Source organism: Arthrobacter sp. B2060 (genome assembly GCF_059090445.1).
The window spans coordinates 340,038-397,708 of the sequence record NZ_JBNHFR010000003.1 but is presented as its reverse complement, the minus strand read 5'-3'; the positions used below and the strand labels follow the sequence as shown (position 1 = coordinate 397,708).

Annotated in this window: 50 protein-coding genes and 1 pseudogene (2 of these 51 cut by a window edge); 13 read left to right on the top strand and 38 right to left on the bottom strand. The window is 65.1% G+C overall.

Translation table 11 applies throughout. The annotated features are described in order from the left end of the window. Positions 1-929, bottom strand: partial view of a radical SAM family heme chaperone HemW gene (gene hemW / locus AC5RUM_RS08640; RefSeq protein WP_494034539.1) — the 5' portion only. Its footprint begins 301 nt before the window's first position; the window shows 929 of its 1,230 coding nt (coding positions 1-929); the start codon lies at positions 927-929; the stop codon falls past the left edge of the window. Between the two features lie 36 nt (positions 930-965). Next, positions 966-2,819 carry a translation elongation factor 4 gene (gene lepA / locus AC5RUM_RS08635; protein ID WP_494034538.1) on the bottom strand — a complete coding sequence of 618 codons (1,854 nt, stop codon included), beginning with the start codon at positions 2,817-2,819 and terminating at the stop codon, positions 966-968. A 216-nt stretch (positions 2,820-3,035) separates the two neighbouring features. Here lepA and AC5RUM_RS08630 point away from each other — a divergent pair, with 216 nt between their 5' ends. Further along, complete coding sequence (locus AC5RUM_RS08630; protein WP_494034537.1) at positions 3,036-3,623, top strand: type II toxin-antitoxin system PemK/MazF family toxin; 588 nt, start codon at positions 3,036-3,038, stop codon at positions 3,621-3,623. Positions 3,624-3,811: 188 nt separating this feature from the next. Further along, on the top strand, positions 3,812-4,072 hold the full coding sequence (gene rpsT, locus AC5RUM_RS08625) for a 30S ribosomal protein S20 (protein WP_215050069.1): 261 nt from the start codon (positions 3,812-3,814) through the stop codon (positions 4,070-4,072). A gap of 162 nt (positions 4,073-4,234) precedes the next feature. Here rpsT and holA read toward each other — a convergent pair whose 3' ends face one another. Continuing rightward, positions 4,235-5,251, bottom strand: coding sequence for a DNA polymerase III subunit delta (gene holA, locus AC5RUM_RS08620; RefSeq protein ID WP_494034536.1), 1,017 nt, complete (start codon positions 5,249-5,251; stop codon positions 4,235-4,237). 195 nt (positions 5,252-5,446) lie between these two features. On the opposite strand from holA, the gene AC5RUM_RS08615 reads away from it, so the two are divergent. Beyond that, a complete protein-coding gene (locus AC5RUM_RS08615) occupies positions 5,447-5,644 on the top strand; it encodes a YegP family protein (protein WP_494034535.1) in 198 nt (65 codons plus the stop codon). 303 nt (positions 5,645-5,947) lie between these two features. Next, positions 5,948-6,301 (top strand): hypothetical protein, encoded by a 354-nt coding sequence (locus AC5RUM_RS08610; protein ID WP_494034534.1) that lies wholly within the window; start codon positions 5,948-5,950, stop codon positions 6,299-6,301. Positions 6,302-6,695: 394 nt separating this feature from the next. Here the strand turns inward: AC5RUM_RS08610 and AC5RUM_RS08605 are convergent, their stop codons facing one another. Then, complete coding sequence (locus AC5RUM_RS08605) at positions 6,696-7,187, bottom strand: RNA polymerase sigma factor (RefSeq protein WP_494034533.1); 492 nt, start codon at positions 7,185-7,187, stop codon at positions 6,696-6,698. Between the two features lie 1,097 nt (positions 7,188-8,284). On the opposite strand from AC5RUM_RS08605, the gene AC5RUM_RS08600 reads away from it, so the two are divergent. Beyond that, positions 8,285-9,412 (top strand): RNA polymerase sigma factor, encoded by a 1,128-nt coding sequence (locus AC5RUM_RS08600; RefSeq protein WP_494034532.1) that lies wholly within the window; start codon positions 8,285-8,287, stop codon positions 9,410-9,412. Positions 9,413-9,481: 69 nt separating this feature from the next. Here the strand turns inward: AC5RUM_RS08600 and AC5RUM_RS08595 are convergent, their stop codons facing one another. Both AC5RUM_RS08595 and AC5RUM_RS08590 read right to left on the bottom strand, forming a co-directional pair. Beyond that, positions 9,482-9,802, bottom strand: coding sequence for a hypothetical protein (locus AC5RUM_RS08595; protein WP_494034531.1), 321 nt, complete (start codon positions 9,800-9,802; stop codon positions 9,482-9,484). A 128-nt stretch (positions 9,803-9,930) separates the two neighbouring features. Next, positions 9,931-10,542 (bottom strand): lytic transglycosylase domain-containing protein, encoded by a 612-nt coding sequence (locus AC5RUM_RS08590; RefSeq protein WP_494034530.1) that lies wholly within the window; start codon positions 10,540-10,542, stop codon positions 9,931-9,933. A 413-nt stretch (positions 10,543-10,955) separates the two neighbouring features. Between AC5RUM_RS08590 and AC5RUM_RS08585 the strand changes: the two genes are divergently transcribed. Then, on the top strand, positions 10,956-11,423 hold the full coding sequence (locus AC5RUM_RS08585) for a transferase (RefSeq protein ID WP_494034529.1): 468 nt from the start codon (positions 10,956-10,958) through the stop codon (positions 11,421-11,423). Positions 11,424-11,519: 96 nt separating this feature from the next. Here the strand turns inward: AC5RUM_RS08585 and AC5RUM_RS08580 are convergent, their stop codons facing one another. The 6 genes and pseudogenes from AC5RUM_RS08580 to AC5RUM_RS08555 all read right to left on the bottom strand — a co-directional run bounded on the left by AC5RUM_RS08580 (position 11,520) and on the right by AC5RUM_RS08555 (position 17,774). Beyond that, positions 11,520-13,670 (bottom strand): transglycosylase domain-containing protein, encoded by a 2,151-nt coding sequence (locus tag AC5RUM_RS08580; protein ID WP_494034528.1) that lies wholly within the window; start codon positions 13,668-13,670, stop codon positions 11,520-11,522. Between the two features lie 654 nt (positions 13,671-14,324). Then, positions 14,325-14,771 carry a DUF6278 family protein gene (locus tag AC5RUM_RS08575; protein WP_494034575.1) on the bottom strand — a complete coding sequence of 149 codons (447 nt, stop codon included), beginning with the start codon at positions 14,769-14,771 and terminating at the stop codon, positions 14,325-14,327. A 230-nt stretch (positions 14,772-15,001) separates the two neighbouring features. Then, a pseudogene (locus AC5RUM_RS08570) lies at positions 15,002-15,184 on the bottom strand (dihydrofolate reductase family protein); the annotation flags it as partial. A gap of 136 nt (positions 15,185-15,320) precedes the next feature. After that, positions 15,321-15,845 carry an AAA family ATPase gene (locus AC5RUM_RS08565; RefSeq protein WP_494034527.1) on the bottom strand — a complete coding sequence of 175 codons (525 nt, stop codon included), beginning with the start codon at positions 15,843-15,845 and terminating at the stop codon, positions 15,321-15,323. A 673-nt stretch (positions 15,846-16,518) separates the two neighbouring features. After that, positions 16,519-17,328: an alpha/beta fold hydrolase gene (locus tag AC5RUM_RS08560; RefSeq protein ID WP_494034526.1), complete on the bottom strand. Its 810-nt coding sequence runs from the start codon at positions 17,326-17,328 to the stop codon at positions 16,519-16,521. A 284-nt stretch (positions 17,329-17,612) separates the two neighbouring features. Further along, positions 17,613-17,774 carry a hypothetical protein gene (locus AC5RUM_RS08555; protein ID WP_494034525.1) on the bottom strand — a complete coding sequence of 54 codons (162 nt, stop codon included), beginning with the start codon at positions 17,772-17,774 and terminating at the stop codon, positions 17,613-17,615. Positions 17,775-17,887: 113 nt separating this feature from the next. On the opposite strand from AC5RUM_RS08555, the gene AC5RUM_RS08550 reads away from it, so the two are divergent. Next, a complete protein-coding gene (locus AC5RUM_RS08550; protein ID WP_494034524.1) occupies positions 17,888-18,280 on the top strand; it encodes a hypothetical protein in 393 nt (130 codons plus the stop codon). A gap of 548 nt (positions 18,281-18,828) precedes the next feature. Here the strand turns inward: AC5RUM_RS08550 and AC5RUM_RS08545 are convergent. The 4 genes from AC5RUM_RS08545 to leuS all read right to left on the bottom strand — a co-directional run bounded on the left by AC5RUM_RS08545 (position 18,829) and on the right by leuS (position 25,831). Further along, entirely contained in the window at positions 18,829-20,736 is a 1,908-nt protein-coding gene (locus AC5RUM_RS08545; protein WP_494034523.1) for a ComEC/Rec2 family competence protein, read from the bottom strand. Between the two features lie 148 nt (positions 20,737-20,884). Then, positions 20,885-21,808 (bottom strand): ComEA family DNA-binding protein, encoded by a 924-nt coding sequence (locus AC5RUM_RS08540; RefSeq protein ID WP_494034522.1) that lies wholly within the window; start codon positions 21,806-21,808, stop codon positions 20,885-20,887. A 306-nt stretch (positions 21,809-22,114) separates the two neighbouring features. After that, complete coding sequence (locus AC5RUM_RS08535; RefSeq protein WP_494034521.1) at positions 22,115-23,233, bottom strand: DegV family protein; 1,119 nt, start codon at positions 23,231-23,233, stop codon at positions 22,115-22,117. 72 nt (positions 23,234-23,305) lie between these two features. Beyond that, on the bottom strand, positions 23,306-25,831 hold the full coding sequence (gene leuS, locus AC5RUM_RS08530; RefSeq protein WP_494034574.1) for a leucine--tRNA ligase: 2,526 nt from the start codon (positions 25,829-25,831) through the stop codon (positions 23,306-23,308). A 487-nt stretch (positions 25,832-26,318) separates the two neighbouring features. On the opposite strand from leuS, the gene AC5RUM_RS08525 reads away from it, so the two are divergent. After that, a complete protein-coding gene (locus AC5RUM_RS08525) occupies positions 26,319-27,239 on the top strand; it encodes a hypothetical protein (protein ID WP_494034520.1) in 921 nt (306 codons plus the stop codon). A gap of 89 nt (positions 27,240-27,328) precedes the next feature. Here AC5RUM_RS08525 and glpK read toward each other — a convergent pair whose 3' ends face one another. From glpK to AC5RUM_RS08510, 3 genes are all read right to left on the bottom strand, one after another. After that, positions 27,329-28,843 (bottom strand): glycerol kinase GlpK, encoded by a 1,515-nt coding sequence (glpK, locus tag AC5RUM_RS08520; protein WP_494034519.1) that lies wholly within the window; start codon positions 28,841-28,843, stop codon positions 27,329-27,331. A 70-nt stretch (positions 28,844-28,913) separates the two neighbouring features. Further along, positions 28,914-29,660 (bottom strand): MIP/aquaporin family protein, encoded by a 747-nt coding sequence (locus tag AC5RUM_RS08515; RefSeq protein WP_494034518.1) that lies wholly within the window; start codon positions 29,658-29,660, stop codon positions 28,914-28,916. A gap of 59 nt (positions 29,661-29,719) precedes the next feature. After that, the gene (locus tag AC5RUM_RS08510; protein ID WP_494034517.1) at positions 29,720-31,510 is read right to left on the bottom strand and encodes a glycerol-3-phosphate dehydrogenase/oxidase; all 1,791 of its coding nucleotides are present in this window, start codon (positions 31,508-31,510) and stop codon (positions 29,720-29,722) included. A gap of 127 nt (positions 31,511-31,637) precedes the next feature. Here AC5RUM_RS08510 and AC5RUM_RS08505 point away from each other — a divergent pair, with 127 nt between their 5' ends. Next, positions 31,638-32,597, top strand: a complete 960-nt coding sequence (locus AC5RUM_RS08505; RefSeq protein ID WP_494034516.1) for a sugar-binding transcriptional regulator — start codon at positions 31,638-31,640, stop codon at positions 32,595-32,597. A gap of 25 nt (positions 32,598-32,622) precedes the next feature. Here the strand turns inward: AC5RUM_RS08505 and AC5RUM_RS08500 are convergent, their stop codons facing one another. Beyond that, entirely contained in the window at positions 32,623-33,726 is a 1,104-nt protein-coding gene (locus tag AC5RUM_RS08500; protein WP_494034515.1) for a M23 family metallopeptidase, read from the bottom strand. 364 nt (positions 33,727-34,090) lie between these two features. Next, positions 34,091-35,554 (bottom strand): protein adenylyltransferase SelO, encoded by a 1,464-nt coding sequence (locus tag AC5RUM_RS08495; RefSeq protein ID WP_494034514.1) that lies wholly within the window; start codon positions 35,552-35,554, stop codon positions 34,091-34,093. Between the two features lie 87 nt (positions 35,555-35,641). Here AC5RUM_RS08495 and AC5RUM_RS08490 point away from each other — a divergent pair, with 87 nt between their 5' ends. Genes AC5RUM_RS08490 through AC5RUM_RS08480 form a run of 3 tightly spaced genes read left to right on the top strand, consistent with a single transcriptional unit; the run spans position 35,642 to position 38,537 of the window. Continuing rightward, on the top strand, positions 35,642-36,511 hold the full coding sequence (locus AC5RUM_RS08490; RefSeq protein ID WP_494034513.1) for an aldo/keto reductase: 870 nt from the start codon (positions 35,642-35,644) through the stop codon (positions 36,509-36,511). A gap of 11 nt (positions 36,512-36,522) precedes the next feature. Next, positions 36,523-37,452: an alpha/beta fold hydrolase gene (locus tag AC5RUM_RS08485; RefSeq protein WP_494034512.1), complete on the top strand. Its 930-nt coding sequence runs from the start codon at positions 36,523-36,525 to the stop codon at positions 37,450-37,452. Further along, positions 37,449-38,537 carry a glycosyltransferase family 4 protein gene (locus tag AC5RUM_RS08480; protein ID WP_494034511.1) on the top strand — a complete coding sequence of 363 codons (1,089 nt, stop codon included), beginning with the start codon at positions 37,449-37,451 and terminating at the stop codon, positions 38,535-38,537. The genes AC5RUM_RS08485 and AC5RUM_RS08480 overlap by 4 nt, the downstream gene beginning before the upstream one ends. Here the strand turns inward: AC5RUM_RS08480 and AC5RUM_RS08475 are convergent. From AC5RUM_RS08475 to pyrR, 13 genes are all read right to left on the bottom strand, one after another. Then, positions 38,534-40,690: a primosomal protein N' gene (locus AC5RUM_RS08475; RefSeq protein ID WP_494034510.1), complete on the bottom strand. Its 2,157-nt coding sequence runs from the start codon at positions 40,688-40,690 to the stop codon at positions 38,534-38,536. The two genes, AC5RUM_RS08480 and AC5RUM_RS08475, sit on opposite strands and share 4 nt — an antisense overlap. Before the next feature lie 154 nt (positions 40,691-40,844). Then, positions 40,845-42,080: a methionine adenosyltransferase gene (gene metK, locus AC5RUM_RS08470; protein WP_400576124.1), complete on the bottom strand. Its 1,236-nt coding sequence runs from the start codon at positions 42,078-42,080 to the stop codon at positions 40,845-40,847. A 76-nt stretch (positions 42,081-42,156) separates the two neighbouring features. Further along, entirely contained in the window at positions 42,157-43,413 is a 1,257-nt protein-coding gene (gene coaBC, locus AC5RUM_RS08465) for a bifunctional phosphopantothenoylcysteine decarboxylase/phosphopantothenate--cysteine ligase CoaBC (RefSeq protein ID WP_494034509.1), read from the bottom strand. A gap of 39 nt (positions 43,414-43,452) precedes the next feature. Next, positions 43,453-43,713 (bottom strand): DNA-directed RNA polymerase subunit omega, encoded by a 261-nt coding sequence (gene rpoZ, locus AC5RUM_RS08460; protein WP_205653913.1) that lies wholly within the window; start codon positions 43,711-43,713, stop codon positions 43,453-43,455. A gap of 39 nt (positions 43,714-43,752) precedes the next feature. Continuing rightward, the gene (gene gmk, locus AC5RUM_RS08455) at positions 43,753-44,325 is read right to left on the bottom strand and encodes a guanylate kinase (RefSeq protein ID WP_205653914.1); all 573 of its coding nucleotides are present in this window, start codon (positions 44,323-44,325) and stop codon (positions 43,753-43,755) included. 44 nt (positions 44,326-44,369) lie between these two features. Then, positions 44,370-44,693, bottom strand: coding sequence for an integration host factor, actinobacterial type (gene mihF / locus AC5RUM_RS08450; protein WP_400576119.1), 324 nt, complete (start codon positions 44,691-44,693; stop codon positions 44,370-44,372). 85 nt (positions 44,694-44,778) lie between these two features. Continuing rightward, on the bottom strand, positions 44,779-45,663 hold the full coding sequence (gene pyrF / locus AC5RUM_RS08445; RefSeq protein WP_494034508.1) for an orotidine-5'-phosphate decarboxylase: 885 nt from the start codon (positions 45,661-45,663) through the stop codon (positions 44,779-44,781). Further along, positions 45,656-48,955: a carbamoyl-phosphate synthase large subunit gene (gene carB, locus AC5RUM_RS08440; protein WP_494034507.1), complete on the bottom strand. Its 3,300-nt coding sequence runs from the start codon at positions 48,953-48,955 to the stop codon at positions 45,656-45,658. The genes pyrF and carB overlap by 8 nt, the downstream gene beginning before the upstream one ends. Beyond that, complete coding sequence (gene carA / locus AC5RUM_RS08435; protein ID WP_494034506.1) at positions 48,955-50,217, bottom strand: glutamine-hydrolyzing carbamoyl-phosphate synthase small subunit; 1,263 nt, start codon at positions 50,215-50,217, stop codon at positions 48,955-48,957. Before carA ends, carB begins: the two co-directional genes overlap by 1 nt. Then, on the bottom strand, positions 50,198-50,719 hold the full coding sequence (locus tag AC5RUM_RS08430) for a PH-like domain-containing protein (RefSeq protein WP_494034505.1): 522 nt from the start codon (positions 50,717-50,719) through the stop codon (positions 50,198-50,200). Before AC5RUM_RS08430 ends, carA begins: the two co-directional genes overlap by 20 nt. Then, the gene (locus AC5RUM_RS08425) at positions 50,719-52,122 is read right to left on the bottom strand and encodes a dihydroorotase (RefSeq protein ID WP_494034504.1); all 1,404 of its coding nucleotides are present in this window, start codon (positions 52,120-52,122) and stop codon (positions 50,719-50,721) included. Before AC5RUM_RS08425 ends, AC5RUM_RS08430 begins: the two co-directional genes overlap by 1 nt. Beyond that, positions 52,122-53,117, bottom strand: coding sequence for an aspartate carbamoyltransferase catalytic subunit (locus AC5RUM_RS08420; protein ID WP_494034503.1), 996 nt, complete (start codon positions 53,115-53,117; stop codon positions 52,122-52,124). Before AC5RUM_RS08420 ends, AC5RUM_RS08425 begins: the two co-directional genes overlap by 1 nt. After that, entirely contained in the window at positions 53,114-53,698 is a 585-nt protein-coding gene (gene pyrR / locus AC5RUM_RS08415) for a bifunctional pyr operon transcriptional regulator/uracil phosphoribosyltransferase PyrR (RefSeq protein ID WP_494034502.1), read from the bottom strand. Before pyrR ends, AC5RUM_RS08420 begins: the two co-directional genes overlap by 4 nt. A 149-nt stretch (positions 53,699-53,847) precedes the next feature. Here pyrR and AC5RUM_RS08410 point away from each other — a divergent pair, with 149 nt between their 5' ends. Next, positions 53,848-55,116, top strand: coding sequence for a PrsW family intramembrane metalloprotease (locus tag AC5RUM_RS08410; protein ID WP_494034501.1), 1,269 nt, complete (start codon positions 53,848-53,850; stop codon positions 55,114-55,116). Between the two features lie 104 nt (positions 55,117-55,220). Here the strand turns inward: AC5RUM_RS08410 and nusB are convergent, their stop codons facing one another. The 4 genes from nusB to aroB all read right to left on the bottom strand — a co-directional run. Then, on the bottom strand, positions 55,221-55,631 hold the full coding sequence (nusB, locus tag AC5RUM_RS08405; protein WP_494034500.1) for a transcription antitermination factor NusB: 411 nt from the start codon (positions 55,629-55,631) through the stop codon (positions 55,221-55,223). Beyond that, positions 55,631-56,194 carry an elongation factor P gene (gene efp / locus AC5RUM_RS08400; protein ID WP_400576102.1) on the bottom strand — a complete coding sequence of 188 codons (564 nt, stop codon included), beginning with the start codon at positions 56,192-56,194 and terminating at the stop codon, positions 55,631-55,633. The genes nusB and efp overlap by 1 nt, the downstream gene beginning before the upstream one ends. A gap of 158 nt (positions 56,195-56,352) precedes the next feature. Beyond that, complete coding sequence (locus tag AC5RUM_RS08395; protein ID WP_494034499.1) at positions 56,353-56,871, bottom strand: tetratricopeptide repeat protein; 519 nt, start codon at positions 56,869-56,871, stop codon at positions 56,353-56,355. After that, positions 56,871-57,671, bottom strand: the 3' portion of a protein-coding gene (aroB, locus tag AC5RUM_RS08390) for a 3-dehydroquinate synthase (RefSeq protein ID WP_494034498.1). The gene runs 288 nt beyond the window's last position; the window shows 801 of its 1,089 coding nt (coding positions 289-1,089); its start codon lies off the right edge, out of view — the gene reads right to left on this strand; it ends in the stop codon at positions 56,871-56,873. The genes AC5RUM_RS08395 and aroB overlap by 1 nt, the downstream gene beginning before the upstream one ends.

The following is a 57,671-nucleotide window of genomic DNA, read 5'->3' as shown; positions in this document are numbered from 1 at the left end:
CGGACTCCACCGACATGCGAGTGCGCGCCAGGTCCGATGCCCCACCAGTCGTCCCCGCGCCAGTAGGCCAGGTTGTGACGGCACGCCTGTTCGGCAGTGGCCGACCAGTTGCTGACCTCATACCAGCGGAGGCCGGCGTCGGAAATCATCTGGTCGGCGAGCTCGTATTTGTCGGCATGGTCGTCGTCGTCGATTCCGGGAACTTCGCCACGGCGGATCTGGGCGGCGAGCTTGGTGCCGTCCTCAACGATCAGCGCGTAGGCGCTGATATGGTCCGGCTTGTACGACAGTGCGGTCTCCAGGGAGAAGCGCCAGTCTTCGAGGGACTCCCCCGGCGTTCCGTAGATCAGGTCCAGGCTGACGGCGAGTCCGGCGTCGCGCGCCCACTGGACCACAAGCGGGACACGGCTTGGGGTGTGGGTGCGGTCCAGGACCTTCAGCACGTGGGGCACCGCGGACTGCATACCGAAGGAGACCCGCGTGAAGCCCGCATCTGCGAGCAGTTGCAGGGACTCCGGCGTGACTGAATCGGGGTTGGCCTCCGTGGTAACTTCGGCGTCCGGTTCAATCCCCCAGGTGTCGATGGCGGCGCCGAGGATTCTGGCCAGGTCCTCCGCCGGCAGGAGCGTTGGCGTGCCGCCGCCGAAGAACACGGTGCTCAGCTTGCGGGCAGGCAGGCCCGACTGCTCCAGGACCCGCGCGGCAAGGTCCACTTCCGAAATGGCGGTGGAAGCGTATGCGTCCTGGGAGGCGCCGCCCCCGAGCTCCGTGGCCGTGTAGGTGTTGAAGTCGCAATAGCCACAACGCACCGCGCAGAACGGGATGTGCACGTACAGCCCAAAGGCCCGCGCTGCCGCACCGTCCGCGGCCTGTTGGGGCAGCAGACCGTCCGACGGCGCGGGGTCGCCCAGGGGAAGAACGCTAGGCATGTGTGCGGCCTCCGGTGGTTCCGGCCACGGTCATCACTACTTCTTGGCCTTGTCCTTGGATTCGTCGGTGGTCAGTGCGGCGATGAAGGCCTCCTGGGGTACTTCCACGCGGCCCACCATCTTCATGCGCTTCTTGCCTTCCTTCTGCTTTTCCAGCAGTTTGCGCTTACGGGAGATGTCACCGCCGTAGCACTTGGCGAGAACGTCCTTGCGGATGGCGCGGATGGATTCACGGGCGATGATCCGGGATCCGATAGCCGCCTGAATCGGCACCTCGAACTGCTGGCGCGGGATCAGCTCGCGCAGCTTGCCGGTCATCATCACACCGTAGGCGTAGGCCTTGTCCTTGTGGGTGATCGCGCTGAAGGCGTCCACCTGTTCGCCCTGCAGCAGGATGTCCACCTTGACCAGGTCGGCGACCTGTTCGCCGTCGGCCTTCCAGTCCAGCGAGGCGTAGCCGCGCGTCTTGGACTTGAGTAGGTCGAAGAAGTCGAAGACAATTTCCGCCAGCGGCATCCAGTAACGCAACTCGACACGGTCTTCGGACAGGTAGTCCATGCCGCGCATGACGCCGCGGCGGCCCTGGCACAGCTCCATGATGGCGCCGACGAACTCGTTGGGCGCCAGGATGGTCGCAGCCACCATGGGCTCGCGGACTTCGTTGATCTTTCCGGAAGGGAACTCGCTGGGGTTCGTGACCGTAACCACGCTCTTGTCCTCGAGCGTTACCTCGTAGACCACGTTCGGGGCGGTGGAGATCAGGTCCAGGTTGAATTCGCGTTCCAAGCGCTCACGGACGATTTCGAGGTGCAGCAGGCCCAGGAATCCGACGCGGAAGCCGAAGCCCAGCGCTGCGGAGGTTTCCGGTTCGTAGATCAGAGCTGCATCATTCAGCTTGAGCTTGTCCAGCGCGTCACGCAGGACAGGGTAGTCGGTGCCATCCAGGGGGTAGAGGCCGGAGAACACCATGGGCTTGGGGTCCGCGTAGCCGCTCAGGGATTCCGAGGCCGGCTTGGCCAGATTGGTGACGGTGTCGCCCACCTTGGACTGGCGGACGTCCTTCACGCCGGTGATCAGGTAGCCCACTTCGCCGACGCCCAGGCCCTTGGACGGGGTGGGTTCAGGTGAGCTGACGCCGATCTCGAGGAGCTCATGGCTGGCCCGGGTGGACATCATCTGGATGCGTTCTCGGGGGTGGAGCATGCCGTCCACGACGCGCACGTACGTGACCACACCGCGGTAGGTGTCATAGACGGAGTCGAAGATCATGGCACGGGCGGGGGCATCCGGATCCCCTACGGGAGCAGGAAGGTCCCGGACAATCTTGTCCAGCAGCGCCTCCACGCCGACGCCGGTCTTGCCGGAGACAAGAAGCACGTCTTCAGGATCACCGCCGATCAGGCTGGCAAGTTCCGCGGCGTACTTCTCCGGCTGTGCCGCCGGAAGGTCGATCTTGTTCAGGACCGGGATGATGGTGAGGTCGTTCTCCATGGCCAGGTACAGGTTGGCCAGCGTCTGGGCTTCGATGCCCTGCGCTGCGTCCACCAGTAGCACTGCTCCTTCACAGGCGGCAAGGGAGCGCGACACCTCATACGTGAAGTCCACGTGTCCCGGGGTGTCGATCATGTTCAGCGCGTAGTTAACGCCGTCCAGTTCCCAGGGCATGCGCACTGCCTGGGACTTGATGGTGATGCCGCGCTCTCGCTCGATATCCATGCGGTCCAGATACTGGGCCTTCATGTCGCGGGACTGCACGACGCCGGTGAACTGCAGCATGCGGTCGGCCAAGGTGGATTTACCGTGGTCAATGTGCGCGATGATGCAGAAATTCCGAATGATGGCCGGATCTGTCGCGGCGGGCACCGGGGCGGTGCGGGCCATGGGAGACACGCAGGGTCCTTACTGTTGGCATTTCCGCGGCGTCATTCCGGGCCGAACTCGGGCCATCCTGCTGCTGCCGCATATCTGAACCTCTAGTCTCCCACGTTCGGGCGCGCCGCAGTACATTTTGGAACCACAGTGCATTCGTAGCCACAGTGCATTCGGAGCGCAGTACATGTCAGGAGTCCGGCATGCCGGAACGGCCCGGCCGGTATGGTTGGCCGCATGGCCCTGAACTTCCGCAGCATCGGCAACGCCGTCCGCGCATCGCTCCGCTTCCTCGCAGGTTCCCCGGACCCCACCCGGTCCGGCAGGGGCGGCGCAAAGAACGGTTCGGCCAAGGCGTCGCCTGCATCATCCGGAAAGTCGCCGCGGATGGCCGCGTCCCGCTCGGGCACGGCAGTCCTGTCAGGCCCCTATCCCGGCGACTTCCAGGGCACGACGACCCTGCGGTACTCGCCTTCACCGGACGGCCGGCCCGATCCCGGCGAGGTGGTGTGGACCTGGGTGCCTTATGAAGAGGACCATTCCCGCGGCAAGGACCGTCCGGTGCTGCTTGTCGGCAGCCAAGGGCAGTATCTGCTGGGCCTGATGCTGACCAGCAAGGACCACGACGGGCATCCCCGCGGGCGGCGCGACTACGTCGACATCGGCGCGGGGACGTGGGACCGGCAGGGGCGTCCCAGCGAAGCCAAGCTGGACCGGGTCCTCCAGATCCGCCACGCCGACATCAGGCGCGAAGGAGCCATCCTGGACCGCAGCCAGTTTTCCCTGGTGGCAGATGCGCTGAGGCAGCTGCGCGGGTGGAAATGAGGCGCCAGACGCGCCACACCCGTGCATATCGCGTCGACCGGGCGAATTCTGCTATTATTTACAGCTGTGTGTCCGTGCAGGTCGACGGCCACTGATGGTTGGCCGCCATAGGTATCCCCACGCCGCTCAGTCAATGGCCAGCCTGAAAGCCCTCTAGACCATTTCCGCATTAAAAAGAGAGTTCACACGTGGCAAATATCAAGTCCCAGAAGAAGCGCATCCTGACCAACGAAAAGGCTCGCCTGCGCAACAACGCAGTCAAGTCCGAGCTGAAGACTGCCATCCGAGCCGTCAACACCGCCGTTGAGTCCACTGACAAGGAAGCCGCTACTACTGCGCTCGTTACTGCCAGCCGTAAGCTGGACAAGGCTGTCAGCAAGGGTGTTCTTCACAAGAACAACGCTGCAAACCGCAAGTCGGCGATCTCCAAGAAGGTCAACGCACTCTAAGGTTTTCCAGTTCAACTGAACTGATGCTTGTGGCCGGCACCATTGGTGCCGGCCACATCTCTTTAAGGCCAATCAGTTTAAGCCGGCCCACTCTCCTCCAGCCGGCCGGAGGTCGGGGGCATGCACGAAACCCGTAGGGTGATGAGCGCCCGGCAGGCGTGCCTAGCGGCCGCGGGCTGCCGTGGCGATGACGGTGACCGCGTGTTCCACGGCATAGACAGGATCCCGGGACAGTCCTTTCACCTGCGCGTCGGCTTCGGCCGTGACCTGAATGGACCTGGCCAGGCCTTCCGGAGTCCACCGCCGGACATCTCGTTGCGCCTGTTCCACGAGCCACGGCTGCATGCCAAGCTGCCTGGCGATTTGCGCCGATGATCCTTGGGCGCCTGCCACCTTCGCCACTGTCCGCAGCTTCGCGGCCAGTGCCGCCACCAGCGGCACGGGGTCGGCTCCTGTGGCGAGGGCGTGTCGGAGGGTGGATAGAGCCAAGGGAGCGTTGCCGGCCATTGCGGCGTCGGCCACTTTGAATGCCGTGGCCTCGACCCTCCCCCCGTAGTAGCGGTCAACCATGTCTGCGTCCACTGCCGTGGAGGCATCGGCAATCAGCTGGCTGCAGGCCGCCGCAAGCTCCGACAGGCTGGCGCCGACGGCGTTCACCAGCGACTGCACGGCATCCGGCTCGATGCGCCGCGACGCTGCCTTGAATTCGGACACCACGAAGGCGGTCTTTTCGGCGTCCTTTTTCAGCGGCTGGCAATCGACAACCGGCCATCCCCCGGCCTTGACGGCATCCAAGAGCTTCTTGCCGCGCGCGCCGCCTCCATGCCGAAGAACCAGCACCGCATCCTGCTCGGGATGCTGCAAATAGCCAAGCGCGTCGGCCAGGAAGGCATCGTTCATGGATTCGAGGCCTTCGACCTCGATGAGCTTGCTCTCGCCAAACAGGGAGGGACTGACGTTCATCGCCAGCGTCCCTGCCTCATAGATCCCCGCGTTGAGCCGGGTGACCTCAACGTCCGGAGCAGCCGCCCGGACCTGCGAGCGGACGTGGTCCATTGCCCGGATGCCGAGGTATTCTTCCGGTCCCGTGATCAGCACCACGGCAGCCGGCGTCACGTCCCGCCAGCTGGCAGTGTTCGTCGCCGTCGTCCTGGATCGTTGGGTCTGGGCAGCGGCCACTCTAGGTTCCTCCCGGGATACACATTGCTGCCTCTAAGCCTGCCATGGCGCACCCGCTGCACCAAGCCGCCCACGGCACGGAGGAGCGGGTGAACCCGGTCCACTGCGGACGTTACGGGAAGGGTGCGTGAATCGTCATGATCACCTGCTTACGCAGTTAAGACCCCTGAATCCCACCACGCGAGGAGAACGACCATGGCCGCTAAGTTCGAACTGTATCTGGACGCGGATGATTGCTTCAGGTTCCGACTCGTCGCATTGGACGGTACCGTCATGCTCACGTCGGAGGCATTCGCACATGAGGATGCCGCAATCGCGGGTATCTGGACTGTGCGAGAAGCCGCAGCCGCTGGGAGAGTCGTCGACCTCACGGGGTCGGACGCCACTGCCTGACGCCGCGACGCGGCCCTCTGCCAGTCCGTCACGATCCGGCCCTTTGCTGGTTAGCCTTGCACGACCATTGTCGAGTTGACAGGCGTAAGGAAGGGACAAGAAATGGGTGTGCCGGGACAGCTTCGGGCGACAGCGGAAAATGAACAAACCCTGATTCGGGGACTGCCGTCACGATCGACCGGGACGCCTGCCCGGGATGCTGCCGCTCAGGCCCAGACGCCGGCCGTTGACGCTGGGATCCTCCATGATCCGGTCGAATTGTCCCGCCGTGTCAACAGGGTCTTCTCGACGGTTGAACCTGAGATGAGCAGGGAAGCGGGGCTGGCTGTCATCACAGGACTCCTGGCCGGGTCGGGGCACGTACCGACCGCTCAGTGGTGGAACAATCTTCTCGACGGCGTCCCCAACTCCGTCAGAAGGCCTGAAGTACTCGACACCCTTGCCAGATGGCTCGACGTCGACGCCAGGTACTTCACGCACACGGACCGTGAACGTGACGACCGCATCGAAGCCGAGCTGGATCTCTACCGTGCCCTCAGAGAAATCCACGCCCGGCTCATGGATGACGGGATCCAGGGCGGCAGGGAAATCACCGCCCGCCTGATCCAGGAACTTACGGCAATCCTCCACAAGCATTATCCGACCCCACGCAGATAGAAGCCCTGACAGGGAAACAGTCGCGGCGGGGGAATTCCCTCCCGCCGCGCAGTCGTGTGGGCAGTGTGGCCGTGCGAGGTGCGGCTGTGTGGGGACTGCGGCCGTGTTGGGAGTTCGGTGGTGCGGGACGCGCGCCATGTGGGGCATTCGGTGGTGTGGGACGGGGGGCCTCCGGCAAGAAACTCGAGCCTTCCGGATGCCGCCCGTCCCGTCCGCTTGCGGGTGTCTCACGTCCGCGTCGGGAATGTGCAGTCAGACGTCCTTTGGCTGGGGGGTGACCGCCGGACGCAGCATGGATAACTGATCGCCTGCACACTCCCTTAACTGTCCAGGCGGTGATTCCTGACGCGGGGACCGCCGCGGCTAAAGATGGACCTTGGCCCGAATTATCAGGTCACGATCCGCCCTGCTGCTCGTACGCGCTGCGCAGCCCGGCTCTGGCACGGATCAGCAACGCCGAGACCGCGTTGGGTTCGATGCCCAAAATCGGTGCTATGTCTCTCGGCTTCTGTCCCATGACCTCGGCATACCAGAGCACTTTCCGCCACCGCTCCGGCAAGGAACGCATCGCACAAGCGACGTGCTCATGTTCGAAGACAGACAGAACAGTCTCAAGCCCGTGGTCGTCAACAGGACCCGGATCCAAAGCCTCGTCCGGTGCTGGCTGCTCACGACCGCGCTTTGTCCAGAACGTCATCGCGACTGAACGGATTGCAGTGTTCAAGTATGGGCCAAACACATCTGTCGGTCCGTACCCGTTTCTGATGGCGCCGACAGCCTTCGCGAACCCGTCATGAAGCACGTCCTCGGACTCCTGGGCGCCGGACATCAGACCCCGGATGAACCGCAGCCCCGGCTCGCGATACCGTTCATACAGCACCGCCATGGATTCCGCGTCCCCGGACCGGACACCGTCAATCAAAGCCGATTCAGGAGTGAAAGCCGCCGGCATCGCAGAGGGCTCCGTCGCGGCGCTAGCCTCCGACACGTCCTGCTTGGCCCCGGATGGCTCGCTGGATGCTGCAGGGCATAGTTGCCCATCCCCCGGTGAAGCGTGCTCAAGTGTTTCCATGTGGTTGCCTGCCGTCGACGCTGAAAGTGAGGCCATACTCCTGTGCCTCACTCCATTCACCTCGGATAAGCCCGTTTCATGACGCCGTGGCCGATGATTCTTTGCCAAACGCTGGCAGGTGCTGACGGATCCGACGTGATCTGGCCGTGCCAGTGATTCTCTTACGGCCGCCAGGCGTCAGCTTTTCGCCTCCGGGCCGTTAATGGGGTAGTAAATCCGTATCGCCGAGCAGGTGCCTGTTCAGCGATGTCACTTGGGGGGGTCCACCATCAGCATTTCCAGCGGAATTTCGACCGGTCAGGATCCCACAAGCACCGCCCAAGGCGTACTTGCCCCCACACCGCCGGGTGTCCCCTTCTCGGCGCCAACGCCGGCCATGCCCGCGCCGGGTCTCGTGTCCTGCAGAAAGACCGGACCAGCCCGGACCGGTAGGATGAAGATCATCAGCATAGGCAGCAATCCGGGGGTGATCGGCATGCCTGAAGAACATGACCCGAGGATGACCGTATCGGTAGGCCAGCGGGAGTTCGAGGAACTGAACCGCGAATGGGCTGACTACGTTGCCGCGGCCGGCGGGGGCCCAGGTCCGGTTGACCCGGTTCTCACATTACGACGTACTGGCCGGATCCTACGGTCCCTGGACCGACTGCTGGCTTCAATGGACCGCGAGGATGGCACGACCGATCATCCCTCGGCGCCACCGCATGAATGACCAGCGTGAGTAGAGGCGGCTTCCGTAACACTGCAACTTGTTCATGTTTTTTATGACCAAAACTTATTGAACGCTGCACAAGGTGATTTTGTGAAGGCTAACAACTTTCGCATCCGCCAGGAATTCATCGTCCGCCCGGAGTCACCATGTTCACACTTTCCCCTCAGCCACCTGCCGCATCCACGTGCCAGGCGTGGTTGTGAAGGCCTCCTCCCGCACCATGATCCCCGGCGGATCTGCGGGCATGGAAGCCGATATGGCCGAGGCGGAGGCAACGGCCGAGGCCGAAGCCAGCCTTGTCAAGGATTGCCGGGAAGGCAGGGCAGGGGCAGTTCTTGAGCTGTACCGGATTCATTGGGAACCTGCCCTCGCGTATGCCCGGAGGCTGAGCAGGTCTATACATGACGCAGAGGATATCGCCGCGACGGCCTTCCTCAAATCGCTCTCGGCGATGCGACGCGGGAAGGGGCCAGTTGGCCCGGTCCGGCCCTATCTTCTCAGGGCTGTCCGTTCAGCGGCACTGGACCGTCATTCGTCCTCTGAACATCCATCAGAACGAATAACCGAACTGGCTGACGATCGGAACCCCGGGCTCGACCATACCGGCCAGCAGGAGCATGATTTCGTGGCGGAGGCCTTCGCGACACTGCCCATCCGTTGGCAGCGGGCTCTTTGGTATGTGGAAATTGAAGGACTGAAGCCGCGCGAAGCCGCCCCTCTTCTCGATATCACGCCCAACGCGCTCTCAGCCCTCCTGAGGCGTGCGCGGAACGGCCTTCGTGAAGCCTATCTAGTGGTGTATCTGCGCAACGCAGAAGAAAGCGGCTGCGAGTCCATGCTTCCGCTTCTGGCCGGCGCTGCACTGGAGCGCGCTACCGCGGCGAACCAGGCCAAGGTGGACAGTCACATCCGCACCTGCCGGAGATGCCGCCGGGCACTTCATGGATTGGGCGACGTCAGTTCTAAAATGCACGGCGTCCACCCCGGGCTTCTTCCAGCGGTGTTCTCGCCTGTGATGGCCGTCCGGATCCTCGAGCTCTTGTCTTCCCCCGCCCATTGCCCCTTGGCCCACATCGCGGAAACCTTCCATGAATCCGTTGACATTGTCCCTACTGTCCTCCAAGGGCTGAAGGCCCTCGGTGCAGCGGCGGCCGTTGTGATGCTCATGCTGCTGCCTGCAGCGCCAAACGCTGCAACGACGGAGCAGGAGTCCCATGGCCGGTTCCGTGATTGCTCCGCTTACGCAACATCCGTCGGTTGTAGACCACATTCAGCCTTCGGCCCGGTTTACCTCCAGTCACGGGCCGGAACGCGCGGGTCCCAGTAGGCAAGGCCTACCGGGACGGGTTATCGAGGAACTGGTTGCCGACGGGACAGTTGCCGCAGCACAGGTGAATCAGCCAGCGTAATCCAATGAAGACGGCTCACGCCGACGGACCTCCGTTTTGCCTTGGGCAACCCCGCACCCTTCGCAGAGAGCTACGGCCAGTTGCAACTGCCTCGCAGAGGCCGTGACGTCCTGCAGGGTTTCAACGAGCCAAGGCACCTCAACATGGGCCAGCTGCGACTGCGCCCAAATCCCCGCCACTGGCCCCAGGGGATCGATGGCCTGACGCCGGAGTTTGAGAATCCGCTCCAGCCGATCCTCGACGGAATCGACTGCCGCCTTCTCCCGGTATGACGAAAATCTGATGTCCGGTGTGGCCTGCGCGTTCATTTATTGTTCCTTCCGCAAGGAGTTGCCGTGACGCTTGAAGTCACACAGTGCTCTCAGTTCGCTATAGAACAAACGCCGTACCCAGCTCTTCGTGACGCGTGCCATGGGTGAAAGGCCAATGAAATGAGTCAGCTGGCAGGGTCTGACCGTGCGGCGTAGACGTTGGCTTGATCGCGCACCTGGACCACGTAGGAATCAGACTGGTTATAGGAGAACACGGCGTCGTTCCAACCTAGGGCGGTCGTTAGGTCACGGCCGCCCGCACAAAGATAAGAGGCGGCGCTGAAGGCGGCGTCGTCGATACTAAGGGGGTCGGCTTCTCCGTCGCCGTTCCCGTCCCGCCCGGACAACTGCCAGGTGGAGGGAATGAACTGCATTGGCCCGACGGCATGATCCCAAAGGGCGTCACCGTCCAGAGCGCCTGCGTCCGTGTCAGGAATGGCGGCGAATCCTTCGCCGTTGAGGCTGGGACCGATAATCGGCCGGCTCGCCTGGCCGGCGGTTGTCAAAGTTCCGCCGCCGTGACTTCCGTGGGCGGACTCGATGAAGCCGATGGCTGCCAGCGTATTCCAGCCGATCCGGCAGGTCGGGGCCTCGGCGTTGGCCATACCGGCTGCGGCCGCGTAGGCGAGGATGGCCCGGGCCGGGATGCCGGTCCGGGCCGCAGTCCGGTTGAGCCACTGGGCATCAATTGTGCTCTTGGTGATGTTCACCGCAGGGGTGCTGTCCGTCGAAGGCACCCCGAGTTTCGGCTCCGATTTGGGAGGCGGGGGCTGGACGCCGTGCCTCCCCCCGCCGGACACGTGGAGTGCCCAGAACGAGAACCCAGTGATGACGCAGACTGTGAAAAGGCAGAGGACTGCGAGCCGCTTCAGACGGAGCATGGACTACCACGCATCATGTGCGCCTGTGCGCGTCGTCATTGTCCTGTGCCACGTGGTTGATTCTCTTTCCGAGGTTTTGTTGTCTGACCGGAAAGCAACCTACACCACTCCACCGGCATTCCTGTCACGAGTTCATTTCGGCACGTCGTAATCGGGCGTGCTACCGGCTGCTCCACACGCACCAGCACGGGAATGCGTGAACTCCCATGCGCGTTAATTCAGGTGTCCGGCCGATCTGGAGTCGCTCGCCGGACGCGGACAGGAAGGGAATGAGCAAGACCATCGAATCAGTAGAAGACGACGCCGGCAACGTCATCACGTACCGCAGGCACGCCAACGGCGGCGGGCTTATCGGTCGAGGCGCGAAGGTGGATGACACTTCATTCATTAGTTCGACCACATATGTTGAGGCTCGCGCGTCCGTGGGCTCCGGTTGCCGCATCGGTGCGGGCAGCTGGATCGACCGCAGGGCACGCATCGGTAATGGTGTCGTCATTGGAGACGCTGTCTACGTGGGTGAAGGGGCAGCCGTCGGCAACAATGTTCACATCGGCAGCCACTCACGCATTGGAGCGCGCGCCCAGATCGACGACGGGGTCCGTCTCCACGGCGACAGCACCGTCAGGGAAGGCGGCCACATCGCAGCCGGCAGCACGCCGACGGCCGGATCTTCCATAACCGCTCTCACGCACCATAAGCGGCCGCACCGTAAGGAGCAGAGGCGGAAGGCGGCGTGACGTAGGCGCCCCCGTGACGTTGTCGACCCAAGGGCACCCCACTCCAGGGCATTCTGCGACTACCAGGGCTTTCTGCGATTACCCGGCTTGGCGTGCTCAATTGCCGATCATCGAAGCCGGAGGCTTGGGGAACGCCTTTGTCGGGTAGAGTCCGGCAACCTTGTTCATATATGTCGACCACTGCGGTCCGGCGAGCATGTAGCCGTCGATGCGGTCGTAGCGCTTTCCGTTGATGGTGAGGTTCCTGCCGGGCCGCTTCTGGCCCTCCATCGTGTCGCCAAAGAAGGACGCCGTGGCCAGCCCGGTGGTGTAGCCCACCACCCAGGTGGCGCCGTTGGTGTTGTTCGTGCCCGTCTTGGCCGCAATCGGTATCCCGCTCTTGATCTTGGGTTTGATGTGGACGCCGGACCCCTTCTTCATCACGTCCTGAAGCACCGAATTGACGCCACGGGCCACTTCCCGGTCCACGGTGACCTTGCAGCTTGGCTTCTGAGCGGGAAGGGCCCGCTTTGCGATATCGTTCACCCGTACAACGGCAATGGGCTCACAGTAGCGGCCGTCAGCGGCGAAGGTGGCGAAGGCATTGGCCATCTGGAGCGGCGCCACAGCCGTCCCTCCGAGGATATTGCCCAGCTGGTGCATGTTGACCTGGGAGCCGTCCAGGCCGCTGTGGATACCCACTGCATCGACCATTTTCTGGATTCCGCAGAAGTCCAGCTGGGCAGCTTCGGCAAAAGTCGCAGTGTTAATGGAGTTATACAGCCCGTAATCGGCGGGCATCCTTCGGTAGAACTCTCCCGAGTTGTTCTGCAGATCCTCAGAGGCATCGAGTCCCGCCCTGCGCTGCTGGCTGCTGTAGGCGCCGAGGACCTTCCCACAGGAGGAGCGCCACTTAAATCCGAGCGGGTACTCCCGCCGGGACGCGTCTACGACCTGCGTGATCTTCTTGCCCTCATTAAGCCATTGCGCGTAGGTGAACGGTTTCATGGTGGAACCCGGCTGGAAGCCGCCAGCGCCATTGAGGTCATTGCCATTGGCGTCCTTGGAATCCACATTGAAGTTCAGCTGCGTGTCGAACTTCCCCTTCCCCGGCAGGAACACCGTATTCTGCGCCATCGCGAGGATCTTGCCGGTACCGGGCTGGACAGTAACCAGTGCTGCGCCCCATTTGGTTGGATTCGCCCCGGCCGTTGCATCCACCTGGGCCTGGGCCGCGGCCTGCAGACGGCTGTCGAGGGTGGTGGTGATGGTCAGCCCCCCGCGGCGCAGCTTCTGCTCGCGCGCTTCAATGTTTGCCCCGTAGGCGGGGTTGTTCAGGATCAGCTGAGCGACATAGTCGCAGAAGTAGGGGGCCATCACAGCCCCGGCGCAGCCCTGTTTGGAGGGCCGGATTTTCAATCCCACGTCGGCGGCCACGGCGTCGTCGTGTTGTTTTTGCGTGATCTTGCCCTGTTCGAGCATGGCGCCCAGAACCTGATTGCGGCGCTGGATAGAGTTCTCCGGACTGGCCACCGGGTCATAGACGCTGGGGCTGTTGACGAGCCCGGCCAAGAGTGCGGCCTGTGGCAGATTGAGCTTGCTCGCAGGAACGCTGTAGTAGTACTGGGCGGCCGCTTCGATGCCATAGGCGTTGCGATTGAAGAAGACGATGTTGAGATAGCCTTCCAGGATCCTTTCCTTGGAGAATTTCTTTTCAAGCTCGATCGCCAACCGGATTTCACGCAGCTTGTCTCCGATGTTCTTTTGCCCGCTGAGGATCACTTGCTCTTCATGTCCGGCGGAGATCCTTGCTTCGTTGGCCACATTGGTTACGTACTGCTGGGTGATGGTGGATGCCCCCTGCCGCTCCCCTTCAGTGATGTTGGTGGTCAGGGCCCGGAGTACGCCCAGGGGATCGATCCCGCCGTGGTCGTAGAATCGGCTGTCCTCGATCGCCACGACCGCATCCTTGATGTACGGGGACATCTGTTGGAGCGGGATCCGCACACGGTTTTCCGCGTAGAAGGTGGCGATCGTCTTTCCGTCCGCCGTCAGCATTTTCGTGGTCTGTGCCGGCGGCTCGACCGCCAGTTCGCTCGGAAGGCTGTTGAAATAAGTGAGCGACCTGCTGGCGGCGGCGCCGGCGAGGGTGAGTTGGGGAACAAGGTAGGCTGCCACGAGGACGCCGCAGAGGCTGCTGAGGATGACGAATCCGAACATCCTCACCAGGAGCCTACGCATTGGCGATGACAGGCGCGTTCTTGCCATGATTCCAGCTCACATCCCGTCCGATGTGACAACAGAATACGCGCCCGGCCACCTCTGATCCAGACATCTGCGGGCGAACCTGAACGCTCTTTCTCTGCAAGCCTTGACCGCCCGCTCGGGAGTATTACTGGCCGGCGTCACGTCCCGCCAGGTGGCAGTGTTCGTCGCCGTCGTCCTGGATCGCTGGGTCTGGGCAGCGGCCAGTCCAGGTTCCTCCCGGGATACATTTTCTGCCCCTAAGGCAGCCATGAAGACAAACCCCACCGTCCGGGCCGGACTCGCCACCGACCAGACGAGCAGCACGTTCAGGACGGAAAACAGCACCATGGTGAACAGTCCGAAGGGGCCCTCTGGCCAGGGAGGGGCCGCACCTGGCAGCCCGGCCATGAACCTGGCCTATTTCCTTGGCTTAGAGTCGACGCTTTGTGCTTCCTGCTACACGCTATGGACACCCGGTGATGAGTCGTATTCTGATCGCATGTCCATCCTTGCGGAGGTCATCGGGGCCATAGTTCAGGCCGTCCTAGAGGCCGCCGGCGATCTCCTCATCCACCGTCGCTCGGAAGACCGTCAGGACGAAGACTCCGGGGAGTAGACCCGCAGCGCAGCAGTCTCTCTTTACCGGGATTGATGGATGGGAGTCCGCAGGGCGGCTCAGTGAATGGCCAGCCGTGGCGGTCGTTCTGCTGCGAACCCGCTATTGTTCTTGCCTGACGAGTTCGAGGACGTGGGCATAGTTTTTTGTTCAAGTGTGGGCTCCGGGGTAGCCAGGTGCCGTAGCGCGACTCGGACGACGTCGACGGAAGTGTTCCTGGTGATACGAACCCGGGGGTATCCCTCCTCGATTACTTCCCAGTGGGCGCCGGGAACAGTGTGCGTGAGGAGATCTCCGTAGAACATCCCGATAGGGCGGGCAAGCTTGGCCGGCAAACCATCATTGATGGCTTGATCAAGAGTGGCGAGACTTTCTGCTTTGCGTGGCAGTGTTTGACCTCGCTCTTGGAAATAGCTGAGGAGTTCGTCGTATCCGCCGACGTTAGATGGCGGGGGTACCACGGCATCCGAAGTGACTGGCTTATATTCTGCGTACCTTCTCGGCATTCCCGCTGGCAGTTTCTGCAGAGGTTCGTCAGGATCTCCGGGGATGCTCATGTGGTCATCCTAAGCACACCCGTTTCGCGTTGGTCGGATCCCCGGGAGCCGAACCCTATCCGGGCGGGTCGTCTGCGGTGAAAGAACAGGGTCCAGCAGGAACGTAACGATCGCCTCGGAACACGGGGCCACGAGATCCTTGGATGGCCCGAAGCCCGCGCTGATTTGACGTCGGGCACTCAGCCCCTGGTCTGGTACCTGGTAAGGACCACACTGTCGGGAAACGTCCGGGTCTCCACCAGGCTCAGGTTCACCCAGTTGTCCAGGGCTGTGAAGAACGGCGTGCCGCCGCCCACCAGGACCGGGTGGGTGACCATCGCGTACTCGTCGATCAGCCCGGCCCGCATGGCCGCCGTCGGTAGTCGTTGTACAGACCAGCACAGCGCGGAAAAGTCATCGGTCGGGCCACACCGAGGGCCAGTTGACCACGGTGCCAAGCAGATGCTCCGGACGGAAAGGATCCATCAGCGGATACACCATGCCGGATGTTCGGCACCCTCAGCGGTCAAGCACCGAATCCACAATCTGCTGCGCGGCCTGGTCCGCTGTGATGTGTGTGGTGTCGATGACCTCGGCTTCATTATGCAGCCAGGTATGAGCTGCCTCGGCGTATGGCTCCAAGTATGCGAAGCGGAACGTTGAGGGGCCGAGGACTTTGTCGTTCTGTATGCGGTCGCGGAGCGTGGCCTGGTCGGCGTGGAGCACGAAATGCTGAATCGAAATGCCATGCTCGGTAAGACCATCGCTGATCTCCCGCCAGTAGCTCTCGACCAAGACAGTCATCGGCATCACGAGTGTGCCTCCGGTGTACTCGAGCACGCGCCGAGCGGTTTCGACAACGAGCCCTCGCCACGGCTCCCAGTGCTGGAAGTTGTCCGTTGCAGGAAGTCCCGGCTTGATGTCCATGAGCACCTCACCGACCTTTTCAGCGTCGAGGACCCGCGCGTCGGGCAGCAATTGCTGCACGAGCTCGCTCGTCGTCGTCTTTCCCGCCCCGTGGGTGCCGTTGAGCCAAACAATCATGGACCGAACTCTAATGCCAAAGAAGTTTCTTTCACGCGTCGTGAGCGGGGCGCAGTCGGGGATCCGCGGCGGCGATGCCGAGGTAGTACCCGATCGTCGAGGTAGGCGCTCTCACGAGCTCCGCGATCCGCGCCCGGGTGAGGCCGGCCCGGTACCAGCAAAGAAGCTGCTGCAGCCAGGAAAACCATGGTGACGGCCCAGGGCCCTAGAGCGCATGCAGCAACTCGTGACCCGTGTCCAGGAGACGGGGCTGTACCCGTCCACGAACGCAGAGAGCACCACTGAACGCCCTGGCTGCATGGCTTCAGCGACGGCGGGAGGACGCCCGGGTTGGGACACTGGCGCCGGCCTTCAGAGACGGGTTGGCGGTCCTTCCCGGCTGGGAGGGTGAGCGGCGTGCGGAAGCCGATGAACACCGGTGGAAGGAACGGCTCACAGACCTGACCGAGTACCGGGCCGCGGGCAATGACTGGCCCCGACCCAAAGCATTCATCATCGTCGAAGAACACGAGCTGGGGTCTGGCTGCACACCCAAGGTACAGGGACCGCCGCGGGGAACTCGATCCCCAAAAGGCCCAAGCCCTGGACGATGTCGTCCCGGAATGGCGGACAGGCAGGACACGCGGCCGGCGATCCCGACCCGACTCCTGAGCCTGCTGTTATAAACGCTGCATCATTCTGCATCCTCGACGCTGTGCCAGAAGGCCTTTACGCGTGCATTCCAAACTTCCGGGATTTCCTGGAAGGGCTGGTGGGCCTCGCCCTCGAAGACTTCAAAGATCGAGCCGGGAATTCTGTCGGCCACGGCTTGGCAAAGATTGGGGCGGCTGATCAGGTCGTTGCCGCCAGCCAGCACAAGGGTCGGGACCTTCAGTCCGGGGAGGCGGTCTGTTGTTTCGTGGTCGATGAAGGCGTCGATGAATGCCTGTATGTCCTCTGTGCTCTGCTTATGCGGAAAGGCGATCAGGCTGTCGATTATCCGCTCGACCGTCCCGTCGTTGTACGCCCTCGGCGTGTAGGTGAACAGGAAGTGGCCTTCGTGGAAGGCCCGCTCGCTGGGTGCCACTTCAACAAGCCATCTCATGAAGAGCGCCCAAGTCCGGAGATACGTATCCATGACTGTCCACGTGCCTTGCAAGACCAGGCTGCGGACCAGCCCGGGGTGACGCAGGGCCAACTCCTGGGCTATCACACTTCCGCCGGAGAATCCGGCCACATGGGCTGACGAGACGCCGGAGCCGTCAAGGACGGCGGCTGCATCGTCGGCCAACATCTCGATCGACACCGGCCCGTCGGGCTTCGCGGTCCGGCCGGCCCCCCGGTTGTCGAAGGCTGTGAGGCGGTAGCTGTCGGCAAGCCCGTCCAGCTGAAACTGCCATGATTCGACGGTGTCGCCGAGGCCTCCGATCAGCAGAACGTCCTGGCCTTCCCCCACTTGTTCCGTCCAGATGTTCAGATCACCGGCCTTCAGGTGCTTTCCCATCGCTGAACCCTCCGATTTGTCGAGATCTATCCCATCCCGGACGTTCATAGTGTCCATCGAGCCGGATGATGGCGCAATGAAGTTCTGCTGCCCAAAAGTCCACGTCCAAGGTGGCATTCGCAGCCGTCGGGGCGCTAACCGTTGTCAGGGACGCCGGGCCAGGGAAACGACGGCTCCGGCATCGGCATCATCGGCGGTTTGAGCCTCGTTGAGGGTTCCGGGAGAGGTCTCGTTTTAGGTCGCGCATGACCCCGGCTATGGCTCGGATCTGGTCCAGACGCCTCTTAATTGGCAGCGGTCAGAATTCTGAAGACAGAAATGGCAAGCAATCCCCAGGCGCTCAGCGGAACACGGCTTTCGAACTGATGCTCAGCGATGGTCACGGCCGCATTGCCGAGGTTGAGGTCTTCTTTGCTGAGGGCCTTGGGTTTGCACCACCTGACCATGCCGCGACTGTAGCAGTCGGAACACCGCTACTCTAGGGCTATGGCCAGGGGGGGAAGGCAAGAACGGCAACAAGTACGAGTGGCAGTCCTGGCCGCCGGATTCACTCGAAGGCATGCCACCGAAGCGAAGGCGCCTCGCTGGATGGGCGGTGATCTTCTGGTTCATTCTGCTGGGCGGGCTCCTCGGACCTGCCTTTGAGGCACTGGGTGTGGCGCAGCCGTGGCGCTCACTGCTCGTGGCCGCGGTGTTGGCCGCCGTCTTCTTTCCGCTGATCCGGGCGGCCGTTGTGGAAACACACCAACTGCGCGCTGAAGGAATCGAGCTGCCTTCATATCCGGTCACCCGTAAATCGCTGATCTCCGCGGCCGTCATTACAGTCGTGCTCTGGATCATTTTTGGCGTCGCGGTCGCCATGAACCAAGACGAATTCGTGTTCCCGCTGCTGCCGATCGCGGGAACGGCCTGGCTGGCCTTTCAGGTGCGTCGCTGGAGGCGCCGCCGGTGAGCCTTCACTGCCTCTGACTTGGTTGAAGCAGCTTGACGAGGCGCTCTGTCAGTACTGCACCAGCTGGGCCGACCGGCCAGTTCGCGCCACAACGACCAGCATTTCCGGCAGCATCTGTCGATGCATCCCTGGTACACCGTACCTGGCGTTGGCGAGGCCCCATGATTCGATGACGGCAAGACCTACGCGCTTAATGGCACAGCCAAGGATCACGGCAACTATCTCGACATTGATCCAATCCGGGCACCGCATCCGGATGTTTCCGGTAGGAACGGCAGGCCTTGCTTCCCGAAAGAACAAGCCCGGCAGCTCTTAGAGGAACATCCTAAGCTTCTCTGCTTCCGAGCGTAGCCGCCCCCTCCGCAACCGCACGGGGCCATCACCGCGATTGCCCGCTGAACAAACCAGCATCGAGTATCGGCTTTGCCCGCCCCCGAGACGCGGTTTATCCAACAGCCCTTCGTCGTTTGCCTGTCGCCGGCCAACACTCAAGATGCCAGCAGCCCGTACACCGCGGCGTCCGTGTCCTTTTCCAGGCCGCAGTGAAGTCAGCGGCGTGGATTAGTTCCGGGGGCTCCCAGCTGCGGATGACCTGCGGGCTCTGCTGCTTCGCCCAGGCCAGCAGGCGCTGCCTGACCGGTTCTGTTGCTTGGTCCACGACGTCCTCCACCGCCGAGAACAGGTTCTGGAATTGTTCGGCAATGACGCGGGGCATCGGCTGAATAACGGACACGCCGTCCTGGATCGCTGGGCCTGGGTACCCAGCCGCGCACGGCGGTGCGGCCGGTCCGGGCCGGCCCGGTCCGCTGGCACGTTTGCACGATCCGCTCCAGCATTACGGCGGTGGCACCATGCGCGGCGAAGACAAGCCCCACGGTCCGGGCCGGACTCGCCGCCAACCAGACGAGCAGCACGTTCAGGACGGAAAACAGCACCATGGTGAACAGTCCGAAGGGGCCCTCTGGCCACGGCGGGGCCGCACCCGGCAGCCCAGCCATGAACCTGGCCACGCCGGCCACTCCAGCGGCGAAAAGCCCGGCGGCCCCGATCAATGGCGCTGCAAGCCACGGAAGCAGCGGAACAAGCGGCACCGCAGCGGTGCCCAGGATCGTGACCGGGGCAATCAGCGGTGCTGCCAGTACGTTGGCAAGCAGGGAATACGTGGCGAACTGGGGCTGCAGCATCACGATCACGGGACCGCACAACAGCTGGGCGGACAACGGCACGGCTGCCCCGGCTGCCATCCAGCGCGGGATGACACGTGGGATCCAGGACACGATCTGCCGGCCCAGCACGATGATGCCCAGGGTGGCCAGGACCGACAGCAGGAATCCGAAACTTGTACCGAGCCCGGGGTCGATGAGCAGAAGCCCGATGACCGCCAGGCACAGGAAACTCAGTCCCCGCCCTCCTCGTCCGCCGGCAAGGGACGCTAGGGCGATCGCACCCATCAGCGAGGCCCGCAGGACGCTGGCATCCGGCCCAACCATCAGCACAAAGAGCCCCAGGCCTGCCAGGGCCAAGGCAGCCGCGGGAAGCCGTCCGAGCCGCAGACTGCGCGCCGCCAGCAACAGGGCTCCAAGGATGAGGCTGCAGTTGGCACCACTGACGGCAGTCAGGTGGGTGAGTCCCACAGTCTGCATTGAAAGCTCCAGTTGTTCGTCCAGACCGCTCGTGTCACCCGTCACCATGCCGGGCAGGAGCCCTCTGGCATCAGTGTCCAGCCAGCCCGCGGCGGCCGAGAACTGCCTTCCCAGCGTCGCCGGCCCCGATGTCCACGCATCGGCGGGTTGAAGCGCCACGGGAGCCGCGGACGCAGCCAGGATGCCTGCCTCCGCCTGGCCGGAGTCCGGAGGGCGGAGCTTTCCGGCAGCGCGAACGCGCTGGCCAGGAACCACGTGTTGCCAGTCAGCACCGCCTAGAATCACCACCCGGGCCTCGGTCCGGAGCAGCCGGCCGCCTGTGCTCATCGACGTGACGGTTGCGTCCACCGACCAGCGCGATGACAGGTCGGATCCGCCTTGGGAATTCAAGGCGCGCGGAGCGCCCGCGATTTCAACCTCGGCCAGGCATGATGCACGCGCCGCAACGGCCTCTGCCACAGGCCCGTCATGCTTCTGCGCCGAAGATACGGCCGAGTGCGCCGCGGCGGCGACGGACAGCAGCATCGCGGCTGCCATTGTCAGCAGGAAGCTCCGGCCGGCATACCCTCCGGTCCTGTGCCGCCGCATGACCGTTACGGCCAGCAGGACCGAGACCGCGGCCACGGCGCAGGACAGCCCGAGGAGCCATGCGGGATGCAGCCAGGGCCCGGCGCCGGCGGCAGCCCACACGAAAAGGGCAGGCGGGATCAAACGAAGGTCCACACGGGGCCGGCTCTCCCCGGCCGGGCCGGCGGCCCGTTCTTCGGGAACCAGCCTGGATAATATCCGCTCACGGAGGATTTGCAGCGGCACCGATGGAGGATGTCTTACAGCTGCGGTTCCGCCCGGAGCCGCCGCCGGAGGAGCCGCTCCGGGCCGGCCCTGCTCAGCCGTCCCGCGCACAGCCGCCTGCACATAGCGGTGCCATCTGCTGGTTCGCACTGACTGGCCGCCGTCCATCTCAGACAGTCACCAGCGGAAGCAGGGTTTCCAACATTTTGGGTCCCACGCCGTCCACGGCGTCGAGCTCCTCGGCCGTCTTGAACGGGCCCTGCTGCGTGCGCCAGTCAACGATGCGCTGGGCCAGCACGGGCCCGACGCGCGGCAGGCTGCCAAGCTCTTCGAGGGAAGCCGTGTTCAGATTGATCTTATCCGTCGCCCCGGATTCGCCGCCGCCCCCTGCGCCGGGGGTCCCGGATTTGGCCGCAGCGTCCGGAGCATCTGCCGGTGCTCCATCGCGCGCCCCCTGCCGCAGGGCGTCCGGCTGCCCCGGTTCACCGTGCCTCGGGATGTATATTTTCTGGCCGTCCTCCAGCACAGCGGCGAGATTGAGCCGGTTCAGGTCGGCTGACGCAGTTCCCCCGCCGGCTGCTGCAATGGCGTCATGGACGCGGCTTCCCTTGGGGACTCTTACTACCCCTGCCTTCTTCACTGCTCCGGCGACGTGTACGACAACGGGTCCCGTGGACGTGTCGTGGCCGGGAGCTGCGCCGGCGGTAGCCGCACTGCCAGCGGTGTCTCCAGTTCCATCAGTGCCGCCGTCATCCTCCGGTCTCCCGCTTTCGGCGGGCGACGCGCCTGGCTCGGAAGCCCTGGCCGTCTGACTGACCGCGGTCAAAGGCATCACTTCCGGGGCGGCGGCCGCTACCCGCCACCAAAACCATCCGCCTGCTGCGAGCGAGATGACGCCGAGCAGCACGGTAGCCCGAAGCCCCAGACGCCACCTGACGCGGGAAACGGCAGGGCCCGGGGAAGCCAAGTGGCCGGCACCGGCCCCGTTGGCGTTGCCGTAGGCGAATCCCCCGCCGCTGCCCAGTTCCAGCAGACCCGCAGGCTCTTCACCACCGCCCTTCGTGTCGGCCGCCGCCGCCGCACGATCTGGCACAGTATCGGCCGCCGTCGCACGATCTGGCAGAGTGTCAGCCGGCGTCGTATCAACGGCCCGGGCACCGGGACTGCTGCCCTGCGGCGGGCCCAGGCGAGCGGCCAGGCGGGTGGCCGGTTGGCCAGCGCCAGGATCCGCAGGATGAACGCCGGGAGCCGTGACCCTGCTTGCGCGTGAACGCCTGCCTGTGTCCGGACGCGGCGCACCGCTGGCTGCAGGTCCAGCGGTCCGGCGTGACATACGCACCACGGTAGGAGACGACGGTTCCTTCCCGACAGGCCCGGACCGCCGTATGTGGATAGAGCGTCAGCGGGCCTTCCCAGGATCCGCCTGAACAGACTGCCCTGGGTGAATTGGCAGCCCTGACTGAACTGGCTGCCCCGACTGTCCGGCATGCGGAGCAGGCGCTTCCGCTGTGCCCGGTGCCTGGCTGAGGACGGCGGCACCACAGACGGTGCTCTCGCTGACGATGACGGCGAGGACACCGAGCCCGGCGTGCGCCGCGAGCACCGCCGGCAGGGAGCTGATCTGTGCCGGCGGGCTGTCCGGCAGAGCGACGGCGAGCCGGGAGGCGAGGAGTTCGGCTTCCGCCTGGTTCCCGAAGTGGTGGATGGCCAGTCTGGCCTCCTTGGGCGGCCTGGCCGCGGCGTCCGCCACCACGAGTTCCTCCAGGCGGGCGATGGCTTTGGCGGCGGAACGGATCTTCTCGAGCGGAACAATCCTGCCGCCGTCGACCGCGAGGATCGGTTTGATGGCGAACATGGTTCCCAACAGGGAGGCTGCGGCCCCGATCCGTCCGCCCCTCCGCAGCTGTTCCAGGCTCGGGACGTAGAAGTACACCTTGGTCTTGGAGAGACGTTCCTCGGCGAACCGCCGCACTTCCGCGGCGCTTCGCCCATCAGCCGCGGCCACCACGGCGCTTTGCACGGCCAGTCCTTGGGCCATGCCGACGGTCCGGGTGTCCAGCACCTCGACGGGAATGCCGACACGTGCGGACGCGATCCGGGCGGAATCGGCAGTGCCGGAGAGATCACCGGAAATATGAATGGACACGACCGCCTCGTAGCCGTGGCGGGCGGCCGCCAGATATGCCTGCTCAAACTGACCGGGAGAGGGCCTGGAGGTCTTGACGGGCGTGGCCGCGGCAAGGGCAACCGCGATTGTCTCGGTGATGTCGTCCTCGCCCTCACCGTAGATTTCATCACCCACCATGACCGGCATGGGCACTACGGCAAGCCGCCTGTCGAGGGAGAAGCCCCTGACCCAGTCAGCGGGAAGCGCGGCAGCGGAGTCCGTTACCACGGCGGTCCGCACGACGACGGCGGGTTCCGCCGCGGACGGCACCCGCCCGGGTACAGTCGCCTGGCGGAGGCGGGCCAGGTGGTCCTTTAACCACAGCCAGGCGCCCGGCTCACGATCGATCACGGCACCTCCTGCGGTTCGGGCCGGCCGCCGGTGAAAACCGGCGGCCGGCGCCCGGCTGGCGAGTTTGCCCGGCTAGGCCGGGACGATGTTGACCAGTTTAGGGGCCCGCACGATGATCGTACGGATCCCGCGGCCATCAAGTGCCCGCTGGACATTTTCCGAAGCCAGCGCCAGTTCGCGCAGTTCATCCTCGGTGATGCCGGGCGAAACCTCGAGCCGGTCCCTGACCTTGCCCTGGACCTGCACGACGGCGGTGATTGTTTCCTGCACCAGCAGGGCGTCGTCGTGGGCTGGCCATCCGGCGTTCGCCACGGAGGCAGGGTGCCCCAGGACGTTCCACAGGTCCTCCGCAGTGTACGGAGCGAACAGGCTCAGGATGACAGCCACTGCTTCGGCTGCTTCCCGGACCGCGGGGTCCGCGCCGCCGGCACCGGTGTCGATCGTCTTGCGCGTGGCGTTGACCAGCTCCATCAACTTGGCCACCACAACGTTGAACTTGTTGTTGTCCAGCAGTTCCGCGGCGTCGGCGATGGTGCGGTGCGTTACTGACCGCAGGGCACGGTCGCCGGTGGTGACGTCCACGCCGGGCTTGCTGGTCACGTCCTGTCCCAACCGCCACGCGCGGGCAAGGAACTTCGCGGATCCCGACGGCGAGACGTCCGCCCAGTCGACGTCGTCTTCCGGCGGGGAAGCGAAGATCATGGTGAGGCGGACGGCGTCCACGCCGAATTTGTCCAGCTGCTCGCCCAGGTCCACGCCGTTCCCCAGCGACTTGCTCATGGCCTTGCCGCCGTTCAGGACCTGCCCCTGGTTCAGGAGGGCGCTGAAGGGCTCGTCAGCTTCGAGGAGGCCCATGTCATGAATGACCTTGGTAAAGAAGCGTGCATAGAGCAGGTGCAGGATGGCGTGCTCGACGCCGCCGACATACTGTCCGACGGGCATCCAGTCGTTGATCTTCGCGGGATCGAATGGACCGTCGGTGAAGTGCGGGGAGACGAAGCGCAGGAAGTACCACGACGAGTCAACGAAGGTGTCCATGGTGTCCGTGTCCCGCTGTGCCGCACGCCCGCAGTTCGGGCACTCGACGTTGACCCATTCGGCGGCCGCGGCCAGCGGCGAAGTGCCCCGCGGGGACAGCGCCTCCCCCCGCAGGTCCTCGGGAAGCGTCACCGGCAGCTGTTCGTCGGGTACCGGCACCTCGCCGCACTCGGCACAGTGGATGATGGGGATCGGTGTGCCCCAGAAGCGCTGGCGGCTCAGGAGCCAGTCACGCAGCCGGAAGTTCACGAACTTCTCTCCGGTGCCCTGCTGTTCAAGGATTTCGATGGCGGCCGGGATGGCCTCTGCCTTGGGCATGCCGTCCAGCGGACCGGAGTTGATGAGCATGCCCTCGCCGGCCGTCGCCTTGCCGGAAGTGGCGGGGTCCTCCTCGCCCGTGTCCAGCACCGCGCGTACCGGCAGGCCGAACTCCTTGGCGAAGTCGAGGTCGCGCTGATCGTGCGCGGGGACGGCCATGATGGCGCCCGTGCCATAGTCGGCCAGGACGTAGTCAGCGGCCCAGACGGGCAGCTTTTCTCCGTTAAGCGGGTTGATGGCGTAGCGGCCCGTGAACACGCCCGTCTTTTCGCGCTCCGTGGATTGGCGTTCGATGTCCGAGAGGGCCTTGACCTTTTCACGGTAAGCCATGAGTGCGTCGTGCTGTTCGGGGGTGACCAGATCCAGGGCCAGGTGCGCGTCCGCGGCCACGACGAAGAAGGTGGCACCGTAAAGGGTGTCCGGACGCGTGGTGAAGACGGTGACTTCCCGCTCGGCACGTCCGTCCGCGGGCTCGATCACGAAGCGGACATGGGCGCCTTCAGAACGGCCGATCCAGTTCCGCTGCATCGCCAGTACCCGCTCGGGCCAGTGTCCCTGGAGCTCGGACATGTCATCCAGCAGCCGGTCGGCGTAGTCGGTGATCTTGAAGTACCACTGGTTCAGCGACTTCTTGGTCACGGCCGTGCCGCAGCGCTCGCAGGCCCCGTTGACCACCTGCTCGTTGGCCAGCACGGTCAGGTCCTTCGGGCACCAGTTGACGGGCGAGTCCTTGCGGTACGCGAGGCCGCGCTCGTAGAAACGCTTGAACAGCCACTGGGTCCAGCGGTAGTACTCCGGGTCGGACGTGTGCAGGCGGCGTGACCAATCAGCAGAGATGGCGTAGCGCTTGAACGACGCTGCCTGGGTCTCAATGTTGGCGTAGGTCCACTCGCTGGGGTGGGCGTTGCGCTTGATGGCGGCGTTCTCCGCGGGAAGGCCGAAGGAGTCCCATCCGATCGGGTGCAGCACGTCGTAGCCCTGCTGGCGAAGGTAGCGCGCCACGACGTCACCCATGGCGAAAGCCTCGGCGTGCCCCATGTGGAGGTCCCCCGACGGATAGGGGAACATGTCCAGGACATAGCGGCGCTCGCGCGAACCGTCGTCGACGGGGGTGAAGACCTTCAGGTCCTCCCACACTTGCGGCCACCGGGCCTCCATGGCCGCGAAGCTGTAAGCACCCTCCTCGGGGGCTTCGGCTCCACCTGCTGTTGTTCCGGTCTCGGTCTCCGGCTGAACGCTCACTGCTGCCCTCTTCTGTTCTGTCATGACGTCTGTCTGTCACAACGGTCTGATCCACTGCCGCCTGCCGGGAACGAGTCCCGGACACACAAAAGCCCCTCGACATGGAGGGGCGGCCGCTCGGTAGTCCGTAGTTCCGGGATACCGGGCGGCTAGCTAAGCAGGAGGATCGCACGCATAAACCTACTCTAGCCTCTCCGCCGGATTCATGCTGAAAAACGAAAAGCCATTGCCAAACTGTCGAAGCAGGTCCACGATTTCAACAAAGTGTATGGGGGTATGGCAAAGGTCTCGGCTTGAGGAGCCTGCAGTGGACCGTTTGCCTGTTTCCGGACGAATAGTCCCGCACATCACGCCGCACAATGATGCCGCGTTCCCGGGCCCGCCCCGAATCTTCGATTGCGTCGTCTTTGACGCTTCCTGGTCTCCACTTAGCCGGACTTCCCCACCGTCAACCGGACCATAAATCCCCTGGAGAAAGGCAATCGAGATGTTCCACAACAAGAGACGCCTGACCGCACTGGGTTCAGTGCTCATGCTGTTTCTGGCCACGTTCACGTCAGCGTCCGGGGCCGCCGCGGGCGGCAAGGCAGCGTCCCCCGAGCTCTGCGGACCCGGATCCGCCATCAAGTTTGACCGCTCGGCTTTCCCCAAGAAACCGAAAATTGACAACGAATGGTTCCCGCTCAAGCCGGGCATGCAGTACACGACCACGGGCACCGTCAAGACCGCCACCGAGACTACGGTGCGGACGGTCGTCCACACCGTGACAGGCCTCACCAAAGTGGTGGGCGGGGTAAAGACGCTCGTGATGTGGGACAGGGACTACAGCGACGGCGAGCTTGTGGAGTCCGAACTTGCCTTCTTCGCCCAGACCAGGAGGGGCGACGTGTGGCTGTTCGGGGAGTATCCGGAGGAGTTCGAAAACGGCAAATTCGTCGGCGCTCCCAGCACGTTCATCCACGGGATCGACAAGGCACAGGCGGGCATTGCCATGAAGGCCAAGCCCCGGATCAACGACCCCCACTATGTCCAGGCCTACGCCCCGGAAGTGGATTTCCTGGATTGCGGTGACGTCCTGAAGAAGCATCAGCAGGTCCGGGTCCCCACCGGCCACTACAAGGATGTGCTCGTGATCGACGAATACAACCCGCTCGAGCCGGCCAGCGCTGGCCATCAGCGGAAGTTCTACTCGGAAGGCACAGGCCTGGTGAAGGTGACGGCCGTGGGCGGCGTGGAACGGGAAACCATGGACCTCGTCAAGATCAAGAAGCTCAGCGACGACAAGTTGCGGGAGATCAACCGGCAGGCGCTCAAGCTCGACAGGCATGGATACACGGTCAGCAAGGATGTGTACGCCAAAACACCGCGCGCCCAGGTCGCCACGCCCGGTGACGTTGACGACGACTGAGTGATTCCTAAGAAATGCAGCGGCCCCGGACCCGTGGCTTCCACGGGTCCGGGGCCGCTACTGGGCCACTATTGGGCCTGTCCCGGCGATTACCTCACGTCGTCGTCGACCCAGTCCATGGACTTGGTCACGGCCTTCCTCCACAACCGCATCTGGCGTTCCTGCTCGGCCTTGTCCAGCGTGGGCTCCCAGCGCTTGTCCTCGGACCAGTTGGCAGACAGCTCACCGAGGTCCTTCCAGAACCCGACGGCGAGACCGGCGGCATACGCTGCGCCGAGCGCCGTGGTCTCCACCACCTTCGGACGGATGACGGGGACACCCAGGATGTCTGCCTGGAACTGCATGAGGGCATCGTTGGCGACCATGCCGCCGTCGACCTTCAGCTCCGTGAGCGGAACGCCCGAGTCCGCATTGACCGCATCCAGCACCTCGCGGGTCTGGAAGGCGGTGGCCTCCAAGGCGGCCCTGGCAATGTGGCTCTTGTTGACGAACCGCGTGAGGCCCACGATGGCGCCCCGTGCATCCGAGCGCCAGTACGGAGCGAACAGGCCCGAGAAGGCCGGAACGATGTAGACGCCGCCGTTGTCCTTCACGGATGCCGCCAGCGTCTCCACTTCCGGTGCGCTGCTGATCATGCCGAGGTTGTCGCGCAGCCACTGAATGAGTGAGCCGGTGACGGCGATCGAGCCTTCCAGCGCGTAATGCGGCGCGGCGTCCCCCAGCTTGTACCCCACCGTGGTCAGGAGGCCGTTCTTGGAGTGGACGATCTCCTCGCCGGTGTTGAAGATGAGGAAGCAGCCGGTGCCGTACGTGTTCTTGGCCTCGCCTGTCTGGAACGCCGCCTGGCCGAAGGTAGCCGCCTGCTGGTCCCCGAGGATACCTGCGACCGGAACCTCGCGCAGCAGCTGGGATGTGTGGACGGTGCCGTAGACCTCGGATGAGGACTTGATGGCCGGCATCATGGTGGCGGGGACACCGAAGATGCCCAGGATCTCTTCGTCCCACTGCAGGGTGTCCAGGTCCATGAACAGGGTCCGGGACGCGTTGGTGACGTCGGTGACGTGTACTCCGCCGTCCACACCGCCGGTCAGATTCCAGAGCACCCAGGCGTCGGTGTTGCCAAAGATCAGATCGCCGGCCTCAGCCTTAGCCCGGGCACCGTCTACATTGTCCAGAATCCATTTGATCTTCGTGCCGGAGAAATAGGTTGCCAGCGGCAGGCCGACCTTCTGCTTGAAGCGGTCCGCCCCGCCGTCCTTGGCCAGTTCATTCACGATCGGCTGCGTGCGTGTGTCCTGCCAGACGATCGCGTTGTAGACAGCCTCGCCGGTGGTCTTGTCCCACACCACTGCGGTCTCGCGCTGGTTGGTGATGCCGACGCCTGCGATGTCGTGCCTGGTCAAGTTCGCCTTGGACAATGCGGAGGCGATGACCTCACGGGTGTTGTTCCAGATCTCTGCGGGATTGTGTTCCACCCAGCCTGCCTGCGGGAAGATCTGCTCGTGCTCCATTTGCCCGGAGGAGACGATGTTGCCGGTCTGGTCGAAGACGATGGCCCGGGTGCTGGTGGTGCCCTGGTCGATGGCGATTACGTACTGGCTCATGATGACGTCCTTGTCCTAATGGTGTAGCTGAAGGTATGTGCTGTGGATCAGGGAAATGCTGTGCTTCGGGTTAGGTAGCAGCGGTGAACACGATGGGGAGCCACCCGACCACGCCTGCCAGTGCGCCGCCGATCAGGGGGCCGACCACGGGGATCCACGAGTAGCCCCAGTCGCTGGAGCCCTTCCCCTTGATGGGCAGGACGGCATGGGCGATGCGCGGTCCGAGGTCCCGGGCGGGGTTGATGGCGTAGCCGGTGGGTCCGCCGAGGGATACGCCGATGCCGACGACCAGGAGCGCCACCGCCAGCGGGCCAAGCCCCGAGGGGGTGCCGCCGAAGGTGAGGATCACGAAGACCAGCACGAACGTGCCGATGATTTCGGTGACCAGGTTCCACGGTGCGGAGCGGATGGCCGGGGCTGTGGAGAATACACCCAGCTTGCTGGCCGGTTCGGGTTCAGCGTCGAAATGCTGCTTGTGTGCCAGCCATGCCAGTACGGCGCCGAGGAAGGCACCCAGCAGCTCCGCCCCGAAGTAGGTCAGCGTGGACAGGGCGTCCACCGGAACGCCGGGGGCGTACTCGGGCTTGCGGTTGACCAGAAGGCCCAGGGTGACGGCGGGGTTCAGGTGTGCACCGGACTGCGCGGCAACATAAACGCCCGCAAACACTGCAATGCCCCACCCCCAGGTGACCATCAGGAACCCGCCGTTGTTGCCCTTTGTGCCCCTGAGCGCCACGTTGGCTACGACGCCGCAACCCAGCAGGGTCAGCATCGCGGTTCCGAAGACTTCGGAAAGAAAAACCAGTCCAAGAGACATCGTTGACTCCTTGTTTTGTGTTGTCAGTCCTCGCGAGTTTGAAGGACTGTGGTGCCGCCCTAGGCGACGAGGCTATGGATCTCGATGCCGTGGTACCGCTTAAGCACCTCCTCTGCATGGTGGATCTCGGCGGCGCGCTCTGACGCGTCCCAGCCCAGCGGCCCCGCCAGGATCTCGGCGACCTCGTTCAGCAACTCGCCGGTGACCAGCCCGCGGAACGCCAGAGAGGTCCGTCGAACCAGGACATCGACGAGATGGCCGACCTGCTCATGTGCCGCCATGAATTCCAACTCCCGGACACTCAGTTCCCGGGTCGAACGGAGCAGGCTGTCCGGACCGCCGTCGAGGTACTCGATAACGGCCGCCGCCCGGGTGCCGTATCTCGTCAGCAGGCCGGCGGCCCTGTCGGCGTCGCGGGCTCCGTTCATATTCGCCTTGATCCATTGCTGGATCCCGGCATCAGAGTCCGGGAAGCCGGCGCCGCCGCCGATGGCGAGTTTCGCCGTCGAGACCTTCCGTTCCATCCCCAATTCGGCGAGGACATCGTTGCTCAGGTGTTCCGCGAGTGCCCGGAACGTCGTCCACTTGCCTCCCACCAGGCTGAGTACGACGGCGCCGCTGCCGCCGGCTTCCGGGGCGCGCCGCTCGATGCGGTAGTCGCGGGAGACGAACCCCGGCTGGGTGGCGTCGTGCCGGGGCAGGGGGCGGACGCCGGAGAACGTGTAGACGATCTGCTCCCGGTTTACGGAGATCGCGGGGAAGACGTGGCTGATGAGGTCGAAGAAATAGTCGATCTCACCTTCCGTGCACACGGCGTCCTCAGACATGTCGGCTTCGACGTCTGTGGTGCCCACCAGGACGCGGTCGCCCATGGGGTAGATCAGGACGATCCGGCCGTCTGTGTGCTCGAAGAAAATTTCTCGGCCGTTGCAGGCGGCCAACAGGCCAGGGTGATCGAGAACGATGTGGGAGCCCTTGGTGCCGCCCATGAACGAAGACGCGGCGCCCATCGCCTGGTTGGTGAGATCGACCCAGGCCCCGGTGGTGTTGACAATGACGTCGGCCGTGAAGTCGAAGACCTCGCCTGTCAGTTCATCACGCAGTTCCACGGTGCTGGAGCCGTCTGACTGTTCCCTGGCCGAGGCCAAGGACAGGTAGTTGCTGGCACGGGCGCTGCCTGCCGCGTTCGCGGCGCCGGCCTTCTCGCCGTCTTGGAGGACGTCAAGCGTGAGGCGCTCCGGGTTGTGGACGGAGGCGTCGAAGTACGTGGCGGTGTATTTGACCCCGGGGTGCAGGAGCGGCAATTCCGCCAGTGCTTTCTTGCGGCCGCGGAACTGGTGCCGGGGGACGCTGCCGCCGTCGCGGGAGAAGGAGTCGTACAGGCTGAGCCCGAGCTTAATAAGGAAGGCGCCGCGTTCCTTGGGCCTGCCCTGTTGCTTGTGGGTCAGGAAACGCAGGGGTGCCGAGAGGACACCGGAGAAGGTGCTGAATATCGGAATGGTGGTTTGCAGCGGCTTGACGTAGTGGGGCGCGATCCGCAGGAGACGGTTGCGTTCGACCACGGATTCCCGGACGAGGCGGAACTCACCGTTTTCGAGGTAGCGGATGCCGCCGTGGATCATGTGCGAGGAGGCGCCGCTGGCGCCCTGGCAGTAGTCACCGCGCTCCACGAGCGCCACGTCGACGCCCTGCAGGGCCAGATCGCGGAAAGTGCCGACCCCGTTGATGCCTCCTCCGACAATTAGCACGCGGGCGTGGGGCCGCTGCCGAAGGCTGGCTACGGATGCACGCGCTGAGGTGTGCTCTGCGCCGGAGGTGAACGGATGGCCGGATGAATCCTTGAATCCCAAAACTGCTCCTTTGGGTTGGTTGTTGTCGGCGGCACGCTGTGGAACGGACTGCCTTGCATCCCCTATTCTTCGAAGTATTGGAAAATATCGTCAAGCACTATGCACAAACGTGCAGAACGGAGCCGCGGTGCCGCGCCCACGCCATTCCGAAGCCCTTCGGGCTGCCCAGCTCTACTACCTGCAGGACCTCACCATGGACGCAATAGCCCGGGAGCTGTGCACCTCCCGCTCCACGGTTTCCCGGCTCCTTTCGACGGCCCGCGAAACGGGCCTGGTGCAGATCCAGATCCGCAGTCCGTTGGACACAGGCCCCGAATTGGAGCGGCTGATCCGCTCGGAATACGGGGTGGTCGTGCACGTGGTACCGGTCCTGGACACGCTTAATGAAGCGGAAACACTCGACCGTGTGGCCATGCAGGCCGCCCGGACCATTGGCCCTCTCGTGGATTCCAACGCCATCATCGGCGTGGCCTGGGGGGCCACACTCAGCGCCGTCAGCCGGCATCTCACGCGGAAAATCATCCACGACACCATCGTGGTGCAACTGAACGGGGCGGGCAATATGCAGACCACAGGCATTACGTACGCGAGCGACATCATGCGCCGCTTCGGCAGCGCATACGGGGCGCGTGTTGAGCAGTTTCCCGTACCGGCCTTCTTCGACCACGCGGCAACAAAAACGGCCATGTGGAATGAGCGGAGCGTTCAGCGCATCCTGGATCTGCAGGCCCGGATGAGCATTGCGATCTTCGGTGTCGGCTCCGTGGATGCGGACTATCCCAGCCACGTGTATGCCGGCGGCTACCTCGACGAGGACGACCTGAACATCCTGGCCAGCTCCGACGTGGTGGGGGACGTGGCCACGGTATTCTTCCGGGCCGATGGCTCCTCCGACGGCATCACGCTGAACGAGCGCTCCACCGGACCTTCCCTTGACCAATTGCGCCAGGTTCGCCGGCGGATCTGCGTGGTGTCCGGTGCATCCAAGATCAACGGGCTGCGTGGAGCATTGGCAGCCGGCCTCGCCACCGACCTGATCCTGGACGAGGCGTCGGCCCGCCGGCTGGTCAGTCTCGACGGGAACTGAACGGCGCCTCCTGCGCTCCCGGCTTTCACGGCCGAGTGGACGTGGCGCCTTCCGTCGCCGGCACCGTGGCCGGCAATTCCGCCACAGCCAGTGAACCGGCAGCAGACGGCACAGCTGTTGGTTCAGAGTCCCGCAGCGGCTGCTTTGCAGGTTCCTTCGTGACGTCCTGGGCAGGAACGGGCTTTGGAGCCGGTGCGGAGCTTGGTGCCGCACTTGGCGAGGGGGGCGGCGAAGGAGCAGCCGGGGCAGGTGCGACCTTCGGAGCCGCCTTAGTCGGCGCAGGGGCGGGCGTCCTGGTCGGCGCAGGGGCGGGCGTCCTCGTCGGAGCCGGTGCGGGAACAGCTTTGGCTGGAGTAGAGGACTTCTTCGCCTTTGAAGCAGTGCGCTTCGGCGCTTCATGCTCGTGGTCCGCCGCGTCATGGTCGTGGCCTTTAGTGACCGGGACCGCCCACGCGGGCTCGTCCGGCGTCCGGCCGGCCTTCCGGTAGTCCGTCATAGCGACGTCGGCAAAGGGCAGCGATGGGCGCAGCGGCAGCAGCGTCCATTTCGCAGGATCCGTGTGGCTGCCGTTCAGAACCGTTTCGAAATGGAGGTGGCATCCTGTTGATGCACCGGTGGTCCCGACCTTTGCAATGACTTCCCCGACCTCTACCGACTGGCCCTTCTTGACGCCAATGCCTTCAAGGTGGTTGTAAGTTGTAATGAGGCCGTTGCCGTGATCGACTTCCACTCTGTTGCCGCCACCCCATCGATGCCATCCCACTGCCCGCACTACGCCGGCATCCGCTGAGTACACGCGGGTTCCGCAGGCGGCGGCAAAGTCCAGACCCCAGTGGAACTCCCCCGCCGAGCCAGTGATCGGACTTTTTCGCAGCCCGAAGTGTGAACTGCGGTTAAGGACCTCCAGTGGCGCCATCAGGGTTCCGGCTGAGGGACGCCGCCGTTGGGCCTGCGCCGCATCGAGTTTCCGGACCACTTCCTTCGGCCTGGTTTGGACTTCGGTTCGGCTGTACGAAAGAACTGCCCCGGCCGGTGCCGAGATAACACCGGCGCCCGGAGCGGAATCCCGCCCGGCCAACGCAACGGCAGCGGAGCCGAGCGATGTTTTCACCGAGACGTTGCCAGTCACCTGGGCTGCCGCCTCCCCGGACGAAAGAACTGGGCCGCTGCCATCGAATCCAACGGCATTTGCCGCAAGGAAAGCGGTACCCGCTACGGCCAGCCGAACGGCGTGACGACGATGCTGGGCCGCGCGCCGGACAGCGGCCTGTGCCAGATGTTTTGCCAACGGATTCTCCCCCATGAAGGCCGCCTGGATGCTTCTGCGTGGCGGTCGTTTCTACCATGGGAACATGACGGGCAGGCAGGAGGAATCGAGATAGCCGGGTATGTGGATAAGCTAGGAAAATCCTTGCCCCCGCTTGATCCAAACTGCGGAAATCTTCACAGGAAGCTGAGCAATCCCGGCGAGCAACAGGAAGCCGCACTGGGGCTCAGGTGCCGCAGAAGGTCCGGTAGGTGCCGAAATCTTCCGGGGCGGCAGACGCGTAGCGCTCCAGGCCGGGCCGCTCCGTAAAGGGCGTGGTTACCGCGTCCAGGAGCCGTTCGAATGGAGCCAGGTCATCTGCGGTGGCGGCGTCGAGGGCTTCCTCCACCAGATGGTTGCGGGGAATGTAGGCAGGGTTGACCCGGTCCATCGCGTCGGCGTCCGGGTCCAGGGCGCGCCAGCGCTGAACCCAGCCGTCGAATCCGGAGGGTTCCGGGAACATGCTCCGCGCAGGCTCGGTCTCGCCGCTGGCGGCCCTGCCGAGGCGCCGGAAGAACGATGTGTAGTCGACGTGCCCCGCCTGAAGGAGGGCCAGAATCTCGTCGACGAGACCCGACGCCACGTCGTCGTCGGAACTATCCTGCAGTCCCAGCTTGGCCGACATGCCCGCCGACCAGGCTGCACTGTACTGCCGGCGGAACCCGCCGAGTGATTCCACGGCGAGTTCCACAGCCTTCTCCTCGTCGTCGTGGAGAAGGGGCAGGAGCGACTCGGCCAGCCGGGCAAGGTTCCACTCCGCCACCAGGGGCTGGTTGCGGTAGGCGTACCGTCCGCCCTCGTCGATGGAACTGTAGACCGCAGCCGGGTCGAAGGCCTCCATGAAGGCACACGGGCCGTAGTCGATGGTCTCCCCCGAGATGGCCATGTTGTCTGTATTCATGACCCCGTGCACGAACCCCACCAGCATCCAGCGGGCCACCAGGGACGCCTGGGCGGCCACCACCGACTGGAACAGGACAGCATAGGGGTTCCCGCCGTCCGCCGCGGCCGGGTAGTGACGCGTGATTGCGTGGTCGGCCAGGCGGCGAAGGAGGCCCAGGTTGCCTGTAGCCCGTGCGTACTGGAAGCTGCCGATGCGCAGGTGGCTGCTCGCGACCCGGGTGAGCACGGCCCCGGGGAGGAGAGTCTCTCGCTGCACCTGGCGCCCCGTCGCCACCACGGCGAGGGAGCGTGTGGTGGGGATGCCCAACGCATGCATCGCTTCGCTCACGAGGTATTCGCGCAGCATCGGCCCGACCACGGCGCAGCCGTCCCCGCCCCGGGCGAAGGGAGTGCGCCCCGAGCCTTTGAGGTGGACGTCTCGAAGCTGGCCGTCCGCGTGTGCAATCTCTCCGAGCAGAAGGGCACGCCCGTCGCCGAGGCGGGGGGCGTACCAGCCGAACTGGTGGCCGGCGTAGGCCTGAGCCACCGGCGTGGCCTCCGCGGGGACCGCATTGCCGATCAGCAGAAGCAACCCTTCAGGACTCCGCAGGAATGCGGGGTCGAGGCCAAGATCCGTGGCGAGTGGCTCGTTGAGCACCAGCAGTTGCGGGTCGGGGGCCTCTTCGGCCCGCCACGGAATGGCCAGCTCCGCAAACTCCCGGGCGAAGCGGCCATCAAAGGTGACGGCGGACTGGGCTGTGTCACTCATCTATCAAGGATATCGCCGGTGCCACGGTCACCGGCGCCGCTGACCGATTTCGCGCGGCAGGCCAGCCATATCGGTAGAGTCATAGCCATGACTACCTCACCCCGGCTCAGCCTGAACAACGGCGTGCTGATCGACCAGTTGGGATTCGGGCTCTACAAGGTCCCCCGGGACGAGACAGCGAAGCTGGTCACCATGGCACTCGAAGCCGGATACCGCCACTTCGACACCGCGGCGATGTACGGCAACGAATCCGGCGTGGCCCGCGGCATCGTTTCACTGTACGGCGTGGAGGCGACACGCGGGGGCTCGGGCGAGTCCGCACCACCCACCTCGCGGGAAGACCTGTTCATCACCACCAAAGTCTGGAACGACGACCACGGCTACGACGCCACGCTGCGGGCCTTCGACCGGTCAATGATCAATTTGGGCCTGGAATACGTGGACATGTACCTGATCCACTGGCCGTGCCCCAAGCGCGGACTGTTCCAGGAGACCTACCGCGCGCTCGAGACGCTCTACCGGGAGGGCAAGGTGCGGGCGATCGGCGTATCCAACTTCCAGGCGCAGCACCTGGACCGGCTCCTGGAGACCGCCGAAGTTGTGCCTGCCGTCAACCAGGTCGAGCTCCATCCCTGGCTGCAGCAGACGGAACTGAGGGAAAAGCACCGGGAGCTGGGCATCGTCACCGAAGCGTGGAGCCCTCTGGGCCGCGGGCAGGTCCTGGAGGATCCGGACATCCTGGCGCTCGCCGCCGAGCACAAAGTCACGGCGGCCCAGGTCATCCTGCGGTGGCACCTGCAACAGGGACACGTCGCGATCCCCAAGGCAAGCTCCTGGGACCGGATCCGCCAGAACCTCGACATTTTCGGCTTTGAACTGTCCGCCCTCGACATGGCTGACGTCGCAGGCCTGGACCGCGGCCACCGCACCGGCTCCCACCCTGACAACGTCAACTAGGACCACACCGCATGAAAACAGCAGACTCCGAGCCGTCCACCGGCGCGTCCCTCTTCAGCGGCAAGCTTGCCGCCCGGACCAGGGCGTCCGAGGTCAGCCTCCGGGGCAGCAGTGTGGCGTACTGGACATACGAGCCCGTCCGGACAACCCCGGAAACGCGCACCATCCTGGTCATCCACGGCTTCCGCGGCGACCACCACGGCCTGCTTCGGGTGGCGGACCAACTGCCCGAAATGCGCCTCATCATGCCTGACCTTCCCGGCTTCGGCAGCTCTGAGGCGTTTGTCGACGGCGAACACAGCGTCCGCCGGTACGGGCAGTTCATCAGTGACTTCATGGAGGCACTGGGCCTCGGGACGGATACGGTCCTTTTGGGGCATTCGTTCGGATCCATCATCGCTGCCCACTTCGTGGCCGACAATCCGCACGCTGTGCGGCCGCTGATCCTCATCAACCCCATAGCGGCGCCCGCTCTGGAGGGCCCCAAAGGACTCATGACCCGGCTCGCGGTGCTGTACTACCGGCTCTCCGCACGCCTCCCCCGCCCCACGGGCATGCTTCTGCTGCGCAGCCGGCTCATTGTGCGCGTCATGAGCGTTGCCATGGCGAAAACCAAGGACAAGGAGCTCCTGCGGTTCATCCACGGGCAGCACGAAGCCTACTTCAGCGCCTTCGCCAACCGCGAGAGCCTGCTGGAATCCTTCACGGCATCCGTCAGCAGCAACGTCACCGAGGTGGCCGGAAAGCTCACCCTGCCTGTCCTGTTGGTGGCCGGCGAAAAGGACGAAATCGCGCTTCTCAGCGACCAGCACAAACTCGCAGGCGCCCTTCCGGACGCCACACTGGAGGTGATTCCCGGCGTGGGGCACCTGATCCACTACGAAACTCCGGAACCTGCCGCGCGTTTCATCCGCCGCTTCCTGAAGGACCACGCTGCGTGAAAATTGTCATCGACGCCCGCTTCACCAGGACGGACCACCACGACGGCATCAGCCGCTACGGGGCTAGCCTCATCGCCGCAACCTCGAAAATCGCGGATGTGTCCATGCTGATCAGCGACCTCCGGCAGCTCGCCCTGCTGCCCGACGTGCCGTACACGCTGATCAACAGCCCGCTGTCCCCCACGGAACTGTTTGTCGCGAGGACGGTGAACCAGCTGGGCGCCGACGTCGTGGTCTGCCCAATGCAGACCATGGGCACGTGGGGCCGCAGGTACGGGCTCGTGCTGACGCTGCATGACCTGATTTACTACGAGCACCCGGCGCCGCCCGGTTTCCTGCCGGCCCCGGTGCGCGTCCTGTGGCGGCTGTACCACAAAGCGTTTTGGCCCCAGCGGCTGCTGCTCAACCGGGCAGACATTGTGGCTACCATCAGCCGCACCACCGAGGCACTGATGGCCAAGTACCGGCTGACGAACCGTCCGGTCCGGATCGTCAGCAACGCCCCGCAGCCTGCCCAGCTCCCCCGCGATCCGGAGGCAGGCGCCGAGAAGACCCTCCTCTACATGGGTTCGTTCATGCCGTACAAGAATGTTGAGACCATGCTTGCCGGTATGGCGGACCTGCCCGGACACACGCTCCACTTGCTGAGCCGGATCACTCCGCAGCGGCAAGCCGAACTGGAATCCCGGATGCCGGCCGGGGCGAAGGTGGTCTTCCACAACGGCGTGACCGACGAGGAGTACACCGCCCTGCTCAAGCGCACCACCGCCCTTGTCAGCCTGTCGAAGGCCGAGGGCTACGGCCTGCCTCTCGTTGAGGCAATGGCGCTCGGCACCCCCGTCATCGCCAGCGATATTCCGATTTTCCGCGAAGTGGGCGCCGACGCTGCCACCTACGTGGATCCGGGTTCTCCGGCTGCCTTCACCGCGGCGGTGCGCAGCCTGGACGACGTCCTGCATTGGCAGGACGTGTCGCGGCGCTCGGTGCAACGGGCGCGCGACTTCAGCTGGGACGCCTCCGCGCGGCAGCTGGTGGACGTGGCCGCGGAAGTCGTGGCCCTGCGCGGCAAAAAGCAACTCCGCTAGAGAACGTCCACCCCGTCCAGCCTCAGCTGGACGGGGTCGTCGGTGCGCTTCGCGGCGCTGGCGGCTTTCACCGCCCGCAGAATCCGGGTCACCGTGCCCGCCTGGCCATAGGGAATGAAGAGCAGCGTCCGGACGTCCTCGCTTGCGGCGTTCGCCGTATTCGCTCCCGCTTTACCTGTGGAAGCTGGGTGTCCCGTCAGCAGCGGCGCGGGGCCGGCAACGCGCAGCTCCACTCCTTCCGCCTTCAGCCGCCCGGTGACGGATTCCGTGAAATGCCCGACGGCGGTGCGGCCGCCGGTCACGGAGGCCACCCGCACGGCGGGCGGAAGCTGCAGTTCCGTGCGAAGTCCCAGTTCCCGCTGCGCATAGCCCGCCGGGTCCCAGCGCAGCAGCGCGCCCACAGCGGCGGTGTCGTCGGCCGTGATCACCACGATTCCGCCCTCCGTTGCGGGCCTCACCAGCGCAGCAGCGTTGAACCAGCGCCGTACGGCGTCTTCCCCCGCCCGCAGGTTCTCGCGCCGCAGCAGGGAGTCGCCGTCGAGAAGCAGGGCCGCTGCGTAACCGCCGTCAGCCACGGGCTCGGCGCCGACGGTGGCCACCACGAGCGATGCGGCACCTGGGACGGCCGCTTTGACGTGGTCTCCTGATGACGTGACCACGGGTTTTCCGGGGAAGGCCCTGCCGAGTTCCTCCGCGGTGCGCAACGCCCCGGTGGCACCGCGGCGCAGATGGGTGTTGTTGCAGTGGCTGCACCGCCACGCCGGCGCCGGGACCGAACACCACCGGCACTGCGGCACGGCGGAGCTGCCGGAGGCTCCGGCAATTGCCAAGGGCCCCTGACACGACTGGCAGCGGGCCGGTTCACGGCACGCGTCGCAGACAAGGGAGGGCGCGTAGCCCGCGCGGGCCACCTGGACCAGGACGGGGCCGCGTTCCAGGCCCTCCTTGGCGGTCCGCCAGGCCGCGCCGGGCAGCCGGGCGATCCGGGCAAGGGGATCGCGCTCCTGTTCAAAGCTGTCGGCGGTGTTCAGGACGCGGGGTACGCTCCTGCGGACCACAACGCGTTCGGCATCCACCGGCATGGCCCAGCCGGCGTCCACGAGGCGCTGCGCCTCGGTGCTGCGAGTGTGCCCGGCCAGCAGGCAGGCGGCGCCGTCCTGCTCTGCACGGAGCAGCAGCACTTCCCGTGTGTGAGCGTAGGGAGAGCGCTGCTCGATGTGGAGGTCGTCGCCGTCATCCCAGCACACCACGAGGCCGAGGTTCCGAACGGGGGCATAGGCCGCCGAGCGCGTGCCCACGGCCACGCTGGCGGTGCCGTTGAGGACCTGGAGGTAGCTGCGGTAGCGCGGCGTCTGGCCGTCGTCCGCCGTGAGCCTGGCAACCTCGGAGGCCGGGAGCAACTCCTCCAAAGCTGCCTGGACCCGGTCCAGGTCGCGATAATCGGGTACCACCACAACAGCGCCGCGTCCGGATTGCCGAACCGCGGCCACGGCCTCGGCGATCAGCCGAGGCCAGCCGCGGGGACCGAAACCCTGCAGGACGCTGAGCACGGCCCGCGGCGATCCGCCGGCGTTGAGGTGGCGCAGGAAGGCAGTTCCGTTCCGGTAATCCGTCCAAGCCGGGCCGGCGCCGGGTGGTTCTGAGGGCAGGGGGGCCATCCCCGCCTCAACGGGAGGGTGCCCGCCCGTTTCGCCCGCCGCAAGCTCCTTCTCCACTTTGGCGACCCGCGGGGGGATGGCAACGCGCAGGACATCGCTGACAGTGCCGGCGTAGCGGGCCGCAACACGGTTGGCGAGCTCCCTGAGCCCGGGTGTCAGGACGGCGACAGGGGAAATGACCTTGTGGAGCGGCACCAGCGCCTGGCCGGCGTCGGACTCGGCGATCCGTTCAAGAACGTAGCCGCTGAGTTCCTGTCCACTGAACTTGACCTTGACACGTACCCCCGGCTGGGCGGCGTCGGCCATCTCCGCCGGGACGCTGTAGTCGAACGGCCGGTCCAGGTGCGGCAGCGGTGACTCGATAAGGACACGTGCCACCGGAAGGCGGGCTGCCAGGGGCGGCCCCGGTGCGGTTTTGGGACTGGCGGGAAAGCCCTGGAGCAGGGAAAGCTGCTGCGGCTCGTTCGTCATTGCCTGCCCTGCATTCAGTGCCATGTCGCCTGCCTCTGTCCCGGATCAAACACCAGCCAATCACCTGGGTAGGACATTTTGGCGGACGGTCCCCAGGCACCGGCTTTCCGGTCCAACGGTCTTCCGGGCACCGGCGTTTCAGTCCCTCGTCTTCCGGTTCCGGCGCTTCCGCCGCAGCTCAGGCGTTAAAGTACGCCTTCAGGTCGTCCACGCGGTCCAGGCGCTCCCAGGTGAAGTCCGGGTCGTCGCGGCCGAAGTGGCCGTGGGCGGCAGTCTTGGCGTAGATGGGACGCTTCAGGTCGAGGGCGTCGATGATGGCGCGGGGCCGGAGATCGAAAATCTCGGCGATCGCGGCGCTGATCTTTGCGGGATCGACCGTTTCCGTGCCGAAGGTCTCCACGTAGGTGCCCACCGGACGGGCCTGGCCGATCGCATAGGCGATCTGGATCTCGGCGCGCTTGGCGAGTCCCGCCGCCACAACGTTCTTGGCCACCCAGCGCATCGCGTAGGCAGCTGAACGGTCCACCTTTGACGGATCCTTGCCCGAGAACGCGCCGCCGCCGTGGCGGGCCATGCCACCGTACGTGTCGACGATGATCTTGCGGCCCGTGAGGCCGGCATCTCCCACCGGGCCGCCGATGACGAACGCGCCGGCGGGGTTCAGGATGTTGGCAGTGCGTGAGATGTCCAGGTCCGCGAGGGCAAGTACGGGGTCAATCACGTGCGCGGCGAGGTCTGCGCGGAGCTGGTCGAGGCTGAAGCCCTCGGCGTGCTGGCTGGAAATCACGATGGTCTCGACCGATACCGGACGGTCGCCTTCGTAGCCGATGGTTGCCTGGGTCTTGCCATCGGGACGCAGGTAGGAGAGTTCGCCGCTCTTGCGCACCTCGGTGAGCCGCTCGGAGAGGCGGTGGGCGACCCAGATCGGGGTCGGCATGTAGGACGGCGTCTCGTCGCTGGCGTAGCCGAACATGAGGCCCTGGTCCCCGGCGCCCTGAAGGTCGTAGTCGTCCTCCTGGCGGCCTTCCCTGGCTTCCAGGGAGTTGAAGACCCCACCCGCGATGTCGTTGGACTGCTGGCCGATGGACACCGACACGCCGCAGCGGGCACCGTCGAAGCCGTTGGCCGACGAGTCGTAGCCAATGCCCAAGATGGTCTCGCGGACAATCTGCGGAATCTCAACGTAGGCATCCGTGGTCACTTCACCGGCAACATGGACCAGGCCTGTGGTGGCCATGGTTTCCACGGCGACCCGCGATTCCGGATCCTTCGCCAGCAGGGCGTCAAGAATGGCGTCGCTGATCTGGTCACAGATCTTGTCCGGGTGGCCTTCAGTCACCGACTCGGAGGTGAAGAGCCGGAGCGCGGAGGGTACGGACCCGTGGGATTCAGGAATGTGCAGCGGTAAAGTCACTCAACTACCTTACTGGTTGGCAATCGGCCGGGCGGCAGCGTGTGTCCCCATGCTAAGGAGACGTTGCTTACGCCCGTCAGGTTCGCGGGAAGACCCTGCTCAGCTCGGCGCTGATGCGGTCAATAACGACGGCGGCGACGTCGTGTTTGGAGCCCGACGCCGACTGGGGTTCAGCGCCGGCGCGGGAAAGGATGATCACGGAATTGTGGTCCTGGCCAAAGACCTTGTCCGAGCCCACATGGTTGACCACGAGGAGGTCGCAGCCCTTGCGCTTGAGCTTCGCTTCGGCGTATTCAAGGACGTCACCCTGGGCATCACCGGTTTCGGCAGCAAAGCCCACCACCAGCTGGCTGTTTCCGCCAGCGTCGCGTACCGCTACGAGTTCATGCAGGATGTCCGGGTTGCGGACGAGCGAGATGACGGGGTCGGCGTGGTCATCCCGTTTTTTGATTTTGGTACCGGAAACGTCCGCCGGGCGGAAATCCGCCACGGCCGCGGCCATGATGACGACGTCGGAACCGGCTGCCGCCGTCAGCATGGCTTCCCGGAGTTGCAGGGCAGTTTCGACCTCCACCAACTCGACACCCGCCGGAACGGGGACCTCCATGTGGGCGGCCACGAGGCGCACATTGGCTCCGGCATCCCTGGCCGCCTCTGCGAGGGCAACGCCCTGCTTTCCGGAGGAACGGTTGCCCAGGAACCGCACCGGGTCCAGCGGCTCACGTGTTCCTCCGGCGCTGATGGTCACGGTCCGTCCGGCGAGGGGGAAGAGCGCAGCCTCCGGAGAGCCGGGGACGGCGTCACGGAGACCGTGGACCAGGGCCATGGCCGCTTCGTAGATTGCCTCGGGTTCGGGGAGCCGTCCAGGTCCGGAATCAGAACCGGTCAGCCTGCCGCTGGCAGGTTCGAGGACGGTGACGCCCCGGCTGCGCAGCGTTTCGACGTTGGCCTGGGTGGCGGCGTGCAGCCACATCTCGGTGTGCATGGCCGGGGCAAAAAGAACGGGCCCGCCGGCCATCAGCAGCGTATTTGTCAGGAGATCGTTAGCCTGCCCTGTGGCAGCGCGGGCCAGCAGGTCGGCCGTGGCAGGGGCCACGACGATCAGGTCTGCCTCGTGGCCCAGGCGCACGTGGTTCACGAGGTGGACGTCGTCGAAGACGCTGTTGCTGACCGTATTTCCGGAGAGCGCCTCCCAGGTTGCCACGCCGACGAAGCGGGTTGCCGCTTCGGTGGGGATGACGGTGACGTCATGGCCGGCTTCAGTAAAAAGCCGGAGGAGCGATGCCACTTTGTAGGCGGCAATCCCTCCCCCGACTCCGAGGACTATGCGCACGTGATCTCCGTCAACAGGCAGTCTTTTACTCTGCGGATGTTACTCGGACGCCTCGATGGGCGTAGAGACGAGCTTGCCTTCGTTGATCTCGCGCAGGGCGATGGACAGCGACTTCTCGTTCAGCTTGGTGTCGACCAGCGGGCCGACGTACTCGAACAGGCCCTCGTGGAGCTGGGCGTAGTAAGCGTTGATCTGACGTGCTCGCTTGGCACCGAAGATCACCAGGCCGTACTTGGAATCGGCTGCCTTAAGCAGCGAGTCGATCGGCGGGTTGATGATGCCTTCAAGGTTCGTGGACACGAATTCTCCAAATTTCTAACGGGCTGATCGCTTCTGCGGTTAGCGCGGGTGCGGGGTCAGCCCCATGAGTGAAACAAGCTCGTCCGCTGCCCGGCGAACGTCGTCATTGATGACGGTGTGGTCGAACTCCGGTTCAGCAGCAAGCTCTACTTTACCGGTTTCCAGCCGTCGCTGCTGTTCCTCGGCCGATTCCGTGCCGCGGCCCACCAGACGGCGCACCAATTCTTCCCAGCTGGGCGGTGCCAGGAACACGAACTGCGCGTCCGGAAGGGCCTGCTTGACCTGGCGCGCCCCTTGCAGATCGATCTCCAGCAGCACTGAGCGGCCCTCGGCGATGGCCTGCTTTACCGTGCTCTTCAGCGTGCCGTAGGTGTTCTGCCCATGCACCACAGCCCATTCCAGGAATTCTCCGGCGGCCACGAGGGACTCGAACTCCTCCTTGGACTTGAAGTAGTAGTGCACTCCATCGATCTCACCGGGCCGCGGAGCACGGGTGGTGGCTGAAACGGACAGCCAGACCTCCGGGTAGTTGTCCCTGATATAGGTGGACACGGTGCCTTTGCCAACAGCCGTAGGACCAGCGAGGACTGTCAGTCCGGGTTTCTTGCTCACGTATTCCTTTGGGCAGTCTTCAGATGAATCTGTTTCGGATGAATCTATTTCTCGTTCATAAAATCTACCAGCGCCCGGCGCTGGTGCACTCCCAGCCCCCGTACCCGCCGTGACGCTGCGATGCCCACGGTCTCCATGATGGCGGCCGCCCGCACCTTCCCGATGCCCGGCAGGGCCTCGAGCAACTCGGACACCCGCATCCGGGCGATGGCGTCCTCGCTGCCTCCCGAATCCAGCACCTCCGCGATGGACAGGTCTCCGGTTTTGAGCCTCTCCTTGGCGGCGGCCCTGGCGGCCCTGGCAGCGGCGGCTTTCTTGAGCGCATCAGCACGTTCCTGGGCTGACAAGGGTCGCAAGGTCACGGTCATCCCCCGGGGGTCGCCTATGGATCCACGGCCTGGGCCGTTGGACTTGTCCTGAACCTACTCCTCGGCGGCGGCAGAAATCAATGGACTATTCGGCGCGGAGCCCGTCCAGGGTGCTTGTGGCTGCGTCCTGCAGGCTGCGGACACCTGGCCCGGCCTTGAGGATGTCCCTGCTGGACGTCCCCAGCACTTGGGGATAGGCGGCACCGAACGTCGTGCGCAGATCGGCAGGCGTGGCGCCCTGGGCACCCAGCCCGGGGGCCAGGATGGGTCCGCGGACGGCTCCGAGGTCCAGACCCAGGTCCGCCAGTGCCGTGCCCACGGTGGCCCCCACCACGAGTCCAACGGAGCCAAGCGTCCCGTCGTAGCGTTTGTTTTCTCCGGCCGCAGCTTCGACAATCCGGCGCGCAACAGAATCGCTGCCGCCGACGTGCTGAACCGAGGCACCCTCCGGGTTTGACGTCAGGGCCAGGACAAAGACGCCGCGGCCGTGCTCGGCCGCGAGGTCCAACGCCGGGCGCAGCGACTCGAAGCCAAGGTACGGGCTCAGGGTCACTGAGTCGGCCGCCAACGCTGAGCCGTCACGCAGCCAGGCGTCGGCGTACGCCGCCATCGTGGATCCGATGTCCCCGCGCTTCGCGTCGGCGATGCTCAGCACTCCGGCGTCTGCCGCGGCGGCCAGCGTCCGCTCCAGGGCGGCCATGCCCTTGGAGCCGTGGCGCTCGTAGAGCGCCACCTGCGGCTTGACGGCGGCAGCGAGGGAACCGACGGCCTCCAGGACCGTCAGGGAAAAGCGCTCCAGGCCGGCGGCGTCGTCGTTCAGTCCCCACTCGCTGAGCAGCGCCGGGTGCGGATCGATGCCGACACACAGCGGGCCGCGCTCAGCCATGGCCCGGCCGAGCCGGGAGCCGAAGGACTCCCGGCCGGCCGTTTCTGCAGCTTCCGCGCTTCGGGTTCGTGCACCCTCAGGCATGCCAGGACGCCTTGAGATTGGCGGCGTGCTCCTGCAGGCTCGTGACGGACCACTCGTACGTGCGCAGTGCCTCGATGGCCTGGACGGCGGCGTTGAACTCGGCCACCGTGGTGATGCAGGGGATGCCAATGGAGGTGGCCGCCGCCCGGAGCTCGTAGCCGTCGCTGCGGGCTTCGCCACCGGACGGGGTGTTGAACACCATGTCGATTTCGCCTGCGATCACGAGGTCGGCGATGGTGCCTTCGCCTTCGGCGCTGCTGCCCTCGGCTACCTTCCGGACCGGCGTGGCCTGGATGCCGTTGCGGCGCAGGACGTCGGCCGTGCCCCCGGTCGAGACGATCTCGAAACCGAGGTCGGAGAGCCGCTTGACGCCCATGATCACCGAACGCTTGTCCCGGTTGGCCACGGAGACGAAGATCTTGCCCTCCGTGGGCAGGGCATTGTTCGCTCCGGCCTGGCTCTTGGCGAACGCAGTGTCGAAGTGCTTGTCGATGCCCATGACTTCGCCGGTGGAGCGCATTTCCGGCCCGAGGAGAGAGTCCACCACAGTGCCCTCCGGCGTGCGGAAGCGGCTGAACGGCAGGACCGCTTCCTTGACCGAGACGGGCGCATCCAGCGGCAGTGTGGAGCCGTCGCCGGTTTCCGGGAGCATCTTGTAGGCGCTCCGGAGCTGGTTAATGGTGACGCCGGTGCCGATCAGGGCAGCCGCCTTTGCCATCTGCACGCCGGTGGCCTTCGAGACGAACGGAACCGTGCGTGAGGCCCGCGGGTTGGCTTCCAGCACGTACAGGACGTCCGACGCCAGGGCGAACTGGATGTTGATCAGGCCGCGCACACCCACGCCCTCGGCAATCGCCTGGGTGGCCGTCCGGACGCGCTCCAGGACGTTGCCGCCCAAGGTGATGGGAGGCAGGACGCAGGCGGAGTCGCCGGAGTGGATGCCCGCTTCCTCGATGTGCTCCATGATGCCGCCGAGGTACATGTCCTTGCCGTCGAACAGCGCGTCGACGTCAATCTCAACCGCGTCCTCCAGGAACCGGTCGATCAGCACCGGGTGGTCCGGGGTGATTTCCGTGGCGTTGGCGATGTAGCGGGACAGGTTGGGCTCGTCATAGACGATTTCCATGCCGCGGCCGCCCAGCACGTAGGACGGGCGCACCAGCACGGGGTAGCCGATCTCGTCGGCGATCTTCTTGGCGTCCTCAAAGGACACGGCCGTGCCGTTCTTCGGGGAAATAAGCCCGGCTTCGTCCAGGACGCGGGCGAAGGCTCCGCGGTGCTCGGCGAGGTCGATGGCTTCCGGCGAGGTGCCCAGGATGGGCACGCCGGCGTCGGCCAGCTGTTGGGCGAGCTTCAGCGGGGTCTGGCCGCCGAGCTGCACGAACACGCCCATGACGCCGCCGGTGCGTTCTTCCGCGGCGATGACCTCGAGGACGTCCTCGAGGGTCAGCGGCTCGAAGTACAGGCGGGTGGAGACGTCATAGTCGGTCGAGACGGTTTCCGGGTTGCAGTTGACCATCACGGTCTCGTAGCCGGCCTTGCGCAGCGCCATGGAGGCGTGGACGCAGGAGTAGTCGAACTCGATGCCCTGCCCGATGCGGTTGGGGCCGGAGCCGAGGATCAGGATGGACGGCTTGGAGTGCAGCGCAACCTCGTCCTCCTCGTCGTACGACGAGTAGTGGTACGGGGTGTATGCCGCGAATTCGGCGGCACAGGTGTCCACGGTCTTGTACACCGGACGGATCCCCAGGGCCTGCCGGACCCCGCGTACCACGGCCTCCGGGTTGTGCGTCAGGGCACCGATCTGCTCATCGGAGAAGCCGTGGCGCTTCGCGCGCTTCAGCATCTCCTGCGTGAGCGCGCCTGACTGCCGGATCTCGCGGGAAATCTCGTTCAGCAGCTGGAGCTGGTCAAGGAACCAGGGATCGATCTTTGTGGCCTCGAAGAGTTCCTCCACACTGGCGCCGCCGAGCAGGGCGCGCTGCACCTGGTGCAGGCGTTCCGTCGTCGGGCGCTTGGCCTTTTCGATGAGCTCCGGCACTTCCCATTCGGGAACGGAGCTGAAGTCCAGCTGCGAGCCCTTCTGCTCCAGGGACCGCAGCGCCTTCTGCAGGGCCTCGGTGAAGTTGCGCCCCATGGCCATGGCTTCGCCGACGGACTTCATCGTGGTGGTGAGCGTGGGGTCGGCGGCGGGGAACTTCTCGAAGGCGAACCGCGGGACCTTGACCACCACGTAGTCGAGCGTGGGCTCGAAGGACGCGGGGGTCTGCTGGGTGATGTCGTTGGGGATCTCGTCCAGGGTGTAGCCGAGCGAGAGCTTGGTGGCGATCTTGGCGATGGCAAAGCCGGTTGCCTTGGAGGCCAGGGCCGAGGAGCGGGAAACGCGCGGGTTCATCTCGATGACCACAACACGGCCGGTCTGGGGATCAATGGCGAACTGGATGTTGCAGCCGCCGGTGTCCACGCCGACTTCACGGATCACCGCGATGGAGATGTCGCGCAGCCGCTGGTATTCGCGGTCCGTGAGGGTCAGTGCCGGGGCCACGGTGATGGAGTCACCGGTGTGCACGCCCACGGGATCGAAGTTCTCGATGGAACAGACAACAACGACGTTGTCGTTCTTGTCCCGCATCATTTCGAGTTCGTATTCCTTCCAGCCGAGAATGCTCTCTTCCAGGAGCACCTCGCTGGTGGGGCTGTACTGCAGGCCCTGGCCGACAATCCGGCGCAGGTCGTCTTCACTGTAGGCGAGCCCGGAGCCCAGGCCGCCCATGGTGAACGACGGGCGGACCACCATGGGGTAGCCAAGATCGTCGGCTGCCTTCAGGGCCTCGTCCATGGTGTGGATGATGTGGCTGCGCGCAGATTCCGCGCCGCACCGCTCCACCACGCCCTTGAACTTCTCCCGGTCCTCGCCGAGTTCGATCGCCGCGATGTTGGCGCCGATCAATTCCACGTTGTACTTCTCCAGCACGCCGTTCTTGTCCAGCGCGATGGCAGTGTTGAGGGCGGTCTGGCCGCCCAGGGTGGGCAGCACGGCGTCGGGGCGCTCCTTGGCGATGATCTTCTCGACCACCTCCGGAGTGATCGGCTCGATGTAGGTGGCGTCTGCGAACTCGGGGTCCGTCATGATGGTTGCCGGATTGGAGTTGACGAGGATGACCCGCAGGCCCTCATCCTTGAGGACGCGAAGGGCCTGCGTGCCGGAGTAGTCGAATTCGGCGGCCTGGCCGATCACGATCGGGCCGGAACCGATGACCAGGACGCTCTTAAGGTCAGTTCTCTTGGGCATTACTTCTTGTCCTCAGTCTTGGAATCGGTGGTGTTCTGATCGTCTGCCGGCTTCTCCGACAGGTTGGCGGTGCGGCCGTTGCGCGTGCCCTCCATCAGCTCGATGAAGCGGTCGAAAAGGTACGCGGCGTCGTGCGGCCCGGCCGCTGCTTCCGGGTGGTACTGGACCGAGAAGGCCGGGATGTCCAGGCACGCGAGCCCTTCAACGACGTCGTCGTTGAGGCTGATGTGGCTCACTTCGACCCGGCCGTAGCGCTCTTCGGGCGCTGTGGTGGGGCCGTCCAGCGGGGCGTCGACGGCGAAGCCGTGATTCTGTGAGGTGATTTCCACTTTGCCGGTGCGGCGGTCCATGACCGGCTGGTTGATCCCGCGGTGGCCGTACTTGAGCTTGTACGTGCCGAACCCCAGGGCACGGCCCAGGATCTGGTTGCCGAAGCAGATGCCGAAGTACGGCAGCTTCTCATCCAGCACGGTACGGAGCAGCTTGACCTGGTTGTCGGCCGTGGCGGGGTCGCCGGGGCCGTTGGACATGAAGAACCCGTCCGGGTTGACGGCCTTGACGTCCTCGATGGTGGCGGTGGCGGGCAGCACGTGGACACGGACGCCGCGCTCGGCGAACCGGACCGGCGTCATGGCCTTGATGCCGAGGTCGATGGCGGCGATGCTGAACCGGGCGTCGCCTTCCCAGCCGTGGTCCTTGGGCTCCACCACGTAGGCCTCGTCGATGCTGACTTCCTCGGCCAGCCGGGCGCCTTCCATCGGGGCGCTGGCCAGGACCGCGTCAAGGAGCTCCTTTTCCGTGGCCTCTGCCGCCTCGCCCGAGAAGATGCCGGCGCGCATGGTCTTGTGCTCGCGCAGGTGCCGGGTGATGGCCCGCGTGTCCACGCCCTGGATGCCCACGATGCCCTGCTCGACGAGTTCGTCGTCGAGACTGCGCTCCGAGCGCCAGTTGGAGGGGCGGCGGGCGGCGTCGCGGACGATGTAGCCGGCCACCCAGATGCGGCGGGACTCGGCGTCTTCGCTGTTCACGCCGGTGTTGCCGATGTGCGGCGCCGTCTGCACCACCAGCTGGCGGGCGTAGGACGGGTCGGTGATGGTCTCCTGGTAGCCGGTCATGCCGGTGGCGAAGACCGCCTCGCCGAGCGCGGTGCCCTGGGCGCCGTAGCTGCTGCCGCGGAAGATGCGGCCGTCTTCGAGCACCAGGGCGGCCGGGGAGCTTGCTGTGTTGTTGTCCGTCACTGTATTACTTTCCACTCTGGGCATCGGCCTGCGGGCCTGCGGAGATTAGTTCTTGAAGTTTTTGGAAGAGGGCCGGTTTGTCCGCGGCCCGGCGGGTTCGGAAGCCGGTGTCCAGCTGATGGGTGCCGAGCGCCCAGGTGAGGACCAGCAGTCCGTCCTTTTCGACGAACTTGCCGGCCATGCCGCTGTCCTGCCGGACGCCGCTCAGCCCGGCTGCCGGGATGAACAGCGGCGCGGCACCGGAGCGGTCCAGGAGCACGCCCTGGGGATGCACGCTGAGCTGGGCGTTGGTGCGGATGCCGAGGCCGTGCACGGCAATCCGGTCCAGCCAGTCGCCGGCCGTGGTGGACGCCACGTACTGGCCTTCGGCCGTCAGCAACGGCTCCCCCAGTTCGGCGGGAACCGGAGGAAGTGGCTCGATGTCCGACTGGCGCCGGAGCCGGTTGCGCCACCCCATCCAGATCAGGCCAAGGGCGACGGCGATGAGGACCGCCGTGATCAGCCCGGCAAGGAGCTCCTTCTCCATCAGTTCGCGCCCGCCATGCCGGCAGCCGGAGCTTCGGCGGGGTAACGGTAGGGGGTGTTGAGTTTGCCGTCAAGGACGGTGGGGTGCCCCTTGAAGAAAGTGGCCACCACCTTGCCGGGGAGCTCCATGCCGCGGAAGGGCGAGTTGCGCCCCATCGTGGCCATGGCAGAGGGGTCAACGGTCCAGCGGGCCGCGGGGTCCACCAGGATGATGTTGGCAGGCTCCCCCTTTTCGAGGGGTCGGCCCTGGTCGGCGAGACGGCCGATTCCCGCAGGCGCCACGGAGGTTGCCCTGGCGAAATCCGCCCAGGTCATGAGGCCGGTCTCGATCATGGCGTGCTGCACGACGGACAGGGCGGTTTCCAGCCCGGTCATGCCCATGGCCGCCTGTGCCCACTCGCATTCCTTGTGTTCGCTGGGGTGCGGAGCGTGGTCCGTGCCCACGACGTCGATGGTGCCGTCGGCCAGGGCAGCCCGCAGCGCCTCCACATCGGCATTGGTGCGCAGCGGCGGGTTGACCTTGTACACGGGGTCATAGCTGCGGACCAGGTCGTCGGTGAGCAGAAGGTGGTGGGGTGTTACTTCAGCGGTGACGTTGATCCCGCGGCCCTTGGCCCAGCGGATGATCTCCACCGATCCGGCGGTGGACACGTGGCAGACGTGGAGCCGGGACCCTACGTGCTGGGCGAGCAGGACGTCGCGGGCAATGATGCTTTCCTCGGCAACTGCCGGCCAGCCGGTCAGCCCCAGGACAGCGGATACTTCACCCTCGTTCATCTGCGCACCGGCAGTGAGGCGGGGTTCCTGCGCGTGCTGGGCCACCACGCCGTCGAAGGCCTTGACGTATTCGAGGGCGCGGCGCATCAGGACCGGATCGTGGACGCAGATGCCGTCATCGGAGAACATCCGGACCTGCGCCCGGGAGTCGGCCATGGCGCCGAGCTCGGCCAACTGCTCCCCCGCCAGGCCTACGGTGACAGCACCCACCGGGCGGACGTCCACCCAGCCTGCGGCGCGGCCCAGGCTGTGGACCTGCTCCACGACGCCGGCCGTGTCGGCGACGGGGGTGCTGTTGGCCATGGCGTGCACGGCGGTGAAGCCACCGAGCGCCGCCGCCCGGGTTCCGGTTTCGACGGTCTCGGCGTCTTCGCGGCCCGGCTCGCGGAGGTGCGTGTGCACGTCCACCATGCCCGGCAGCGCGATGAGGCCGTCAGCGTCGATGATGGTGGCGTCGTCAGCCGCGTCTGTCTCCGACAGGTCCTTGCCCCGCCCGGCGATGACGCCGTCGCGGATGAGCAGGTCCTCCGCGCCTTCGCCGAGGATCGACGCGCCGCGGATGAGGTAGGTTCCGCTGGTGTTCGTGCCGTTGCTCTTCGTGCCATTGCTGGCGGTCTGGTCAGCCATTACTTGCTCTCTTTCAGGGTGGCGGCTGGTTCGCGGGTGTCCCCGGAGAGCAGCAGGTACAGGGCGGCCATGCGGACGGACACGCCGTTCCGGACCTGTGCGAGCACGGTGGAACGGGGCGAGTCGGCGGCCGCGGCGGAAATTTCCAGCCCACGGTTCATGGGCCCGGGGTGCATGATGATGGTGTCTTTGAGTCCGAGGGTGTCCAGCGCCCGGAGCCTGGCGTCGTCAAAGCCCCAGCGGCGCGAGTACTCGCGGGTGGAGGGGAAGTACGAGGCATTCATCCGCTCGCCCTGGACCCGGAGCATCATCACGGCGTCCACGCCCTTTTCGAGCGTCTGGTCCATGTTGTAGCTGACCTTGCAGGGCCAGGTTTCGACGCCGATGGGCAGCAGCGTGGGCGGCGCCACGAGTGTGACTTCGGCTCCCAGGGTGCGCAGCAGCCATACGTTGGACCGCGCAACCCGTGAGTGCAGGACGTCGCCGGCTATCGCTACGCGCATGCCCTTCAGGTCAGCCCCGGTGGATGGCAGGCCCCCGAGTTTTGCCCAGTGCCGGCGCATGGTGAAGGCGTCCAGCAGGGCCTGGGTGGGGTGTTCGTGCGTGCCGTCGCCGGCGTTGATGACGGCGGCGTCAATCCAGTCGGTCGCGGCGAGCCTGTGCGGGGCACCGGAGGCCCAGTGGCGGATCACGACGGCGTCTGCACCCATCGCGGATAGCGTCTGGGCGGTGTCCTTGAGGGACTCCCCCTTGGAGACCGATGACCCCTTGGCGGCAAAGTTGATGACGTCCGCGGAAAGCCGTTTGGCAGCGGCCTCGAACGAGATCCGCGTGCGGGTTGAATCCTCGAAGAAGAGGTTCACCACCGTGCGGCCGCGCAGCGCGGGAAGTTTCTTGACCTCTCGGTCACCGACGGCAGCCATTTCCTCGGCCGTGTCGAGGATCCGCACGGCGTTGGCGAGGCTCAGGTTTTCGGTGGACAGCAGGTGCTTCATGCGCCGGCCTCGATGACGACCTCATTGACCGTCTGGCCGTCAATGACGTCGGTTTCCTCGAGGCGTACGCGGACCTTTTCGGAGGAGGAAGTCGGCAGGTTCTTGCCCACGTGGTCCGCCCGGATGGGAAGCTCACGGTGTCCGCGGTCGACGAGGACGGCAAGGCGCACGATGCGGGGCCGTCCGAGGTCGACGAGGGCGTCCAGGGCGGCGCGGATGGTGCGGCCGGAGTACAGCACGTCGTCGATCAGGACAACAACCTTGTTGTCGATGCCGGACAGCGGCAACTGGGTGCGGTGGGGCGGCCTGGTGGGCTGGTGGGACAGATCGTCGCGGAACATCGTGACGTCAAGCTGGCCAACGATGGCGGCGGCGTTCACGGCGGGGTCCGCGGCAGCGATTTTCTGGGCGAGCCGGACGGCCAGCGGGTAGCCGCGGCGTGGAATGCCCAGCAGCACCAGGTCCTGGGAGCCTTTGTTGGCCTCGAGGATCTCATGGGCGATACGAGTGAGTGCACGGTCAATATCAGCCTGGTTGAGTACAACCCTGGCCGGAACCGGTGCCTGTGTGACAGGAGTCAACGCTCGTCTCCCCTTTCCCCGCCTCACGGGACGGAATTAAAAAAGGAACATTGCTTTCCCAAATTACCACACGGACATTTGCCAATTGGCCCGCGGGAAGGCGTCGTCCGTCACATCCGGGCGGCCCGTCTGCCGATAGGCTCATGACTATGTCCATGAACCCGCAGCAGCCTGCACCCGGACCGTCCGGCAACCGCCCCGGAGACCCCCGGTGGCAGTTCCATGAGCAGACGAACCCCAGCTGGATGGGCCATGTCCGCCCGCAGGATTACCGTCCGGCGCCAGGACACCGCGGCGGCTCGGTGGCCCAGGTCATTCCTGAGTCCGCCACGACCGTTGCGGTCCGCCCGTCCTCCGGGGTGCTGTCCCTGGTGGTGGGAGGAGTTGTCCTCGCCTTCGTCAGCCTGTTCCTGGTGGTCCCCTTCCTGCTGGCCAACACCGGTGTTACCGGCTTTGCCATCGGGTTTGTCGCCTCACTGATTCCGCTGGGGGCCGTGCTCTTTGCTGTGCACATCATTGACCGATGGGAGCCCGAGCCGAAACGGCTGCTCCTGTTCGCGTTTACGTGGGGAGCGGCGGTTTCCATCGCCGTAACGCTGCTGATCCAGCCGGTCTTCGCACTTGCGGCGCCCACGTCCGACGAGGCGTCCTTCCGGGACTTCATGACCACCGTCCAGGCCCCCGTTGTCGAGGAGTTCGCGAAATCCCTGGGGCTGCTCCTCCTGCTGCTGCTCGCCCGCCGGCATTTCGACGGTCCCGTGGACGGCGTGGTGTTCGCCTTCACCATTGCCGGGGGCTTTGCCTTCACGGAGAACATCCTCTACTTCGGCCGGGCCATCGCCGAGTCCGCCACTCCCGGCAGCGACCTCGCCCAGATCTTCTTCCTCCGCGGCGTCATGTCGCCCTTCGCGCACGCGATCTTCACCGGAACCACCGGGCTGATCATGGGTTTCGCTGCGCGCCGCTGGCACTCCGGTGTTTCCGTTGCCGGGTTCGCCGTGGGGCTCATTCCCGCCATGGTCCTGCACAACCGCTGGAACAGCATGGGGCAGGACTTCCTGGCCCAGTATGTTCTGGTCCAGGTCCCCATTTTCCTGCTGGCCGTGGGCTGCATTGTGGCCCTGCGGGTCGCCGAGTCACGCCTCACCCGCCAGCGGCTGCATGAATACGCCGCAGCGGGCTGGTTCACGCCCGCCGAGGTCGGCATGCTTGCCACCGCCGGCGGACGGCGGCAGGCGGTCCGCTGGGCCAGTGCATACAACCGCGGTCCCCAGATGAAGGCCTTCGTGAAGGCTGCAACTCAGCTGGCCTTCATACGCCAGCGGATCCTGAGTGGCCGGGACGTTGCGCTGCACCAGCAGGACGAGCTACAGCAGCTGCACCACCTCGTGGCGCTGCGCGCCGCCGTCGGGCATTAGAAAAGCCGCCCCTGACGTCTCAACGGGCAGCAAAAAGCCCCGACCCAGTTCATTCACAGGGGGTCGGGGCTTTTATGCATGCAGCTGCTTGCATGACGCAGAAGTCAGGCCAGCAGCGAGGGCTTCAGCTGCTGGAGGCGGCCGAGCAGGCCGTTAATGAACGACGGCGATTCATCCGTTGAGAGCGTCTTGGCCAGGGCCACGGCTTCGCTGACGGCGACGCCGTCGGGTACGTCGTCGTTGTACAGGAGCTCCCAGGTGCCAATACGCAGGATGATGCGGTCAACGGAGGGCATGCGCTCCAGGGTCCAGCCTTGCGAGTACGTTTCGAGGAACTCATCGATTGCCGGCTGCAGCGACACGACACCCTCGACGATTTCCACCGTGTAGGGGTTGACGATCTGGTCAGTCTTCTCACGCCGGGCGCGCAGCACGTCAAACGCGGAAACCGAGCGCTGCTCAGCCTCAAAGAGGACGTCCAAGGCCCTGTTACGGGCTTTACCGCGGGCGCTCACTACTCGCTGACCCTGCCCAGGTAGCTGCCGTCACGGGTGTCGACCTTGACCTTGGTGTTGTTCTCGACGAACAGGGGCACCTGGATCTCGTAACCGGTCTCCAGGGTGGCCGGCTTCGTTCCGGCGGACGAGCGGTCGCCCTGCAGGCCCGGCTCGGTGTAGGTGATTTCGAGCACAACGCTCGGCGGCAGCTCGATGTAGAGCGGGGTGCCTTCGTGGATGGCGATGTTGACCATCTGGTTTTCGAGCATGAAGTTGGTGGCGTCGCCCACCGTGGCGCCGGAGACGGTGATCTGGTCGTAGTCCTGGGTGTCCATGAACACGAAGTCCGCGCCGTCCTGGTACAGGTACTGGTAATCGCGGCGGTCCACAGTGGCGGTCTCGATCTTGAGGCCGGCGTTGAAAGTCTTGTCGACCACCTTGCCGGACATGACGTTGCGCATCTTGGTGCGCACGAACGCTCCACCCTTGCCAGGCTTGACGTGCTGGAACTCGATGACGTTCCAGAGCTGGCCCTCGAGCTTCAGGACGGTCCCGTTCTTGATGTCGTTTGTGGTTGCCACTGGTTTCCTCTGGTTTCTATCTGACTGCCTCTGGCTGCCAGCCGTATATGCCAAGCCGGCATGCCGAACGGCGCCGCCAGCGTGTGTTTATCAAAAATCCAAGAACCATTCTAACGGAAATGTGGACCGGCTCCGTCAGCCCGGCCCACCGCCGCCGGTCAGGAAGCCAGGTCGAGCACGTCCCGGGCACGCTGCAGCGCCACCGTGGACGAGTAGATCAGCGCAGCGTCGGCCGACTGTTCAACCCTCAGGTCCAGCGCCCGGGCGAATGACTCCACGGCGGCGCCGATGTTTCCCGCGGCGAAGTGGGTCCTGCCGAGATACTGGTACACGAGCGCCTCGTTGGGCGTTCCCGCCGCCTCTGCGAGGAGTTGCCTGTAGAGCTCAACGGCAAGGTCGTAGCGGTGGGAGACGCGCAGCACTTCAGCCTCGAAAGCCCTCAGCCGGAACGACTCGGGATCTTTGTACCGCGCCTCGGCCAGCAGTTCAGCGGCATCGCACGCGTGCCCCTCCACCAGCAACACGAACACGCGGTCTGCCGGATCCGTGGACGCATCCAATGCTGCGGCACAGGCCTCGGGGCCGGTGATCTCCGGAATCAGGTCCTCCGGGTTGATCCTGATGCCGGGGAAGCCGCCGTCGGGCCACTCAATGGTTTCACCTGTGATGTCGCTCATCAGGACGCGATCTCCTGGTAGGCGGCAAAGAGCAGGGAGGTATCGGGAACCTCCAGGATCCCGGGCTTGCCGACGCCGTCGAGCACCACAAAACGGAGCAGGTCGCCGCGGGACTTCTTGTCGCGGCGCATGCCGTCCAGCAGGCCCTGCCAGCGGTCGCGGCGGTAGGTGACGGGAAGTCCCAGGGATTCCAGGATGCTCCGGTGGCGATCGGCGTCGGCGTCTCCGAGCCTGCCCACGCTGCGGGACAGTTCTGCGGCGAACATCATGCCCACCGATACCGCGGCGCCGTGCCGCCAAGAGTAGCGTTCCACGAGTTCAATCGCATGGCCGAGGGTGTGGCCGTAATTCAGGATTTCGCGCAGCCCGGATTCCTTGAGGTCCTCGGACACGACGCGGGCCTTGACCGCGATGGCGCGTTCAATGAGTTCACGGAGGACGTCCGACTGCGGGTCGGTGACGGCATCCGGGTTTTGCTCCACGAGGTCCAGGATGGCGGGGTCGGCAATGAAGCCGCACTTGATGACCTCGGCCATGCCGGAGATCAGCTCGTTCTTGGGCAGGGTGTTCAGCGTGTCCAGATCCGCCAGCACGGCGGCAGGCGGATGGAAGGCGCCCACGAGGTTCTTGCCTTCGGCCGTGTTGATGCCGGTCTTGCCGCCCACGGAGGCATCCACCATGCCGAGCAGGCTGGTGGGCATATGGATGACTTTGACTCCCCTGAGCCATGTGGCGGCGACGAAGCCGGCGAGGTCGGTGACAGCCCCGCCGCCGACCGAAACGACGGCGTCCGACCGCGT

Coding starts and splice junctions, on each gene's coding strand:
- AC5RUM_RS08495 (WP_494034514.1), bottom strand. CDS start 35,554: ATGAGTGACACAGCCCAGTCCGCCGTCACCTTTGATGGCCGCTTCGCC.
- AC5RUM_RS08430 (WP_494034505.1), bottom strand. CDS start 50,719: ATGGAGAAGGAGCTCCTTGCCGGGCTGATCACGGCGGTCCTCATCGCC.
- AC5RUM_RS08475 (WP_494034510.1), bottom strand. CDS start 40,690: ATGGCACTGAATGCAGGGCAGGCAATGACGAACGAGCCGCAGCAGCTT.
- AC5RUM_RS08490 (WP_494034513.1), top strand. CDS start 35,642: ATGACTACCTCACCCCGGCTCAGCCTGAACAACGGCGTGCTGATCGAC.
- AC5RUM_RS08605 (WP_494034533.1), bottom strand. CDS start 7,187: ATGGCGGTGCTGTATGAACGGTATCGCGAGCCGGGGCTGCGGTTCATC.
- AC5RUM_RS08515 (WP_494034518.1), bottom strand. CDS start 29,660: ATGTCTCTTGGACTGGTTTTTCTTTCCGAAGTCTTCGGAACCGCGATG.
- AC5RUM_RS08395 (WP_494034499.1), bottom strand. CDS start 56,871: ATGAGCGACATCACAGGTGAAACCATTGAGTGGCCCGACGGCGGCTTC.
- AC5RUM_RS08595 (WP_494034531.1), bottom strand. CDS start 9,802: ATGAACGCGCAGGCCACACCGGACATCAGATTTTCGTCATACCGGGAG.
- AC5RUM_RS08485 (WP_494034512.1), top strand. CDS start 36,523: ATGAAAACAGCAGACTCCGAGCCGTCCACCGGCGCGTCCCTCTTCAGC.
- AC5RUM_RS08410 (WP_494034501.1), top strand. CDS start 53,848: ATGTCCATGAACCCGCAGCAGCCTGCACCCGGACCGTCCGGCAACCGC.
- AC5RUM_RS08565 (WP_494034527.1), bottom strand. CDS start 15,845: ATGATTGTTTGGCTCAACGGCACCCACGGGGCGGGAAAGACGACGACG.
- carA (WP_494034506.1), bottom strand. CDS start 50,217: ATGCCCAGAGTGGAAAGTAATACAGTGACGGACAACAACACAGCAAGC.
- carB (WP_494034507.1), bottom strand. CDS start 48,955: ATGCCCAAGAGAACTGACCTTAAGAGCGTCCTGGTCATCGGTTCCGGC.
- pyrF (WP_494034508.1), bottom strand. CDS start 45,663: ATGCCTGAGGGTGCACGAACCCGAAGCGCGGAAGCTGCAGAAACGGCC.
- glpK (WP_494034519.1), bottom strand. CDS start 28,843: ATGAGCCAGTACGTAATCGCCATCGACCAGGGCACCACCAGCACCCGG.
- AC5RUM_RS08630 (WP_494034537.1), top strand. CDS start 3,036: ATGGCCCTGAACTTCCGCAGCATCGGCAACGCCGTCCGCGCATCGCTC.
- AC5RUM_RS08580 (WP_494034528.1), bottom strand. CDS start 13,670: ATGGCAAGAACGCGCCTGTCATCGCCAATGCGTAGGCTCCTGGTGAGG.
- AC5RUM_RS08550 (WP_494034524.1), top strand. CDS start 17,888: ATGCCACCGAAGCGAAGGCGCCTCGCTGGATGGGCGGTGATCTTCTGG.
- AC5RUM_RS08560 (WP_494034526.1), bottom strand. CDS start 17,328: ATGGGAAAGCACCTGAAGGCCGGTGATCTGAACATCTGGACGGAACAA.
- AC5RUM_RS08615 (WP_494034535.1), top strand. CDS start 5,447: ATGGCCGCTAAGTTCGAACTGTATCTGGACGCGGATGATTGCTTCAGG.
- AC5RUM_RS08610 (WP_494034534.1), top strand. CDS start 5,948: ATGAGCAGGGAAGCGGGGCTGGCTGTCATCACAGGACTCCTGGCCGGG.
- AC5RUM_RS08555 (WP_494034525.1), bottom strand. CDS start 17,774: ATGGTCAGGTGGTGCAAACCCAAGGCCCTCAGCAAAGAAGACCTCAAC.
- AC5RUM_RS08425 (WP_494034504.1), bottom strand. CDS start 52,122: ATGGCTGACCAGACCGCCAGCAATGGCACGAAGAGCAACGGCACGAAC.
- AC5RUM_RS08525 (WP_494034520.1), top strand. CDS start 26,319: ATGTTCCACAACAAGAGACGCCTGACCGCACTGGGTTCAGTGCTCATG.
- AC5RUM_RS08575 (WP_494034575.1), bottom strand. CDS start 14,771: ATGCCGAGAAGGTACGCAGAATATAAGCCAGTCACTTCGGATGCCGTG.
- AC5RUM_RS08585 (WP_494034529.1), top strand. CDS start 10,956: ATGAGCAAGACCATCGAATCAGTAGAAGACGACGCCGGCAACGTCATC.
- mihF (WP_400576119.1), bottom strand. CDS start 44,693: ATGACCGTGACCTTGCGACCCTTGTCAGCCCAGGAACGTGCTGATGCG.
- AC5RUM_RS08420 (WP_494034503.1), bottom strand. CDS start 53,117: ATGAAGCACCTGCTGTCCACCGAAAACCTGAGCCTCGCCAACGCCGTG.